This window comes from Sphingobium sp. SCG-1 (assembly GCF_002953135.1).
GTDB lineage: Bacteria > Pseudomonadota > Alphaproteobacteria > Sphingomonadales > Sphingomonadaceae > Sphingobium.
Genome location: NZ_CP026372.1, coordinates 3,344,818 through 3,399,078 on the forward strand (window position 1 = coordinate 3,344,818; position 54,261 = coordinate 3,399,078).

General features: G+C 59.9%; 59 protein-coding genes, 1 tRNA gene and 5 pseudogenes (1 of these 65 only partly in view). 34 read left to right on the forward strand and 31 right to left on the reverse strand.

Annotated elements, in window-relative coordinates:
* Positions 1-376 carry the 3' portion of a dienelactone hydrolase family protein gene (locus tag C1T17_RS15395; protein ID WP_104954196.1) on the forward strand. 353 nt of this gene lie to the left of the window's left edge, so only the last 376 of its 729 coding nucleotides appear in the window; its start codon lies beyond the left edge, outside the window; the stop codon is at positions 374-376.
* Between the two features lie 191 nt (positions 377-567).
* On the opposite strand, the gene C1T17_RS15400 is transcribed toward C1T17_RS15395, so the two are convergent.
* The gene (locus C1T17_RS15400; RefSeq protein WP_104954197.1) at positions 568-780 is read right to left on the reverse strand and encodes a DUF4287 domain-containing protein; all 213 of its coding nucleotides are present in this window, start codon (positions 778-780) and stop codon (positions 568-570) included.
* A gap of 1,229 nt (positions 781-2,009) precedes the next feature.
* On the opposite strand from C1T17_RS15400, the gene C1T17_RS15410 reads away from it, so the two are divergent.
* The gene (locus C1T17_RS15410) at positions 2,010-2,942 is read left to right on the forward strand and encodes a MucR family transcriptional regulator (protein WP_104954198.1); all 933 of its coding nucleotides are present in this window, start codon (positions 2,010-2,012) and stop codon (positions 2,940-2,942) included.
* 101 nt (positions 2,943-3,043) lie between these two features.
* Here the strand turns inward: C1T17_RS15410 and C1T17_RS15415 are convergent, their stop codons facing one another.
* Positions 3,044-3,394: a YbaN family protein gene (locus C1T17_RS15415; RefSeq protein ID WP_104954199.1), complete on the reverse strand. Its 351-nt coding sequence runs from the start codon at positions 3,392-3,394 to the stop codon at positions 3,044-3,046.
* A gap of 313 nt (positions 3,395-3,707) precedes the next feature.
* Here C1T17_RS15415 and C1T17_RS22150 point away from each other — a divergent pair.
* Positions 3,708-3,853, forward strand: a pseudogene (locus tag C1T17_RS22150) (integrase); the annotation flags it as partial.
* A 69-nt stretch (positions 3,854-3,922) separates the two neighbouring features.
* On the opposite strand, the gene C1T17_RS15420 reads toward C1T17_RS22150, so the two are convergent.
* Both C1T17_RS15420 and C1T17_RS15425 read right to left on the reverse strand, forming a co-directional pair.
* Complete coding sequence (locus C1T17_RS15420; protein WP_104954200.1) at positions 3,923-4,324, reverse strand: type II toxin-antitoxin system VapC family toxin; 402 nt, start codon at positions 4,322-4,324, stop codon at positions 3,923-3,925.
* Positions 4,325-4,327: 3 nt separating this feature from the next.
* Positions 4,328-4,561 carry an antitoxin gene (locus C1T17_RS15425; protein ID WP_104955280.1) on the reverse strand — a complete coding sequence of 78 codons (234 nt, stop codon included), beginning with the start codon at positions 4,559-4,561 and terminating at the stop codon, positions 4,328-4,330.
* A gap of 253 nt (positions 4,562-4,814) precedes the next feature.
* Here C1T17_RS15425 and C1T17_RS15430 point away from each other — a divergent pair, with 253 nt between their 5' ends.
* Positions 4,815-4,994 (forward strand): hypothetical protein, encoded by a 180-nt coding sequence (locus C1T17_RS15430; RefSeq protein WP_145959014.1) that lies wholly within the window; start codon positions 4,815-4,817, stop codon positions 4,992-4,994.
* 71 nt (positions 4,995-5,065) lie between these two features.
* Here the strand turns inward: C1T17_RS15430 and C1T17_RS15435 are convergent, their stop codons facing one another.
* Together C1T17_RS15435 and C1T17_RS15440 are read right to left on the reverse strand one after the other, a co-directional pair.
* Positions 5,066-5,599, reverse strand: a complete 534-nt coding sequence (locus C1T17_RS15435) for a glycine zipper 2TM domain-containing protein (RefSeq protein ID WP_104954202.1) — start codon at positions 5,597-5,599, stop codon at positions 5,066-5,068.
* A gap of 81 nt (positions 5,600-5,680) precedes the next feature.
* Positions 5,681-5,908, reverse strand: a complete 228-nt coding sequence (locus tag C1T17_RS15440; protein ID WP_104954203.1) for a DUF3072 domain-containing protein — start codon at positions 5,906-5,908, stop codon at positions 5,681-5,683.
* A gap of 566 nt (positions 5,909-6,474) precedes the next feature.
* Between C1T17_RS15440 and C1T17_RS15445 the strand changes: the two genes are divergently transcribed.
* Positions 6,475-8,148, forward strand: a complete 1,674-nt coding sequence (locus C1T17_RS15445; protein ID WP_189338364.1) for an ankyrin repeat domain-containing protein — start codon at positions 6,475-6,477, stop codon at positions 8,146-8,148.
* 400 nt (positions 8,149-8,548) lie between these two features.
* Here the strand turns inward: C1T17_RS15445 and C1T17_RS15450 are convergent, their stop codons facing one another.
* Positions 8,549-9,490 (reverse strand): hypothetical protein, encoded by a 942-nt coding sequence (locus C1T17_RS15450; protein ID WP_189338365.1) that lies wholly within the window; start codon positions 9,488-9,490, stop codon positions 8,549-8,551.
* A gap of 975 nt (positions 9,491-10,465) precedes the next feature.
* On the opposite strand from C1T17_RS15450, the pseudogene C1T17_RS15455 reads away from it, so the two are divergent.
* From C1T17_RS15455 to xth, 4 genes and pseudogenes are all read left to right on the forward strand, one after another.
* Positions 10,466-10,597: pseudogene (locus tag C1T17_RS15455) on the forward strand (IS630 family transposase); the annotation flags it as partial.
* Positions 10,598-10,770: 173 nt separating this feature from the next.
* Positions 10,771-10,953: a DUF3606 domain-containing protein gene (locus C1T17_RS15460; protein WP_104954206.1), complete on the forward strand. Its 183-nt coding sequence runs from the start codon at positions 10,771-10,773 to the stop codon at positions 10,951-10,953.
* A gap of 5 nt (positions 10,954-10,958) precedes the next feature.
* Entirely contained in the window at positions 10,959-11,222 is a 264-nt protein-coding gene (locus tag C1T17_RS15465) for a hypothetical protein (protein WP_104954207.1), read from the forward strand.
* On the forward strand, positions 11,219-12,040 hold the full coding sequence (gene xth / locus C1T17_RS15470) for an exodeoxyribonuclease III (protein ID WP_104954208.1): 822 nt from the start codon (positions 11,219-11,221) through the stop codon (positions 12,038-12,040). Before C1T17_RS15465 ends, xth begins: the two co-directional genes overlap by 4 nt.
* On the opposite strand, the gene C1T17_RS15475 is transcribed toward xth, so the two are convergent.
* The 4 genes from C1T17_RS15475 to C1T17_RS15490 form a co-directional block, all read right to left on the reverse strand.
* On the reverse strand, positions 12,010-12,264 hold the full coding sequence (locus tag C1T17_RS15475; protein ID WP_104954209.1) for a hypothetical protein: 255 nt from the start codon (positions 12,262-12,264) through the stop codon (positions 12,010-12,012). The two genes, xth and C1T17_RS15475, sit on opposite strands and share 31 nt — an antisense overlap.
* Before the next feature lie 336 nt (positions 12,265-12,600).
* Complete coding sequence (locus tag C1T17_RS15480) at positions 12,601-13,161, reverse strand: alpha-ketoglutarate-dependent dioxygenase AlkB (RefSeq protein ID WP_104954210.1); 561 nt, start codon at positions 13,159-13,161, stop codon at positions 12,601-12,603.
* Positions 13,158-13,571: a thermonuclease family protein gene (locus C1T17_RS15485; RefSeq protein ID WP_104954211.1), complete on the reverse strand. Its 414-nt coding sequence runs from the start codon at positions 13,569-13,571 to the stop codon at positions 13,158-13,160. Before C1T17_RS15485 ends, C1T17_RS15480 begins: the two co-directional genes overlap by 4 nt.
* 10 nt (positions 13,572-13,581) lie before the next feature.
* Positions 13,582-13,845 (reverse strand): DksA/TraR family C4-type zinc finger protein, encoded by a 264-nt coding sequence (locus tag C1T17_RS15490; protein WP_104954212.1) that lies wholly within the window; start codon positions 13,843-13,845, stop codon positions 13,582-13,584.
* Between the two features lie 241 nt (positions 13,846-14,086).
* Here C1T17_RS15490 and C1T17_RS21745 point away from each other — a divergent pair, with 241 nt between their 5' ends.
* Positions 14,087-14,410 (forward strand): hypothetical protein, encoded by a 324-nt coding sequence (locus C1T17_RS21745; protein ID WP_223262640.1) that lies wholly within the window; start codon positions 14,087-14,089, stop codon positions 14,408-14,410.
* A 15-nt stretch (positions 14,411-14,425) separates the two neighbouring features.
* Positions 14,426-14,653 (forward strand): annotated as a pseudogene (locus tag C1T17_RS21750) (SOS response-associated peptidase family protein); the annotation flags it as partial.
* On the opposite strand, the gene C1T17_RS15500 reads toward C1T17_RS21750, so the two are convergent.
* Genes C1T17_RS15500 through C1T17_RS15510 form a run of 3 tightly spaced genes read right to left on the reverse strand, consistent with a single transcriptional unit; the run spans position 14,650 to position 16,164 of the window.
* Positions 14,650-15,222, reverse strand: coding sequence for a DNA-3-methyladenine glycosylase I (locus C1T17_RS15500; RefSeq protein ID WP_104954213.1), 573 nt, complete (start codon positions 15,220-15,222; stop codon positions 14,650-14,652). The pseudogene C1T17_RS21750 and the gene C1T17_RS15500 sit on opposite strands and share 4 nt — an antisense overlap.
* The gene (locus C1T17_RS15505) at positions 15,219-15,653 is read right to left on the reverse strand and encodes a DUF1810 domain-containing protein (RefSeq protein ID WP_104955281.1); all 435 of its coding nucleotides are present in this window, start codon (positions 15,651-15,653) and stop codon (positions 15,219-15,221) included. The genes C1T17_RS15500 and C1T17_RS15505 overlap by 4 nt, the downstream gene beginning before the upstream one ends.
* A 4-nt stretch (positions 15,654-15,657) precedes the next feature.
* On the reverse strand, positions 15,658-16,164 hold the full coding sequence (locus C1T17_RS15510) for a DUF1993 family protein (protein ID WP_104954214.1): 507 nt from the start codon (positions 16,162-16,164) through the stop codon (positions 15,658-15,660).
* A 156-nt stretch (positions 16,165-16,320) separates the two neighbouring features.
* On the opposite strand from C1T17_RS15510, the gene C1T17_RS21050 reads away from it, so the two are divergent.
* The gene (locus C1T17_RS21050; protein WP_145959015.1) at positions 16,321-16,665 is read left to right on the forward strand and encodes a hypothetical protein; all 345 of its coding nucleotides are present in this window, start codon (positions 16,321-16,323) and stop codon (positions 16,663-16,665) included.
* A gap of 446 nt (positions 16,666-17,111) precedes the next feature.
* On the opposite strand, the gene C1T17_RS15520 is transcribed toward C1T17_RS21050, so the two are convergent.
* From C1T17_RS15520 to C1T17_RS15550, 7 genes are read right to left on the reverse strand one after another with little or no spacing between them, the layout of a single operon-like run.
* The gene (locus C1T17_RS15520) at positions 17,112-18,308 is read right to left on the reverse strand and encodes an acetyl-CoA C-acyltransferase (RefSeq protein WP_104954216.1); all 1,197 of its coding nucleotides are present in this window, start codon (positions 18,306-18,308) and stop codon (positions 17,112-17,114) included.
* 16 nt (positions 18,309-18,324) lie between these two features.
* Entirely contained in the window at positions 18,325-19,500 is a 1,176-nt protein-coding gene (locus C1T17_RS15525; protein WP_104954217.1) for an acyl-CoA dehydrogenase, read from the reverse strand.
* Positions 19,497-20,762 (reverse strand): MFS transporter, encoded by a 1,266-nt coding sequence (locus tag C1T17_RS15530; RefSeq protein ID WP_104954218.1) that lies wholly within the window; start codon positions 20,760-20,762, stop codon positions 19,497-19,499. The genes C1T17_RS15525 and C1T17_RS15530 overlap by 4 nt, the downstream gene beginning before the upstream one ends.
* Positions 20,752-21,594 carry a fumarylacetoacetate hydrolase family protein gene (locus C1T17_RS15535; RefSeq protein ID WP_104954219.1) on the reverse strand — a complete coding sequence of 281 codons (843 nt, stop codon included), beginning with the start codon at positions 21,592-21,594 and terminating at the stop codon, positions 20,752-20,754. The genes C1T17_RS15530 and C1T17_RS15535 overlap by 11 nt, the downstream gene beginning before the upstream one ends.
* Complete coding sequence (locus tag C1T17_RS15540) at positions 21,591-22,241, reverse strand: 3-oxoacid CoA-transferase subunit B (protein ID WP_104954220.1); 651 nt, start codon at positions 22,239-22,241, stop codon at positions 21,591-21,593. Before C1T17_RS15540 ends, C1T17_RS15535 begins: the two co-directional genes overlap by 4 nt.
* Positions 22,238-22,948 carry a 3-oxoacid CoA-transferase subunit A gene (locus C1T17_RS15545; RefSeq protein WP_104954221.1) on the reverse strand — a complete coding sequence of 237 codons (711 nt, stop codon included), beginning with the start codon at positions 22,946-22,948 and terminating at the stop codon, positions 22,238-22,240. The genes C1T17_RS15540 and C1T17_RS15545 overlap by 4 nt, the downstream gene beginning before the upstream one ends.
* A 12-nt stretch (positions 22,949-22,960) precedes the next feature.
* Positions 22,961-24,457 carry a bifunctional 3-(3-hydroxy-phenyl)propionate/3-hydroxycinnamic acid hydroxylase gene (locus C1T17_RS15550; protein WP_189338367.1) on the reverse strand — a complete coding sequence of 499 codons (1,497 nt, stop codon included), beginning with the start codon at positions 24,455-24,457 and terminating at the stop codon, positions 22,961-22,963.
* 225 nt (positions 24,458-24,682) lie between these two features.
* Between C1T17_RS15550 and C1T17_RS15555 the strand changes: the two genes are divergently transcribed.
* Positions 24,683-25,351: a TetR/AcrR family transcriptional regulator gene (locus C1T17_RS15555; protein WP_104954223.1), complete on the forward strand. Its 669-nt coding sequence runs from the start codon at positions 24,683-24,685 to the stop codon at positions 25,349-25,351.
* A 16-nt stretch (positions 25,352-25,367) separates the two neighbouring features.
* Here C1T17_RS15555 and C1T17_RS15560 read toward each other — a convergent pair whose 3' ends face one another.
* The 4 genes from C1T17_RS15560 to C1T17_RS15575 form a co-directional block, all read right to left on the reverse strand.
* Positions 25,368-26,336 carry an MBL fold metallo-hydrolase gene (locus C1T17_RS15560; RefSeq protein ID WP_104954224.1) on the reverse strand — a complete coding sequence of 323 codons (969 nt, stop codon included), beginning with the start codon at positions 26,334-26,336 and terminating at the stop codon, positions 25,368-25,370.
* A gap of 14 nt (positions 26,337-26,350) precedes the next feature.
* Complete coding sequence (locus C1T17_RS15565) at positions 26,351-28,594, reverse strand: TonB-dependent receptor (protein WP_189338368.1); 2,244 nt, start codon at positions 28,592-28,594, stop codon at positions 26,351-26,353.
* A gap of 68 nt (positions 28,595-28,662) precedes the next feature.
* Positions 28,663-29,640, reverse strand: a complete 978-nt coding sequence (locus C1T17_RS15570) for an amidohydrolase family protein (RefSeq protein WP_104954226.1) — start codon at positions 29,638-29,640, stop codon at positions 28,663-28,665.
* A 3-nt stretch (positions 29,641-29,643) separates the two neighbouring features.
* Positions 29,644-30,360, reverse strand: coding sequence for a TetR/AcrR family transcriptional regulator (locus C1T17_RS15575; RefSeq protein WP_104954227.1), 717 nt, complete (start codon positions 30,358-30,360; stop codon positions 29,644-29,646).
* A 169-nt stretch (positions 30,361-30,529) separates the two neighbouring features.
* Here C1T17_RS15575 and C1T17_RS21055 point away from each other — a divergent pair, with 169 nt between their 5' ends.
* The 10 genes and pseudogenes from C1T17_RS21055 to C1T17_RS15620 all read left to right on the forward strand — a co-directional run bounded on the left by C1T17_RS21055 (position 30,530) and on the right by C1T17_RS15620 (position 39,728).
* Entirely contained in the window at positions 30,530-31,141 is a 612-nt protein-coding gene (locus C1T17_RS21055) for a hypothetical protein (protein ID WP_145959016.1), read from the forward strand.
* 305 nt (positions 31,142-31,446) lie between these two features.
* The gene (gene tnpA, locus C1T17_RS15585; RefSeq protein WP_088190067.1) at positions 31,447-31,839 is read left to right on the forward strand and encodes an IS66-like element accessory protein TnpA; all 393 of its coding nucleotides are present in this window, start codon (positions 31,447-31,449) and stop codon (positions 31,837-31,839) included.
* The gene (gene tnpB, locus C1T17_RS15590; protein ID WP_006949016.1) at positions 31,836-32,192 is read left to right on the forward strand and encodes an IS66 family insertion sequence element accessory protein TnpB; all 357 of its coding nucleotides are present in this window, start codon (positions 31,836-31,838) and stop codon (positions 32,190-32,192) included. The genes tnpA and tnpB overlap by 4 nt, the downstream gene beginning before the upstream one ends.
* A gap of 67 nt (positions 32,193-32,259) precedes the next feature.
* Positions 32,260-33,855 carry an IS66 family transposase gene (gene tnpC, locus C1T17_RS15595; RefSeq protein ID WP_145959017.1) on the forward strand — a complete coding sequence of 532 codons (1,596 nt, stop codon included), beginning with the start codon at positions 32,260-32,262 and terminating at the stop codon, positions 33,853-33,855.
* The gene (locus C1T17_RS15600) at positions 33,852-34,445 is read left to right on the forward strand and encodes a plasmid pRiA4b ORF-3 family protein (protein WP_223262641.1); all 594 of its coding nucleotides are present in this window, start codon (positions 33,852-33,854) and stop codon (positions 34,443-34,445) included. The genes tnpC and C1T17_RS15600 overlap by 4 nt, the downstream gene beginning before the upstream one ends.
* Entirely contained in the window at positions 34,415-34,729 is a 315-nt protein-coding gene (locus tag C1T17_RS15605) for a hypothetical protein (RefSeq protein WP_104954230.1), read from the forward strand. Before C1T17_RS15600 ends, C1T17_RS15605 begins: the two co-directional genes overlap by 31 nt.
* Positions 34,730-34,839: 110 nt before the next feature.
* Positions 34,840-35,751, forward strand: a complete 912-nt coding sequence (locus C1T17_RS15610; RefSeq protein ID WP_104954231.1) for a VOC family protein — start codon at positions 34,840-34,842, stop codon at positions 35,749-35,751.
* A gap of 448 nt (positions 35,752-36,199) precedes the next feature.
* A pseudogene (locus C1T17_RS21920) lies at positions 36,200-36,388 on the forward strand (TonB-dependent receptor plug domain-containing protein); the annotation flags it as partial.
* Positions 36,389-36,610: 222 nt separating this feature from the next.
* Positions 36,611-38,293, forward strand: a complete 1,683-nt coding sequence (locus C1T17_RS15615; RefSeq protein WP_262982753.1) for a TonB-dependent receptor — start codon at positions 36,611-36,613, stop codon at positions 38,291-38,293.
* 28 nt (positions 38,294-38,321) lie between these two features.
* Positions 38,322-39,728: a sulfatase gene (locus tag C1T17_RS15620; protein ID WP_104954233.1), complete on the forward strand. Its 1,407-nt coding sequence runs from the start codon at positions 38,322-38,324 to the stop codon at positions 39,726-39,728.
* Between the two features lie 182 nt (positions 39,729-39,910).
* Here the strand turns inward: C1T17_RS15620 and C1T17_RS15625 are convergent, their stop codons facing one another.
* Complete coding sequence (locus C1T17_RS15625; RefSeq protein ID WP_104954234.1) at positions 39,911-40,573, reverse strand: TetR/AcrR family transcriptional regulator; 663 nt, start codon at positions 40,571-40,573, stop codon at positions 39,911-39,913.
* 129 nt (positions 40,574-40,702) lie between these two features.
* On the opposite strand from C1T17_RS15625, the gene C1T17_RS15630 reads away from it, so the two are divergent.
* Genes C1T17_RS15630 through C1T17_RS15655 form a run of 6 tightly spaced genes read left to right on the forward strand, consistent with a single transcriptional unit; the run spans position 40,703 to position 47,346 of the window.
* Positions 40,703-42,268, forward strand: a complete 1,566-nt coding sequence (locus C1T17_RS15630) for a bifunctional 3-(3-hydroxy-phenyl)propionate/3-hydroxycinnamic acid hydroxylase (protein WP_189338369.1) — start codon at positions 40,703-40,705, stop codon at positions 42,266-42,268.
* On the forward strand, positions 42,265-43,392 hold the full coding sequence (locus C1T17_RS15635; protein WP_104954236.1) for a VOC family protein: 1,128 nt from the start codon (positions 42,265-42,267) through the stop codon (positions 43,390-43,392). Before C1T17_RS15630 ends, C1T17_RS15635 begins: the two co-directional genes overlap by 4 nt.
* 2 nt (positions 43,393-43,394) lie before the next feature.
* On the forward strand, positions 43,395-44,348 hold the full coding sequence (locus tag C1T17_RS15640) for a fumarylacetoacetate hydrolase family protein (protein WP_189338370.1): 954 nt from the start codon (positions 43,395-43,397) through the stop codon (positions 44,346-44,348).
* Positions 44,349-44,377: 29 nt separating this feature from the next.
* Positions 44,378-46,291: an acyl-CoA synthetase gene (locus tag C1T17_RS15645; protein ID WP_104954238.1), complete on the forward strand. Its 1,914-nt coding sequence runs from the start codon at positions 44,378-44,380 to the stop codon at positions 46,289-46,291.
* Positions 46,288-47,019, forward strand: a complete 732-nt coding sequence (locus tag C1T17_RS15650; protein WP_104954239.1) for an SDR family NAD(P)-dependent oxidoreductase — start codon at positions 46,288-46,290, stop codon at positions 47,017-47,019. The genes C1T17_RS15645 and C1T17_RS15650 overlap by 4 nt, the downstream gene beginning before the upstream one ends.
* Before the next feature lie 21 nt (positions 47,020-47,040).
* Positions 47,041-47,346: a hypothetical protein gene (locus C1T17_RS15655; protein ID WP_104954240.1), complete on the forward strand. Its 306-nt coding sequence runs from the start codon at positions 47,041-47,043 to the stop codon at positions 47,344-47,346.
* A 264-nt stretch (positions 47,347-47,610) separates the two neighbouring features.
* Here the strand turns inward: C1T17_RS15655 and C1T17_RS15660 are convergent.
* A pseudogene (locus tag C1T17_RS15660) lies at positions 47,611-47,918 on the reverse strand (phosphotransferase family protein); the annotation flags it as partial.
* A gap of 27 nt (positions 47,919-47,945) precedes the next feature.
* On the opposite strand from C1T17_RS15660, the gene C1T17_RS15665 reads away from it, so the two are divergent.
* Positions 47,946-48,197: a winged helix-turn-helix transcriptional regulator gene (locus tag C1T17_RS15665; RefSeq protein WP_189338598.1), complete on the forward strand. Its 252-nt coding sequence runs from the start codon at positions 47,946-47,948 to the stop codon at positions 48,195-48,197.
* Positions 48,198-48,293: 96 nt separating this feature from the next.
* Here C1T17_RS15665 and C1T17_RS15670 read toward each other — a convergent pair whose 3' ends face one another.
* Positions 48,294-48,920, reverse strand: a complete 627-nt coding sequence (locus C1T17_RS15670) for a carbonic anhydrase (RefSeq protein WP_104954241.1) — start codon at positions 48,918-48,920, stop codon at positions 48,294-48,296.
* Positions 48,921-49,263: 343 nt separating this feature from the next.
* Here C1T17_RS15670 and C1T17_RS21375 point away from each other — a divergent pair, with 343 nt between their 5' ends.
* The 3 genes from C1T17_RS21375 (at position 49,264) to C1T17_RS15680 (ending at position 52,216) form a co-directional block, all read left to right on the forward strand.
* Positions 49,264-49,419 (forward strand): hypothetical protein, encoded by a 156-nt coding sequence (locus tag C1T17_RS21375; RefSeq protein WP_189338371.1) that lies wholly within the window; start codon positions 49,264-49,266, stop codon positions 49,417-49,419.
* Positions 49,420-49,794: 375 nt separating this feature from the next.
* Positions 49,795-50,802 carry a DUF2279 domain-containing protein gene (locus C1T17_RS15675; RefSeq protein ID WP_104954242.1) on the forward strand — a complete coding sequence of 336 codons (1,008 nt, stop codon included), beginning with the start codon at positions 49,795-49,797 and terminating at the stop codon, positions 50,800-50,802.
* Positions 50,803-51,007: 205 nt separating this feature from the next.
* Positions 51,008-52,216: a UbiH/UbiF/VisC/COQ6 family ubiquinone biosynthesis hydroxylase gene (locus C1T17_RS15680; RefSeq protein WP_104954243.1), complete on the forward strand. Its 1,209-nt coding sequence runs from the start codon at positions 51,008-51,010 to the stop codon at positions 52,214-52,216.
* Here C1T17_RS15680 and C1T17_RS15685 read toward each other — a convergent pair.
* The 3 genes from C1T17_RS15685 to C1T17_RS15695 are packed head-to-tail and all read right to left on the reverse strand — an operon-like array spanning position 52,213 to position 53,931.
* Complete coding sequence (locus C1T17_RS15685) at positions 52,213-52,383, reverse strand: Trm112 family protein (protein WP_223262642.1); 171 nt, start codon at positions 52,381-52,383, stop codon at positions 52,213-52,215. The two genes, C1T17_RS15680 and C1T17_RS15685, sit on opposite strands and share 4 nt — an antisense overlap.
* On the reverse strand, positions 52,380-53,018 hold the full coding sequence (locus tag C1T17_RS15690) for an LON peptidase substrate-binding domain-containing protein (RefSeq protein WP_104954244.1): 639 nt from the start codon (positions 53,016-53,018) through the stop codon (positions 52,380-52,382). The genes C1T17_RS15685 and C1T17_RS15690 overlap by 4 nt, the downstream gene beginning before the upstream one ends.
* A 1-nt stretch (position 53,019) precedes the next feature.
* Complete coding sequence (locus C1T17_RS15695) at positions 53,020-53,931, reverse strand: tetratricopeptide repeat protein (RefSeq protein WP_189338372.1); 912 nt, start codon at positions 53,929-53,931, stop codon at positions 53,020-53,022.
* 207 nt (positions 53,932-54,138) lie between these two features.
* Between C1T17_RS15695 and C1T17_RS15700 the strand changes: the two genes are divergently transcribed.
* A tRNA-Gly gene (locus tag C1T17_RS15700) sits at positions 54,139-54,213 on the forward strand.
* Positions 54,214-54,261: the final 48 nt, after the last annotated feature.

The window sequence follows — 54,261 nt, forward strand, 5'->3', positions numbered from 1 at the left end:
CTGCTTTGGTGGCTTTGCCGTGCTTGAATTGGCACGCTCTGGTGCTCATGTTGCAGCGGTCGCAAGCTTTCATGGTCTGCTGACAACGATGCGTCCGGCGACCTCTGGGCGAATCAGGGCGCGACTTGCAGTCTTTACCGGCGCCCGCGATCCACTCGTCCCGGCCTTGGACGTTGCGACTTTTCAGCAGGAGATGAGCGCGGCGGAGGCGGACTGGCAGATGACCGTATACGACAATGCTCTGCACAGCTTCACCAATCCGGATGTCGATCAACTGAATGACCCCCGCATGGCCTATGACGACGCCGCACATCGCCTATCGTGGAATGCCTTGATCGACTTTCTCGACGCCAGCCTGCCGCAGCATCGCGCGTGAAATGTTGTGGAGCCGATAAAGGCTGTTTCGGACAGGCGGAACAGCGAAGCGGAACGGCAGCACCTAGGTATGGGAATTGGACCCTGAGCGACCGCGACGGTTTGAGAACGACTGGCAGCGCTGGTAAATTCGCATGCACCAAATGATGCAGATATCAGCTCTAAAGGTGAGCGGCGACTAAGTAAGGAGCCTCAGGTCTTTTCCTCGGCTAAGGTATGCGCCACCACTGCATTCGCATGACCATGCCCCATCCCATGGTCGTTCTTCAACATGGCGACCAACTCCATATGCTTGGCTGGCAGTTTCTGACGCACCAGTTCCTGCCATTCCGTGATTGGTCGACCATATTTCCTCTCGATGGACGGAAAATAGGATGCAGGCCCTTTGACAGACTCTTCGGTCATGCATCTCATCTCCACTCGCTAAACTCCGACATCATCATTCGTACTTTGTCGGACTGCAGGGCCGTTCGCAAGAATTCAAGTTCCAATGCTTGCATTGGGCAGCCACGAAGGCCGCCTCCGGGAGAGTAGGCTGGATCAGGGCCGCGAGGGAGATCAGATTATCGCCATTGGAGCCGTAGCCATGGATCAGGAGGACAAGAGCGTTCGGCTTCGAACGAGATAGAGGAGCAAGGCGTGGACCGTCGAGCAAGTCATCTTCCTTCCATTGTCGCCGCTACCACCGACCGACCATGAGGTAAGTTAGATAGGGTTCGTGCTAACGTCCACCATCGAAAGGTAGGAACGCTTCCAATGAGCTCAGCTCTGGCGCAGCATCATAGGTTTGGCTTGGTGGCACTGGTCAGCGACGAGGCACCTTTTCTGGAAAGAAAGCAGACCGACCGCAGCTGGCTGACAAATTAGCTGCCGAACGGCAATGAAGGGTCTAGTTCCGTGGACCAGCCCGGAACGTTCATGGCAGTCTGCTTGTGATGCACAGACAAGAAGCTGGTACGCGCGCTGCTATGACAGTTCGTTCGCTCGGAATGGCATGAGAAGACATCGATTTCTCGCGTTCGGTCATAATGGTGGTGTTGCGAGTTGGGAGGCGTTAAAAATCCTACTTCTACGTTTCACCGAGTTAGCTTCGTTGGGAGTGTCTCTTGCCATGGCCGCGGGGCAAGCCAGTGATACCAGAGCCATTACAGCGAATGAGCCTGGGGGCGACTTCATGCTTGGTCCTCTTCCTGCTTGCCACCGCTCGGGCGGGTTCGGTGCAACAGCGCGGAGCATTACTGTTTGACCGTTCACGCCTCAGCCATATCGGAAAAGATGCATGAATCTATAAGACCTTGGCGGTAGCTTCGGCGTGCTTCCAACTGCCGTTATCCCCTAAGCGAAACACGATCCTTGGTGTCTTAGCTGACACGGCAATATGATAGCGGAGCGCCACAGGTGCTTCCGCTTTAAGAAAGACGCAGCCTGCTACCCGCGCGAACCTGCATCATAACGAAAGATCGTTGCAGCTCGTGACATCATGGCAGCCACTCTCGAACAGGACGAGTTCCACGCGTTATCATGCCTTGGATCAGCATAGGGATTGACGAATTTGGCATTGTACTATCTTTTTCGCCACAGTTAGGCGCATAGAGCACCTCTGTCGAAACGATCCTCAAAGGAATATGTACTCAATGGCTGACCATGATCAGGCCGATCTCACAACGTTGACCGTCGACTTGCTGAGCGCCTATTTTGTGAACAATACCGTTCCCAGCGAGACGCTGTCTGACCTCATTCAGTCGACCTACTCTGCTCTTGCAGGCATTGATGCGCCCGCACCTGTCGAAGCAGAGGCACCAACGTTCACGCCTGCGGTCAGTCTAAGGAAGAGCCTGGCATCACGCGACCACCTTATCAGCATGATCGATGGCAGGGCGTATAAAACTCTCAAGCGTCACCTTACGGCAAATGGGCTTTCACCTGCCGAGTATCGCGAGCGCTACAAGCTGCCGGCGAGCTACCCGATGGTTGCGCCTGCTTACTCTGAAGAACGCAGAGCGGTCGCTACAAAAAATGGCCTTGGCGGCAGCAAGAAGCGGGCAGGGTTCACGGCGGGGGACGCCGCCCCGCCTGCAGATGCATCCACCTCGCCGACAGAGGCGATTGAGGACGCTGCCGGCATAGCGGCAGTGGCAGCCAACGAGCCTGCTATTGCTGACACCATTGCGCCCCCCGAGACAGCGCGCAAAGCACGTGCCGTTCCGGTTAAGCCTGGCCCTAAAGGCTCTGCGGGCAAGGCAGTAAAGGCTACTCGGAAGTCAGATGTCGATAGCGCGCGCGATAATGTCGCCACTGCTGATCAAGACGTTGGACCGCTTGCCCAAACGGCAATCTCAACATCCTCTGCGTCAGACGTTCCGACCAAGCCGCGTCGCAAGCTTAAGATCAGAGCAGGCGAGCCCACTGAACCTGAAAGCATGCCCGAGGAAGCTGCTAAAGCTAAGTCCTCCCCCAAGCCCCGGAAAGCCGAGGCAGCGAATACTGATCAAAGCACGTCTTCGGATGCGCCAAAACCGGCTAAACGCGCGTATAAGAAGCGTGCGAGCAAAACCGTTGAGACGTAATCAGCCGCGCTAAGAAAATGAGCAACGCCTGGAGAAAGAGAGACGCGATCAGCGTCGTGCGTCTCTCGCTAAGTCGAATTGTATAACGGGTTACGGGGGCGTCATTCCGGTCGCCCCCAGATCCAGGTTCCGCCAATAAACGCTGCCGCTACCGGCACGAGAGAAAACGGCCAGGACACAAACACTATACCCAGCAGGGCCGAGAGGGCGAACGCTGCCGTTGCTGCGCGCTTCCCTTTGCGGCTGATCGCGCCATTACGCCGCCAGCGCTGGATATGTGGACCAAGATGCGGATGCTCCAGCAACTGCCGTTCGAGCCTGGGACTGCTTTGGGCGAAGCAGAATGCCGCGAATATGATGAATGGCACAGTGGGCAACAGCGGCAGAATGGCGCCTGCGATGCCAAGAGCAAGCGCGAGACAACCCGCGAACAGGTAAAGCCACCGGATCATCGCCGGACATTTATGACCAGCTTCCAGCCTGAAACAATGGGTAAGAATCGTCGCGATCTATGCTGCTCTGCTACGGCAACAGCGGATCACAAAGCATATCGGGTTCTGGCACCGACGCCTTTGCCTCCCTTCTCCCCACGTCATATTGTAGAGGCATGCCGGCGGGACTGGAATGTCTTAATATGGTCGGGAGTTGTCCGACACCTTGGATCCGATCCCCGTTCGCAGCGCACGGCTCGACGGGTCGTTAACCGTGAGTATGATGTTGGCAAACTACCGACATAGCTGCCGCTTGAGCCTGCTGTCGTCATGCACGAAGGCGTCCATCATCTACAAAGCAACTGGCAATCTTCGGGCGTGCAGATACTGCTAGGACACACCAAAATCGGACGCACGGTCAAGTACCTTGGTGTCGATGTGGAAGATGCACTGACGTTGGCTGAAGGCACGGAAATCTGAGTTTTGCCGCATCATGGCGTCCGAGTGATAGCCTACAGCTGCCTCGCTAGCGCGCGCGGAATCTGTTGCTCAAGCATCCCTCAGCCAGTTGGCTACTGCAAGATCCTCGACGCGCTCGAACTCTCGCACATTGTCGGTCACGAGCGTCGCACCTAAACTGAGCGCGTGCGCGGCGATGAGCATGTCGTTCGCTCCAATGGGCGTTCCGCGCCGCTCGAGATCGGCACGCAGCCGCCCGTAGTGAATGTCAGCACCGTCGCCCAGTGGAAGGGTCGGCAGCAGTTCGAGCACCGCTTCGAGTTGGGCGGTCAGGCGGGACGACCCATGCCGCTCGGCACCGTAACGCAGTTCACCGGCAACTACGATACTGGTCGCGATCTCGGTTTCACCAACCTCGGCGATCCGTGATGCGATCACACCTTGAGGATGTCGGATCAGATCCGACAGGATGTTCGTATCCAGCAGGAACATGATTTAGAACGCGATAGGTTCGGCTGGCAGATCGTTGATTGGCCCGAAATCATCCTCGATTGGTGACAGGGTCTTCAACCGCGCAAGCAGCGAAGATGGGGGTGCCGGTTCGATAATGATGCGCGAGCCTTCCTTGCGCATGATCGCATCTTCTCCGGGAAGTTCGAACTCACGAGGGATGCGGACCGCTTGGCTGCGACCGTTCTTAAATAGCTTCACATGGCGTTCGATGTTCATTTCGACTCCCTCTGCATATGCCTTAGCATATGCCATTAGAGGTGGCGAGCAGGAGATCGCGCGATGCAAAGCAAACGGTCTGGACCTAAGAACAGAAAGATCGACGCTAAACGGCCGAGATGGGTCGAAAGTGTTATGGCTAAAGGATGAGCAACTATTCGCTTGCGCACGCATATGGCGCGTCAAAGTGGGGCCAGTGTACTCCGCGCTGATGTCGGACTGCAATGAGGCAACCTGTCCGGCGCCCAATCGCATGCCCGTGCTGCTGCATGCTGACGAGTACGACCAGTGGTTGCATGGCTCGATTGATGACGTGCGGGCGTTCCAGGCGCGGATCATTCCCAATGATCCAATAGTGCTGGATCGGACGGATGAGCCGTGGTTCAAGCGCAAGGGTGCGAAGAGGACGGCGGCGCAGGAGAATGTGCTTTAAAGAGCGAGGGCTACTCCATCACGCGCGCAAATCAGAAAAGGGAAGTGACCGGAGCCGCCTTCCCTTCGTCTTCATCGGCAACGAAGCTGATCGTTGCTTTGCTCGATTGACTTGCCTGCCAGTGCGCCAAGCGCACCACCAATCAAAGTACCCGCAGTTCGGGAGTGTCCGCCATCGATCACGTTGCCCAAAATGCCACCGCCCGCTGCACCCAGGATCAATCCGGTCGTCCCGTCGCTGCGTTTGCAGTAGTAGCGCCCATCGTTGCCACGATAGACGCGGTCATCACTCGACAAAGTACGTTCGCGGTAGGCGGGGCCATCCCGGTAATAGCGCGCAGGATCATACCCACCTTCATAGCGGTCGTCCGAGTCCCGGCGGTCGCGACGGTCATATTCCTGGTCGCGCCCGTCGCCCTGCCACCCACGCGAGCGTGCCTGCTGATAACGGTCGAACTCCGCGCGGAAAGCGGCCAACTCGCTGTCGAAGCGCTGTTGCGCCTGCTGAAAGCGTGCGTCGTCTTGGCGAGTTTGCGCTAGCACTTGTGGTGAGACCGCCAGCGACAGAGCCGCCGTGATGATGCCAATGGAGATAGAACGCTGCATTTGAGTATCCTCAAGCTTTTGATCGACTATACCCCGAGTAGACCATCCCGATGAACACGACATGGATCGCGCCGATTCCAGCTAGTCGAGCTTCAGCTTCGACTTGAGTGTATCGATCTGCTTGGAGGCATCCGCTTTGCTCAAATCCCCGGGTGGCAGTGCTTCACCCGCCTCCTCGCACAGCGTCGCGAGGTAGGAGGCCTGCGCTCCGGTCATGGGATCATCGCCTGAGACCCAGTTGTCGGGTGCCTTCTCAGTGTTTGAGCCGGGATGTTCGTCGAGCTTGGGATTATGCATCTGATCGGCCATGGCTATACTCCTTGTTCTTGAAATGTTCCTTTCAGAACGGCGCGCAGGTCCGATAGTTCCCGTGCTTCGTGCAGTATCCGCCAGCTTCTGAGTCTACCCGGGCAGCTCGAGTGTCCTAAGCTCGTTAGTCGGCGTGGCGCTGAGGCCAACCTGGATGGACCCACATCTTCACGTGCGGCCAGTCTCGAATGAATGGCTAGTTTCGTCCGGATCGGCCATTCGCACGCCAAGCTGACAACGAGTTGGTCGCAAGCTTTATCAGTCGCTGACCCTCTGCACCTAGGCATCACAATTTCGCTTCGGAGCGTCTTGGAAGGGTCATTCAGCGCCAACGCAGAATGGGCATTATCACATAATTCCTACAATTCGTACCATCATCAGTTGCGTCTTGGCGTGTTGCATTGACAGTCAGCGTTCGTTCGCCAATGATCGTTGTAGAGCGCATCTGGAGCGCCTCCTGTCCGCGGCAAGGGATATCCTCCCATCCAGTCATAGCGATATGATCTTACGAGCCCTTCTTCCGGCCATTCGTAAGCGGACGTTTGGCGATGGAAGGAAGGTTGAATATGACCCGTGTCCTCACACCGCGAACCTCTGTCGAAACGCTCCGCAAGGAAGCCAAGCGTTGGCTCAAGGCGCTGCGCGCCGCTGAGCCGGACGCAAGACGCCGCCTGACCGCGGCAGGATACGCCGCACCCGCCGAACCCGGTCTGCGTGATGTCCAGCACGCGCTCGCCCGAGAATATGGCTGTGAAAGCTGGTTGGCGCTCAAAGCTGCGATCGAAGAGCTGGCGCTTACAGGCAGCGATCGCGCTGAACGCGTCGACCGTCTGCTGCGCCATGGTTGGGACGGTGACGCCCGAATCGCCCGCCGCATCCTCGATCTCTATCCCGACATCGCCCGGCACAGTCTGTTCACCGCCGTCACATGCGGCGACTTGGCCGAAGTCGAACGGCGGCTAGCGCGCGATCCCAAGGCGGCGACCCGGACCGGCGGGCGGCTCAATTGGACCGCACTCGCCTATATCGCCTATGGGCGGCTTGATACCGAAAATGCTGTCAGCATCGCACGCCTGCTGCTCGATGCGACGGCCGATCCAAATTTCCAGTTCGACGATGGCTGGGGCAGCCCCTTCAAGATCCTGACCGGCGCGATCTGGCTCGGCGAACAGCAGAGGCCAAGCCATCCCCAGGCCGAGGCGCTCGTCGACTTGCTCGTCGCGGCCGGCGCCGATCCTTTCGATCTCCAGGCGTTGTATAATATCGCCTGCGTTCCCGGCGACGCCGGTTGGTACGAGCGGCTTTGGCGGCATAGCGAGGCGAAAGGGTTGGCATATAAATGGAGCGACCCTGCCGCCGGGCGGCCGGGCGGGAATCTGGACATCAGCACGCTCGATTTCCTGCTTGGCAGGGCGGCAGGCCAGAACCATCTCGCGCGCGCTGAGTGGCTGCTCGCCCATGGTGCCAATCCCGACACGATCGAGCCCTTCCATCACCAGTCGGCTCATGCGCTTGCCCAGATGTCGGGCTTTCTGGAAATGCTCGCCTTGCTCGAACGACATGGCGCCCGCCCGACCGAGCTCGAAGGCGTCCAGGCGTTTCAGGCGGCCTGTCTTGCGGGTGACGAAGACAAGGTCCGCGCGTTGCTCGCCGCCGATCCCACCCTAATCGACGACCCGACACCGCTGAACACCGCCGCTGAGTTAGGCAATGCGCGCGCGGTCGCGCTGCTGCTGTCGCTCGGCGCCTCGGTTCACAAGCTCGGTGAGGATGGGATCAGCCCGCTTCACCGGGCGGCGCAATCAGAATCTGTCGAAGCTGTCGACCTGCTTGTTGCGGCGGGCGGCAATGTCGATCTGCAGGAGCAGCGCTGGGGCGGCACGCCGCTGAGTTGGGCAGTCATGATGGGCAGGCCGCATATCGCTGAACGGCTCGCACCGCTCAGCCGTGATCCTCGGACGCTGGGCTATATGGGGCAGACCGAAAGGCTCGAAACTATACTCCGCGAGGATCCCGCAAGAGCCAATCTTGCCCTTCCCGACCCCGAGGGTCCTACGCCGCTGTTCATCCTTCCGCCCGACGATCCCGATCGCGCGGCCGCCGTCGCCCGCATCTTCCTCGTGCACGGAGCCGATGCTGGCTGGCGTAACGCTAACGGCCGAACACCGATCGACATTGCGCGCGATCAGGATTTCCACGAGGCGGCGGCCATGATGGAAGCGAGCATGGCGTCACGTTAAGCGGCGGGCTTTTACCATGCCCTGGCGGCGTGCTACGGTGCTGACCGCAGCGGGGTGGTTGGTGTCTGGCACCGGCCGGCCTGCAATGCCCGTCTCCAAACCACCTTTGATCGGGCTTTATTTGAATTGTCGCCTTCTCGATCAGATCACTGACAGCTGTCAGTAGGACCCCCGCCATTCTTGAGACGCGAAATCTCATAGCTGACGTTCCGCTGCTGAGAACCGAAATTGAGTGGCTGAACAACTGCAAAGGGGCGGTAGCGGCGGAGAAATCGCCAAAATTCAACCATTCGTTCGAATTGCCCGGCCGGAACGGTCTGACTATTCTCAGGATCTATCCCTCCATGGGCGGAAAAAGGGACCGGCACACGCCAACTTATCAGCGCATGACGATGAGGGTCTATTTTGCGGCACCGAATGGACAGGTTCGGGACTCCGGCGCAACGACTACCGGGGTAGTGGATGCCACGTTGCTCGCCAATTTTTGCAATCCGTTGGAAAATTGCTGCGCCAGGGCATTTCGATCATTCTGAGCAAGTTGCAGTTCCCGCAGCTTTCCTGCTTCTGCCTTTGTAGCGGCATCGGCCGCTGTTTTGAGTACTGTGTCGGCGGGTTGGGCGTTAGAGGCCGCCTTACCGTCCTTTGCTTTTAAGGTTGCGGCGTCGAGTTCCGCTGTCAACCGGTCCACATTTGCTTGAGAAGCTGAAAGATTGGCGTTTATCGTAGTGATAGCCGTTAAATCCAAGACTCTTGGTTGACCTGCAACTGGAGTTGGCAAGCCCACCTTCCCGATTTCGTCAACTTGCTTCACAAAGGCCGCATATTCGGCAAGGCTGTTACGCATTGCATCAAGACCAGGATTTTGGCTCCGCTCCACCGCTATGGCGGTTTCAGCAAGTCCAACACTTATCGAACACGCGCCATGACACTGAAACGCATCCTCTATACCCCGACTAAGGGTGTAGCTGGTGTTTGTGCAGTCTTCACGATTGGTAATGTCTCGGCGAATGCGCGCCCGAGCCTTCTCTATCGCCGCTCCGAGGACATGGATAGCCAGATTGCTCAAATAAGTTTGGTTTATTGCCTCTTGTGACCCACTTAAGATCGCAGCAGAGCCTGATAGTGCCTTTGCTGTGGTCTCTCCGCCGACGAATGATCCCAAGCCAGCCGTAATGATCGCACTAATGCTGAGCGACGAGTTTATAGCGCCATCGGCGTTTTTAAGCATCGCAACGTATTGCGTGCATTTGCGATTCGATGTCGCAATGAGCAGGTCGATCAGTTCGTTACGCTGCTGCTGTGAATAACTGAACGGGACGGCGGTGATGGTTGGTGCGAGCACATGCCGAAAGGAAGCGGATAGTGCGGAGCAGTCGGCCTTCTTCGATTTCCGCTCCAGCGGTGCGGCCAATGCGTACTGGCTGACCGGCCCAAAGATTGCTGTCGCAAATTGGTCCCCGCTATCGAAGCATTGCTGCTCTTGCTTTGGAAAAAGCGGCTCCGCTGCAGCGAGGTTCCGATCGCCTACAATCGTCCCTAGACCGAACGGACCAGCGCCGGAACCGGCGCACGCGACAGAGCGAAGCTACTTAAAGCCGACGCAATTAATCGAACCGTCTTCATATGCCCCCTGACATTTCGCCGAGAATCGGCTAAAAGACAAACGAGATTAATAGTATGGTTTCTTGATTCAACGCAGTACATCTAACTGACTTATAAATTCAAATTGCGGTTTTTCGTCAACGACGTACTATTTATTCTAGTCCAGCCGAGTGGCTATGTTCCTTTACTATCCGGAATAAGTTGACAGTCCGCTATCAACCATCATCGAGCTCTGCAGATAGCAAAGCACACGGCTGCACTTGGGATTTAGAATTGGGGGCTGACGGCCAGCCGGGCTGGCCTCTCAACCGAGCAGCCGGAGCCAACAATGGTTTTTTACCCGGACCAGCTACTATTCTCCCGAGCAATTTTCTTTGCTACTCACCAAAATTCATGCCGATTGACTTGTCAATTTGAGTTCTGAGAAAGCCTCAGATATTCTGAAGTTCGTATCTGCCTCTCTTGCTTGCAAAGCGATGGATTTCTTCCGGTATTCCAGTGCATTGGACATACTGGATCGTATAGCTTCGGATCCTCATTGACGACCTCAACAGCAAATGCCGATTGAACATAAGGATCGTCTATTCTCCGGCTACTGTCCTCAGTGTTCGCACGAGGAGCACCTAATACCGCTCTCCGATGAGCCTAACTCATTTGGAGGATTCCCAAAGCGATGAATTTCTGAATTTATGTCTGCCGTTTGGAGGGCATTGCCATGGGTGCAGCGATTGTATTGCGAGACGACTTTGATGCGGCAGGCTTGAGACGACTAACGCGCGGGACCAGAAGCGCAAACCAGGGTCGTCGGCTACTGGCCTTGGCGGAAATTTATGATGGCGGGAAGCGCGCACGCCAAGACGACCATTCCCACTGTAGATGCCAATGAGAGCCGGCTCTTTCGAGCACCTGAGGGTGGAGCCGCGCCTCGTCAGGCGTGCTTTCACGCGCTTGCGCATTTGGCGTTCCTTAATAAGGGAACTGGATGATAACTAAAGGATTCTGTCGGAAAGGAGATGTGACATGGCGGATAACAGGGCAAAGCGCGGCGGAGCTGATCGGCGTCAAGTTGCAAGCGGCGAAGGCTACGAGGTCAGTTACTTCGCGCGTAAGCACAAGATCACCAAGGATCAGGCCCAAGATCTAATCAAGCGGATTGGTAACGAACGCGACAAGCTGAATGCCGCTGCGAATGCGCTGAAATAGCCTGCATGGGAAACGTTCTACCGGACACCAACTGGCCTCGTCTGACCGATGTCTGCACAACAAGCGCGGCGCCACCGCCGTCATGTCCTGTGGTGCGCACGCGCCATCTCAATGCGCCGGTTGCTGCCCCAATTGCCTGCATCGAGATGGACACCAATGGCAAGTCAATTGAGCCCCACATCGACGACGCAGAGGAGCAGGTGAAGCGCGCCGCCTCAAAAACCCTAGTCCGGTGGGGCCGGGCCGATCGAATGCTGCCGGACCTGTGAAGATCGCGACCTACAATGTGAACGGGGTCAATGGACGCCTGCCCGTTCTGCTGCGCTGGCTCAGCGAAGCGGAGCCCGACATTGTCGTGCTGCAGGAATTGAAGGCGCCACAGGAGAAGTTTCCTGAAACGGCGATCCGCGACCTTGGCTACGATATGATCTGGCATGGACAGAAAAGCTGGAATGGTGTGGCGCTGCTCAGCCGGGTCGGAGAAATCCACGAAACACGGCGCACTCTGCCCGACGATCCCGATCCGGCGCAGAGCCGCTATATCGAAGCAGCGGTCAATGGCATCCTTGTTGCCGGACTCTATCTGCCCAATGGCAACCCTCGGCCAGGTCCAAAATTCGACTATAAGCTCCGCTGGTTCGACAGGCTCGTTGAGCATGCGTCCGGGCTTCTTGAAAGCGGGCTGCCGGTCATTCTTGCGGGCGACTTCAATGTCATGCCGACCGAGCGTGATGTGTACAAACCCGAGCGCTGGCTGGACGACGCCCTGTTCGCACCGGAAGTCCGGTCCGCCTTCTCCAAGCTGATCGACCAGGGATGGACCGATGCATTGCGCACCATCCATCCTGACGAAACGATCTACACCTTCTGGGACTATTTCCGGAATGCCTATGCTCGTAATGCCGGCCTGCGGATCGATCATCTTCTGCTTAGTCCCACCCTTGCCGATCGCCTGGTGGATGCTCAAGTCGACAGCCATGTCCGCGGGTGGGAGAAGACCAGCGATCACGCGCCGGTGTGGATCAAACTTTCTGACAAACCCAAGCGGAAGCGGCGTCAGTCCAGACCAGCGAACCAATCGGCATAGGGCGTAGTCCGCGCCATGTGCCGATTGAGATCGGGGGTGCCATCATCCCACCAGACCGGCCCGCGTTCGCCCAGCGCTACTTTCGCGCGATCGACGGCAGCGTGGGCCTCTGCCTCGGCCGTCTCATCATGTCCGCGCCGGGCCCCTGCGACTGCGCGCCGCGCTTCCATTAGTTGCTTCACCAGCGCGTCACGGTGACCAGCTTCAAGCGCCGGGTTCGACATGCGCCAGAGCCGCCCGCGGACGACGAAATAGCGGTCATCGGGCGTGACTGGGTGACGGAGCTTTCGATATCTATGGTCTGACACTGCTGCCCTCACGTAGGCCAAAATGCGAAGGGCCGCCTCTGTGGGACGGCCCTTCCATTGTCTTGTGCCTTCGCGGACAGCTTAAAGCTGGACCCCTGCGGTGGAGGCCATGTTCACTTGCGCCGCTGCCCGCGGCGTGGGACAATGAGACATCTGACCACCTCCTTTCCGTTGTTGAACGATAACCGGAATGTGGGAAGGCGTACGGCGAAGTCAATGGTTTAGCTATTGTCTAACCGAGATTTTTCAGGCTCAGCCGCCGTTGCGAAGACTGCGAAATGTGATCGACCAACGTGGCCGATCCATGGGTACGATGCTATGCTCCCAGGCATCCCGGACTTCGCCGGAAAGGCAATAGAGGGATCGGGGGACAAGCGGCACGCTATGCCGCTCGAAGCCCTTGGCGAGCCTACGCCGGAAACGCATATCCGCCGGATTGCCAAGGGATAGCCCTATGACATGATCGAAGACCGGGCGGTCCTTGTGCCAGCCAATACCCGCGCCCGGATCGTAGCGGATGAGTAGTGCCTGAACGAGATCATCAGGATCGAGCCCGGCAAACCGTGCCGCGCGTAGCTTGACGGGTTCAAGCCAGTCTGGGATCGGATCGGTCGGTGCAAAACGGCCCGTCTCAAAATCATAGCTCCAGCCAAAAGAGTGCGTCAGCCGCTTGCCGGTCCACTGCTGAAATTTGAATGGGCTGAGGCCGGTCGCGTCGATATGTGCGATGAGGCTTGCTTCCTCAGCGGAGGAAAGGAAATCGTCCCGCGTCGTGAGGCCCGGCACCACCGGCGTATCGAACATCGCGCTCATCGCGATTTGCCCCGTCCGCCCTCGACGCCACCCGCGTTGCCCAGAACCGTCCCAAGCGGACGGCCGCCAGCGGTGCAGGCGCCCACTACGCGATCATAGCTGCGCCGGCCTGCGCGACAGACCAGCGTCTTGCCCATGACGATCCGCTGCAGGCGACGCTTGGCAACCTGGCCGCCCCGCTCGTGTAGTTCGGGGGCATAGAAGTCGGCGAGACGAACTTCGATCCAGTGACTGGGACGTCTCGCCAAGCCATCGCAAAGTCTGTCCCCGTCGCCGACATAGCGAACGATACCGCTGAAGGACGTGCCCTTTGCCGGAAGCGCCTTCTCGCAAGGGTCAGCAAGCGCGGGTGAAGCCCATGCCCAGGCGAGACACGCGGCGAGCGCGGCAAGAGGAACTCGACGGTTCATCGCTCGTCGGTCAGCGCAGCTGACTGTCCTTGCTGTCGCGCCGATTGATGCCGGAATAGCTCGGCCGCTTGTCGCGTGACGACTGGCAGGCAACGCAGGTCCGTGCGCCCGACAGGGCTTGCCGACGCGCCTGCGGGATCGGTTCTCCGCACTCCTCGCAGTCGCCCCGACCTTCGCCTGACGGCAATCGCGCTCGGGCGCTCGCCAGCGCGTCCTTGAGGCTGTCTTCGATCTGCTCCTGAACGGCGCCATCGGGCGCCCAGCCATTCGCCATGTTCGCTAGTTCCTGGGCATGTCATTGCTATTGCTCCCATATAGGCAAGGGCATGTGCGATTTCATCAGGAGAGCATATCTTCGCAGACGCCTTGGCGAGCGCGCCGTTCGTGCATAGAGTGGAGGCCGCGCGGTCGCTGAGCGATCCGGAACCCTCAAGGCAGTTCATGCTTCATCCTATGAGAGCGAGTGAAGCGTTGGCGGAGGATATCGCGTTATGTGCAATAATTACCGGCTGACCGTGGATACGACGGCAATCATCGAAGTCTTTGCCGAGTTGAAGATCACGATCCGCTTTCCCGAAGGCATCCCCAACATTGCCGCCCGGAACGACATCAAGATCACCGACGTAGCACCGATCGTGCAGAGCGGTGAGCACGAGCCCGGCATCGGCGAGCTGGTACAGCGCCGCTGGAGCTGGCCCAGCGCCCAGGGCAAGCCTGTCTACAACTTCCGTTCCGATGGTCGCGAATTTTCCTCAGGACGCTGCCTCATGCCTGCCGATGGCTTTTACGAGTTAACCAAGCCCCTCGATCTGGCCAAGAAGCGCAAGGATAAATGGTAGTTCACGTCGAACGACGGCGGCATCTTCTGTATAGCGGGGCTTTGGCGGCGCGCCGACAAAGTCGGTGAAGCGTTCACGATGCTGACGATGCCGCCTGGACCTGACATCGCCCCGTATCACGATAGCCAGATTGTTCTGCTCGAACGCAGTACCTGGGCATCCTGGCTCGACTCCTCGGTCTCTGCAAAGACGCTGATCAAGCCGCTGGCAGCCGGTAGCCTCAAAGTCGAGCAGGTCGGCTAAGCCTGTCCCCGCCTGAAGCAGGTCACTGCGTGATCGTCGACGATGCCGACGGCCTGCATCCAGGCATAGACAATCGTTGGCCCCACAAATTTGAACCCGCGCGCCTTCATATCCTTCGAGATAGCCTCCGAGAGTGCACTCTTGGCCGGCAAAGTGATCCCGTCGCCGCTTAGCACCTGGCCGTCCGTGAACGACCAGCAATATGTGGCGAAGTCCTCGCCGGCCTCGCGCATTGCAACGAATATCCGTGCACCCGCTATAGCGGCTTCGATCTTGGCGCGAGCGCGGATGATGCCGCCATCCTGCATCAGCCGCGCGACCTCCGCCTCACCAAAGCGCGCCACGGTCTCGGGCACGAACCCGGCGAAAGCCCGGCGGAAGTTCTCGCGCTTGCGCAGGATGGCTATCCACGACAGCCCTGCCTGGAACCCCTCGAGCATCAGGCATTCCCACAGGGCCCGGCTGTCACACTCGGCTATGCCCCACTCCTGGTCGTGATAGTCGCAATAGAGGGGACCCGTTCCGGCCCATGCGCAACGCGAGACGTGCGGGGCATCGCCGCTACTCATGAGGACCGCGCCTGCTCCAGCAACGCCAGTGTCGCCTTGTCCTTCTCGCCTCCGAACCACCGATCGAGCGCCGCTGCAAAGAAGGGCTCCTCGCTAGCCTCCGCAAATAAAGTCAGGGACGAGCGCAGCTTGACCGCATCGACAGGCCCGAACACCACGTCGGCCGTGGTCGGCTCCAGATCCTGAAGAGCCGCAACGCAGCTGCGCAGTCTCTGACCCAGCACCGGATGATCAAGATAAGCGCGTGCCTCATCGAGCGAAGTGATGGCATAGCGCCGCGCCATGTGGCTTCGGCCAAGTCCAAATATCTGCGGAAAGATGAACCACATCCAGTGGCTGCGCTTTTGCCCCTTGCGGATTTCCGCGAGGGCCGTCTCATAGCTGCCTTGCTGCGCATCGATGAACCGCTGAAGATTGAAACGATCAGTCATCGGTTCACGCGCTGCCAATATAATCGAGCTTGCCGACCGGCACGCCCTCGTGCCGCAGAATGGCGTAAGCCGTCGTCACATGGAAGAAGAAGTTGGGTAGCGCAAAGCTGAGAAGATAGTTGCGGCCCGTGAATGTCATTGCGCCATGGGGGGTGGGAAGCACGACCTTGGCCTCGTCGCGGCCATCCATGGATTGCGCCGGAACAGTCTCAAGGAACGCGATCGTCCGCGTGATACGGTTCTGAAGCTCGTCGAAGCTCTGCTCGTCGTCCGCCATTGCCACACCCTCGATCTGCGCTACCCGCACAACAGCAAATTTGGCGGTATCGCTTGCCCGCTGGATCTGTGCGGTCAGCGGCGCCATGTCTTCGAACAAGCGCGCATTCAACAAGCTGGTGTGGGCCATGTCCTTGTCATTGGCCCAGGCCCTGCCCTTCTCCAATATCGCCGAGAGATTCTGCAGACCCCGGATGAACACCGGTACGCTGACGTCATAGAGGGACAGGGACACAGGACATCTCCAGAAAAAAACTGCCATTCAAGAATCGGCGGCCAAGGCCGATCATTACGGCTGCGCTTGCCAGACCGCCAGTGGGACCGGATTGACGCGGAGCAGAGTGTTAGAACAAATAGCAAACGAATCAACCTGTTTGCCCGCGTCTGCTCCATGCCAGCGTCTTCCGTCATTGCCGACCTTCGCGCTAGGCTTGCGCGCATCGAAGGCGGAGCGGCGTGGCACGGCCTCCTTCCCTTCGGGTTCGCGGCAATCGACCAGCGTTTGCCAGGGGCTGGCCTTGCGACCGGCGCGCTGCACGAGATCAGCGGCAGCCCCGATCTTGCCGACGACGACAGCGCCACGATCTTTCTGGCAGGCATAGCTGCGCGGCTGCCGGGGCCATATGACCTGGTCATCCAGGTGGTGATCGTGCGGCCCGGCCCCATACAGGGCGAGATGGTCCATCCCTATCGTCGTTGCTACAACGCGAAGAGGAGGTCGAGAGTTCGCCGATAGAAGATCGCGCCGCCAAGCCTGCGCTTGGTGATCAAGTAGCCTTCGTCGATCCAACGCCGTGCGAGCCGTTGGAGCTGATCCATATTAGCCGCGCTCTTAGCCATATCCCCCATTGCGAGAAAATTCTGGGCTGGACGCCATGTCCCTAGGCTTGAACAGGCCACTCATTCAGAGGACGTGAATTGAGGTTGATTAGAAGCAAGCGCAACAGACCGCCATGGAGCGGAAGATAGGACGCTAATATGGGCGGGCACACAGGGGCCGCCAGCAACAGGGAACCGCCATGCTCCTTCGCAATCGAAGGGCCAACAGGACCAACCTTCATTCCTCAACGAGATAACGGGGATTGCGTCGGCTGCTCCAGTCGAGTCGACCGGCGCAGCTGTTCCGTGATGAACCGCCGCACTGGGTCGAATAGCGCGTCAAAAAATCGGGACCAAATGGCATCACACGATCTCGAACAACCCCGCCGCGCCCATTCCGCCGGCGGTGCACATCGACACCACGACATAGCGCACGCCGCGCTTGCGGCCTTCGATCAGGGCGTGGCCGATTAGCCTAGCGCCGGTCATGCCGAACGGATGGCCAATTGCGATTGCGCCTCCGTTGACGTTATATTTTTCTGGATCGATGCCAAGCGTGTCGCGACAATAAAGGCACTGGCTGGCGAACGCCTCGTTAAGTTCCCACAGCCCGATATCCTCGACCTTGAGGCCCGCGCGGTCGAGCAACTTGGGGATCGCGAAAATCGGACCGATGCCCATTTCCTCCGGCCCGCAGCCCGCCGCCTGGAACCCGCGATAGATGCCCAGGACCTCTCGGCCCTCAGCTTCAGCCATACCGCGATCCATGACGATCTGCGCGGCGGCGCCGTCGGACAGTTGGCTCGCGTTGCCGGCTGTGATGTTCCGGCCTTCCGCGACCACCTCGCCACCCTTCCATACGGTCTTGAGGGTCGCCAAGGCGTCTGCCGTCGTGCCGGGACGGATTCCTTCGTCCTGGGTAAGCGTGACCGTTTCCGTCCCCGTGCGGCTGCCTTCCTTGTCGAACAGTGCCTTCTCGACCGTGATCGGAACAATTTCCTCGGCAAAGGCGCCGTTCGCCAGTCCCGTAGCCGCGCGCTGCTGGCTCTGCGCGGCATAGGCGTCCTGCGCCTCGCGGCTGATATCGTAGCGATCCGCGACGACTTCCGCCGTCTCGATCATCGCCATATAGGCGTGTGGCTCGCGCGCGGTCACCGATTGGTTGATGAAGCGCGGCGCATCCTTGTTGAGGGTGAGGCTGATTGATTCCATCCCGCCGGAAAGCGCGACGTCGATGTCACCGGCCATGATCGAACGGGCGGCGAGCGCCATGGTGGTGAGACCCGAGCCGCATTTGCGGTCGAGCGTGAACGCCGGAACGCTTTGCGGCAGGCCAGCGGCGAACACCGCCATCCGCCCGGCATTGCCGCCCTGCGTGCCCCACTGGTTGCCGACGCCCCAGAAGACATCGTCGATACGTGCCGGATCGATTCCGGCACGCTCCACCGCGGCGTTCATGACATGCGCGGCGAGCACCGGCGCCTCGGTCTGATTGAACGCGCCGCGATAGGCTTTGCCGATACCGGTTCGCGCAGTGGATAGGATGGCTGCTTCGCGCATGTTCGACTCCAAGGTTTCAGAAGGCGGGGATGCCCGTAATGGCGCGTCCCAGAATGAGCGCGTGCACGTCGTGCGTGCCCTCATAGGTGTTAACGGTTTCGAGGTTCATAACGTGGCGAATCACACCGAATTCATTCGAAATGCCGTTGCCGCCGTGCATGTCGCGCGCGTCGCGAGCGATGGCCAGCGCCTTGCCGACATTGTTGCGCTTGGCGATCGAGATCATCTCGGGTGCGAAACCGCCTTGGTCCATCAGCCGACCAACCCGCAGACTGGCCTGCAGCCCCAGGCTTATCTCAGTCTGCATGTCGGCCAGCTTCTTCTGGAAAAGCTGGGTGGCGGCGAGTGGACGGCCGAACTGGTGCCGATCAAGGCCATATTGCCGGGCAGCGTGAAAACATGCCTCGGCCGCACCCATCGCGCCCCAACTGATGCCGTAGCGGGCACGGTTAAGGCAGCCGAACGGCCCCTTAAGCCCCTCGACATTGGGCAGCAGCGCATCCTCGCCGACCTCCACGTCGTCGAGGATCACCATGCCGGTGATCGAGGCACGCAGCGAGAGCTTGCCCTCGATCTTGGGCGCCGAGAGGCCGGGCGTATTCCTGTCGAGCACGAAGCCGCGAATCGCGCCGCCATGCGCGTCGGATTTGGCCCAGATGACAAAGACGTCCGCGATGGGCGAGTTTGAGATCCAGGTCTTGCTGCCGTTGAGGCGATACCCGTCCGCAGTCTTGACCGCGTGCGTCTTCATGCCGCCCGGGTCCGATCCGGCATCGGGCTCGGTCAGTCCGAAGCAGCCTATCGCCTCGCCGCTCGCAAGCTTCGGCAGGTAGCGCCGTTTCTGCGCCTCCGAACCGTAGGCATGGATAGGATACATGACGAGACTCGACTGCACCGACATCATCGAGCGATAGCCGGAGTCGATCCGCTCCACCTCGCGCGCGATCAGGCCATAGGCGACGTAGGAGGCGCCTACGCCGCCAAATTCTTCCGGAATTGTTGGTCCGAGCAGTCCGAGCCCCCCCATCTCGCGAAAGATTTCCACATCGGTATGCTCATCGGCAAAGGCGCGCATGACTCTCGGAGCCAGCTTGTCGAGCGCGTAGGCCCGTGCCGAGTCGCGGACCATCCGCTCGTCGTCGGTCAGTTGATCCTCAAGCAGCAATGCGTCGGACCAAGCAAAACGGTTCATATAAAAGCCTCTTTGGGATCAGTTAGAGAGTCGGTCGCGCTGGCGATCCAAGCGGCAACGACTACCAAGACCGCCGAGAGCACCGCAGCTGCAGTGAGCGTCATCAGGCCGAGGCGATACCCGCCAAATTTGTCGAACGAAATTCCCATGACCAATGGGCCCAGCACCGAACCAACCTGAACGACGCCAAAAGCAATGCCGTAGAGTCTGCCAAAGCAGCGCAATCCGAAGCGTTTGCGTAATACCCAGGGAAGCATGTCGGCTTCGACACCATAGGCGAGTCCGATCAAGGCGGAGGCGGCATACATGGTTGTGTCGCTTCCGCCAAGAAGGAGCAGGCCGCAGCCGATCGCCTGCATTGGGAATAGCAGTGCGCCAAGCAAGCCAAAGCCGAAGCGGTCCAGCAACGCGCCGGACACCGCCCGACCCGCGAGTGAGACAAGCCCGATCATCGCCACCGCACCCGCCGCTTGGTCGATCCGCCATCCACGGTCAGTCAGCAAGGGCGCCAAATGGGTCAGCATTGCGGCAGTTACGAGCATCACTAGGAAGAAAGCAGGAACCGCTGTCCAGAACACGGGCGAGCGCAGCGCTTCACCGAGTGGGAGGCCTTCGATCGCATTGTCGTTACGGGTACGCCGCAACGCGCAAAGGTCCGGGCGATCGCGCGCCGCGATCACAGCAGCGGGAATCCCGATCGCGGCCACCACCAGTGCCATGATCGTCCAAGCGGTGCGCCAATCGAGGTGCGCTAGCAATTCGCCATGGGCGCGCGCCAATGCGAATTGTCCAAAGCCCGATCCGAACATTCCGATCGCGACGGCGAGACCAAGGCGCCTGGAGAACCATTGCGGAAGCAGGCTTACATAGGCGGTCGGAGAGGCAATGATCGCAACCAAGCCGATCATCAAGCCGCAAGCCAGGAACAGCGGCATGTTCGCAGGAACGATCACTAGCAGCATGAGCACCAATGGCAGCAGAATGCTGGCCGCGATAATTACGCCGCGCGATCCCCGCCGGTCCAGCAGAAACCCCAGGAGCGGCGTTCCCGCGGCGCCGAGCACCGCCACTAGCGAATAGATCCAGCTGACATCGGTTCGCGACCACCCGAAATCGGCGGCGATCGGCTTCACATACAACCCGAAGCTGGCAATGAATGCTGGACCGAAAGCCACCGCCAGCCCGATTGCGCCACCGATCGCGACCGTCCATGCTGCGCTCCCGCCATCGAGGCCCGAGGCCGCGGCAGCATCATTGCTCATCGGTAATGCCGTTGACCAACGTCCCAATACGCTCAATTTCAATTTCGATCTTGTCGCCCGGCGTCATCCATACGGGCGGCTTGCGGAAGAGACCGACGCCCCCCGTCGTGCCGGTAGCGACGACATCACCGGACTCCAGCGGCAGAATGGTCGAGATATACGCGATAAGTTCAGGCACACCAAACAACAGGTCGTCCAGCGTTGCCTGCTGCATGACTTCGCCGTTTAGGCGCGTCGTAAGTGTGAGTGAGGCCAAGTCTCCAGTTTCGTCAGGCGTTACCAACCACGGGCCGAACGAGCCCGAGTGCCAGAAGGTCTTACCAGGCAGAAATTGGCTGGTATGACGCTGCCAGTCGCGGATTGATCCATCGTTGAGACAGGCAAAACCGGCGACATGGGCCAGCGCGTCCGCAGCGGCGATATGCCGTCCACCCCGCCCGATCACAAAAGCGAGTTCGCCTTCATAATCAAAGTCAGTGGAAACTTTCGGACGCACGAGATCCTCTCCAGACGCCACAAGGCTTGAGGGATAGCGTGGGAACAGGATCGGATGCGTCGGCGCGTCGCGGCCCGTTTCGGCGATATGCGTTTTGTAGTTTAGGCCTACGCACAGGATCTTGCCAGGATCAGGTACCGGCACCAGAAGTTTGACCGCATCATGAGAATAATCGGGTGCCGCGCCCTCGTGGGCCTTTGCTTCGTCGAGGCGATCGAGGATGCTGCGGATACTCTCGCCCGCTCCACCTATCCGCTGCTTGAGGTCAACCACACCGTCGTCTTGCCAGATGCCGTAGGACGACGTGCCGTCGGCGAGATAGCTCACAAGCTTCATGATGCAGTTCCTTGATGATGTGTCACAATCGGAGCACCGGTTTTTTCGGCGAGGGCGTCCATCGAAACTCCAGGCGCGGTGCGAATCACACAAAACGCGTCCCCACGGGGTTCAAGAATAGCGAGGTCCGTGTATATGCGCCTGACGATGGCCCTCCCCGTGGCCGGCAGCGTAAGCGCACGCAGCAGCTTAGGGGCGCCTGACCGCGTCGTGTGCGTCGTAATCACCCGAACACTGCGGGCCCCGGCGGCAAGATCCATCGCACCGCCCACTGCGGGAACACCATCCCCGCCGGTGGTCCAGTTGGCTAGGTCGCCGTTCGCCGCAACTTCGAACGCCCCGAGAATGCAGATGTCGACATGCCCACCGCGGATCATCGAAAAACTGTCAGCATGATGAAAGAACGCTCCGCCGGGCAGCAGCGTCACTGGTTTCTTGCCGGCGTTGATGAGTTCCATATCCTCGTTTTCGGGCGTAGGCTGCGGACCCATTCCAAGAATGCCGTTCTCGCTGTGGAGCACCACTTCGCGGTCCGCTGGGATGTGATCGGCGACCCGCTCAGGCTGACCGATGCCCAGGTTGACGAACGCTCCTTCAGGAATGTCCAAGGCGGCAAACGCCGCGATCTCGTCATGGCTCCAGCTCATGCCACGCTCTCCCGTTCCAGAAGGTGATCGCGCTCGCTGACTGGATTGGGTATCCGGACAACGCGGTCGACGAAGATCGATGGGGTGATGATACGCTCGGGATCGATCCCTCCCAGCTCGATTTCCCGCCGAACTTGGGCCACGGTCTTGTCCGCCGCCATCGCCATGACTGGCCCAAAGTTACGGGCAGCCTTACGATAGACGAGGTTGCCCCAACGATCTGCCAGTTCAGCCTTAATCAACGCTACGTTGCCTCGAATCGCATGCTCCAACACATGTTCTCGTCCATCAAAAACCCGGATTTCCTTGCCAGCAGCAAGGTCGGTGCCTGCGGCAGTCGGCGTGAAGAAGGCTGGTACGCCGGCGCCGCCAGCGCGCATTCGTTCGGCAAGTGTGCCTTGTGGCACCAATTCCAGTTTGATACTCCCGGTCTTGTAAAGGTCATTGAACACATGGCCGTGCGAGCTACGCGGAAAAGAGCAGATGAGCTTTGACACCCGCCCCTTCAGCAGCAGCCGCGCCAAACCGATCTCCCCATTACCCGCGTTGTTGTTGACGATCGTGAGGTCGCGGGCACCATGCTCGATGAGCGCGTGAACAAGCTCTGTAGGATTGCCCGCCTCGCCAAAGCCGCCTATCAGGACGGTATCCCCGTCCTTCACGACTGAGACGGCAGCAACCGCGTCGTCGGTGATCTTGTTGATCATTCCTATTGCCTCCTAAACCACCGTTTGCAGCGCCACGTCGGCCGCCAAAGCCGCACGCCACGATGAAAGAAGGGCATCTGCTCGTCCCGCTCCGTAAATATAACGATCGGGCCGAACGAGTACGGCCTCGACCCGGTTTTCCTCAAGCCACGCTTCGAGTGCGGTACGGAAAGGCGCAATCAACGGATCCGACGCTGCGATATACCGTAAGTCGCTCGCGCTTTCCCCGCCCAGTCGGTCGATCAGCCATGCGCGCCCATCAAGCGCATCGTCGAGCCGCAGACCGTCAACAGATACCGGCTGCGGGAAAATCGTGCCGGCAAGCGGATCGCCTGCAACGAATATGCCGCCCTGCTTTCCGGGACCGCCGACCGGTGGCGGCGAGGCAATCGCATTCGCCTGCATGCTCGCCAGCATCGCAGCATCCCGCTGCGCCGCCAGCACCGGATCGAGCGTGCAGACGACCCGCCCCATTTCAATAGCAAGCTCGATATAGTCGCGAACGCTGCGGTCCCGCTCGGCCTGATAGCTATCAAGCAGATCGGAATTGGCACCTATCTTAAGCACTGAGGTGAGCTTCCAGGCAAGGTTGGCCGCGTCGCGGATGCCCGAGCACATGCCTTGTCCAGCAAAGGGCGGCATCTGGTGCGCCGCATCGCCCGCAATCAGCACGCGCCCATCGCGCCAACGATCGGCGATCAGGCCGTGAAAGCGGTAGACGGCGCGGCGCTCGATCTCCACATCGACGCCCCAGTCGCTGATCAAGTCCTCAACAAAGCCGGGCTTCAGAACGGCTTCTGTCTCCTCTCCAGGCAGCAGCATGAATTCCCAGCGGTGGCGACCGGGACCCATCTGAACGCAGGTAGTTGGGCGGGCGGGATCGCATATCTGAAGGTTGGCAGTCGGCATCTGCGCCGGATCGAGCGGAATCGTGTCCACCACGAGCCAAGGCTCATCAAACTTGTAATCTTCCAGCGCGACGCCGAGAGATTCCCGCACCGGACTCCACGCGCCGTCGCAGCCGATCAGAAAGCGGGCCTCCAGCCTCACCGTCTCACCATTGTCTCCGTCGGCGAGAACTTCGACATGATCGGCGTGCTGAACCTGTGAGCGGAAGGTTTGACCCATGTGCATCGATACGTTGGGCATCTGCGTAAGCCGTGCCCGCAACGCCCGCTCCACTCCCGGCTGGTTGAACATGTAAGCGAAAGCCCAGCCGGAAGCCCCCTGCTCGTCCCCGCGCCGCGCCGCCATTAAAAGCTCACCAGCCGCGTTACGAAACTCATAGGCTCCTGCAGGCCGCGAATGGGCCAGCGCCTCCTGCGCAATACCGACGCGCTGGAACACCCGCATGATCTCATGGTCATAATGGGCCGCGCGCGGCAGTGGATAAACTTCATGGGATCGTTCCAGGACCGCGACGTCCAATCCCTCCTGTCCAAGCAGCGCTGCCAGGACAGCACCGACAGGACCAAGCCCGACAATGACGGCGTCGAACCGCGTGTTCATCGTGCTTCGGCCTTCATGACATTTGGCAAAACCGCCACGGCATGGCGCGCCACGCATGTTGATCGCAACTGCCCCTCCTAACTGACTATATAGTCACTTTAATACAGCTGACTTTTCTGGACGCAAGAGCAAACATCATTTCTTCTCTTCAATTTTTTTGACCGCCCGGTCATTTTCTCTTTACTGCTCTGGCGCGTTGGATCGTTTTGAGGCAGTTATGCATGCATGACCGATCAAGCTATTCACAAGACCGTTCCGACGTCTCGCGCCGCGCGCACTCGCAACGCGCTGCTCACCGCAGGAAGGATGTTGTTCGCTGAGCGCCCCTTTGACGCTGTCGCGATCGACGACATCGTTCAGCAAGCAGCAGTTGCGAAGGGAACCTTCTACAATCATTTCGAGGACAAGGACGCATTGCTCAACGCGATCGTAGCCGAAATCCGCCAAGGCATCGAACGACGCATCACTCTGGTGAATGCCGGCATTGAAGACCCACCGGCGCGAATCGCACGCGCGATGTGCGTCTACGTCGCCAGTGCGGCCGCCGACCCTGCAGAGGGGCATATTCTCCTTCGGAACGATCCGCGCGGTTCGGCACGTACATCTTTGAATGAGGGATTGCGCAGCGACCTGACCGCCGGATTGCAAAGCGGCCGACTGGTGGTGCCCACCATCGAGGCGGGACTATTGTATGTGATCGGCGTTACTCATAGCCTGTTGCTATCCGCCGTTCGCTATCCGGAGACGGCGCGCACTGTGCTGACGGCGCAGCAATTATGCATGCTGATGTTGCGCTCCTTTGGGCTGTCGCATCACGAGGCGGAGTTGATCGCCTCTCAAGCTGCCGACAAGATCATTAGTCAGCGTGCTCATGAGATCGCAGACGCCGAGTGATCCTGAAGCCTGAGCGTCAGCGGAATTGCTGACGATCGCGCGCGAACGTCACCGGCCCGCGATACACCGAGCGGATCTCGCGCAGGGCGGGTTTGATGCCGCTATCGCTCATGCCAACGTGCGTGAGGATTAGCGAGCGAACACCTGCGCGCTGCGCCATCAGCCCGACTTCGCGCGGGGACAGATGCTGTTGCCGATGATGGCGTTCAACTTGCGCCAAGGCGGCTGCGGGAAGGTCCGGTCGCCGCTTGTGGAGCGAGGCGACTGCCTCTTCTGGATCCATGACCTCCGCAATCAACAGGTCGGCGCCCTTTGCCAGCTCTTCGACCCGCGCGCTCGGACCCGTGTCTCCGGTGTAGACGATCGAGCGGCCAAGCACGTCGAAGCGATAGGAATAGGATGCGGTCTCCCGATTGTGACCGGCTCCCATTGCGTTGTCATAATGGCTGTTGTTGGCGACAGTGACGATCACATCGCCAAGCTTAATCTGTTCACGGTCGGCGAGCTCTATCACTTTCATTGCGTTCTTGGGCGCAAGCGGACTGCGATCACGCACATTGGTGCCAGGATCGGTCATTGGTCCCATGCCGGCCATCAACCCCTCTACGGTACGCCGTGTCCCCGGAGGCCCATAGATGGTTACGGGTTTGGGCGACATTGTCTGGTAGCGCTGACCCAGGAACGCAAACAGGCCGCCGGTGTGATCAAAATGGAGGTGGCTGATCAACACCGTCTCGACATCCCCCAGGATCACGCCGACTTTGCCGAGCTGGTCCGCAACGCCATCGCCGGCATCAATCAGGATCAGCTTGCCGCCGGCGTTCAACAGGTTTGAAGGTTCACCACGGGTCGGATCGGGAATTGGACCTGAATTAGTCCCGAGCGTGGTGAAGGTGACATCCCGCGCCGGAGCGATCTGCGCGAAGGCGGGAGCAGGCAAGGAGGCAAGCGCAGCGCTCGCCAGAAAGAGGGCGACGGATTTCATTTGAAACGCTCCTTTCACAAGCTGGCCCGTAGCATAAGGCCGATTTCGCGAGGACGGCCAAGGTCATAACGCGCAGCGCCGACGTTGCCGTAGAAGTTCACGCCCCCAACCGTGTATCTCTTGTCGAGCAGGTTGGTGACGAAAGGCGCGATACTGAATCGCCCGCTCGGCTCGGTGAACTCGACGCGGGCGTTGATCAAGCCGTAGGCGTGCAGGATCAGCGTATCGGAATCCGTTGCAGTGCTGCGCTGGTCGTCGGTGAAGCCGTAGTTGATTGACGAAACAAGCTTAGCGCCCGAGTCGAACCGCCTAGTATGTACCGCATTGAGCGAAAAGGTGATCGGCGGCGAGCGTTGCAGGTCGCTGTTGACCGTGATACCCGTCGCATTCCCTACATCGGTATAGTGAACGTTGAGGTAGCCGAAACTGCCGCCAATCCGGAACGCCTCGCTTAAGCCAGCCGACCATTCGAGCTCGAAACCATAGCTACGCGCCGCGCCGGCATTCTGGAGCGAGCGGACGACCACACCGTTTACGTCGGTGCCGATCGCCTGAATCTGGATTTTGCTCCAATCGACATAGAAGGCGGTCGGATTGATAGTAATTAGCCGATCCAGAAACTGCATGCGGGCACCGAACTCATAGCTCCTCGCCGTCTCGGGATCGAAGGGCTGGAAGCGCGGCGTGTTTGTCGGGCTGTACAGGTTGAACCCACCGGCTCGAAAGCCGCTCGCCGCATTGAAATAGGTCATGATGTCGGGCGTCCAGCTATATTGCAGCCCTATCCTATAAGTGGTGCTGTTGAACGTCTTCGCTGCGGAATCTAATGTCGCTCCAGAGGGCACTGCAGCCTGGACGATCCGCTTGTCATCCTTGCTGTAGCGAAAGCCACCCAGCAGCAACAGGTTGTCGGCTAGCTCGACTGACCCGTCGATATAGGCCGCGTAGGATTTCAGGAACCGTGATCCGAACGATGTGGTCGGGACCGGATCGCCACGTACGATATTGTCCCGCTCGGGCCGCCTACCAGGCTGACGCTCATTATAATAGAAGAGACCGCTCACGAAATTGGCCTTGCCCTCAAACAGGCGGCCATTGAGCTGTAACTCCTCGGAAAAGGCATAGACCTGCTCGCGCTGTAAGATCCCGCCAGAAATAGGAAGTGGCGTGCTGTCTTGGTCCTGGCTGCGACGCGTGGACGTGGATTGCCAGCCCGTGATCGACTTGAGCTCCAACCCGGCTGCGAATTTCCAGCCGACGCGGATCAGGGCGTTCTCGTATCGCACCTCAGCGAACTCGGGGAAATTGGTCCCAAATTGGCAATAATAGCAGGTCGAACGATAGGCATCGGTATAAAGTGGCAATCCGCGCGCGGGAGCCACCGTCGTATTGTAGACAAAGGGGGTGGTCGGCGTTCCGCCAGGCCGTGGCGCCACGGGGGTCAATGGGCCGGGCACATTGTAGGGAATGCCGTTGAGCCGAAACTTGCTATATTGGGCCGACGCTTCAATATAGAAATCGGACGAGGGCTCAATCCGTAACTGGCCGCGGATCAGGTCAGTACGCGCGCCGCCCGCCTTGCCGCCCGTGCTCTGTATGTCGACATAACCACCGCGTTCGAGATGACCACCCGTGAACCGCAGCGCGGCGATTGCGGCGATCGGCACGTTGACCGAGCCGCTGATCTCATAACGTTCGAAGCTGCCCACCCGTCCGGTTATGCGCGCATCGAAGTCCGAGACGTTGGCGCTCCTGGTCGTGTAACGGATCGCTCCCCCGATGGTGTTGCGGCCAAACAATGTACCTTGCGGGCCGCGAAGTACTTCTACGCCGGCAAGATCCACGACATCGAAGATCGAGCCTTGCAGTGTCGGATAATATAGGTCGTCGACATAGATACCGACGGCAGGCTCGGCGCCATTCGCCGATTGGAGCTGGCCCATGCCGCGAATGAAGAACGTCGCCGCGCCGCCACCTGCGTTTGAAGAGGTGCTGACCTGAAGGCTAGGCACGACCGTCATCAGATCGCGCGTTGTCGTGACGTTGAACTGGTCAAGCGCTGCAGGAGTCAGCGCAGTTACCGCGACCGGTGCATCCTGCAGGCGCTGCTCCCGCCGCTGCGCCGTGACAATGATCTCACCTTCCTCCTGCCGATCCCCAATCGAATTTCTCACCTGTGCCTCCTGTGCCGCAGCCTGTGTCTGCAACGCAATCGCTAACGCAAACGTCGAGGCTGCGACGTTCAAGGTCTTTCTCATCTTTTTCTCCCTAGAGCGGCGCCTCTCTCTGGAAGCATCAGCCGTCGTGATCGTCTGGTAAGTTATGGTCAGCCAGCGCAACCGCATTGGCGTGCGAGTTCCGGAAACAAGCGTGCGGCATTCCCGTGCAGCACGGCCTTATGCTCCGCATCGTTGAACGGCAGCTTCGGGAATTCAGCGACAGCTAAGCGAACGCCAAAAGCCGGCGAAAACGGAAAATCGGTGCCATAAACGATTTGCGATACCGGCGCGATTTCGCGCAACGCCATCACTTGAGCCGGGGTATTTACCGATGCGAGGTCGTAGTGCCACCGCGCAAGCCACTCGATTGCCTGCGGTAGGGGCAGTGCGCGGTTGCCAATAAGAGGTGTGCCACCGATGCGGGTGATCCGGGATGCCAGGAACGGCACTGTGCCCCCGCCGTGCGTGAAGATGAAACGGATGCGCTTTCGCCGCTCCAGCGCACGCGAATACAGTAGGCTGACAATCGTACGCGTAGAGTCGAACGGAAATTCGATCATCGGTGCAGGAAGCTGCAGCCCGAATGCCTCGAAGCAGCACGGTGAAGTCGGGTGCACGAACACCACTGCACCACGTTCGTCGAGCGCGTCGAGCAACGGCGCCAATTGCTCGCTGCCAAGGTAGAGCCCCGCTGCATTGGTTGGGAGCGCGACGCCGTCCAATCCAAGCTTGTCGAGCGCTCGGGTGAGTTCGGCGATACTCTGGTCAATGAATGGCACAGGCAGCATCGCCAGCGCCCCGAATCGCGTGGGATACTTCGCCTTCATCTCGGCAGCATAATCGTTGACGCTACGGCACAATTTTTCCGCGCCTTCGCCTGCAAGGGAAACGGCAAATGGCGAGGAGACCGACAACATCGCCCCCGCAATCCCCATTTCGTCCATAAGCGCAATTGCGGCTTCGGGGGACCAGTCTGGAATGGGCATGCCTCCATCGAGCAAAGTCAATCCCGCGCTACGCAACGCCTCCCGATAGACCGGAGGAAGAAAATGGGCGTGGACGTCGATCGCTTGAGCAGGCAACATAGTTCAATCCTCTCGATCAAGGGTACGCAAGCGGATGATCTCATCGGCGGCTCGCGCAGCAATCAGTTCGGGTTCGGGATGGGCGAGGCCGAAGGAGCGTAGCAGCATCATGCAGAGCAGCTGCGTGTCGGCGATCGTATGCGCCGGACTGGGGTTACGGACCGCCGCGAGGAGAACGCCTTGCGCCACGCCCAGGACATAGAGCAAGCCCGCGTCTAAGCTAGGCAGGGCCAGCCGCCCGTTGCGAAATCCGACCTCCAGGTCCGCTTTCAGCCCTTTATTTAAGGGCTGGTGGAAGGAGCCCTGCTCGTTATCCCTCAGTAGGATGAGTCCTTCGGTCGGATAATCGGCGACACGTGCACTATATGTACAGATAGCACGTGCGATGCGTGCCGCAGGATCGCCTATGCCCTCATTGATTCGGACAATGCGCACTTCCATCGCCCGGCGGATTTCGGCCACGATAGCAGACAGAAGCGCATCCTTATCGCTAAAGTGGTTGTAAAAACTGCCCTTTGCCACCGAAGCCGCGCCAATCACGTCGTCCACTGCGACCGCGTCAAGCGGGTGCTCGGCGAAAAGCTTGCGACCGGCCGCCATCAAAGCCTCTCGCGTGCGGAGTCGGCGTCGCCCGCCACGGAATGGTGCGGGAGCTTCCAGGCTAAACTCGATATTTACGGGCACGGGATCTAAAGCCCTTTTGCGAGCAACGACCGCCATGCTGGGTCTCCTGAATCCGACATCCGCTCCACTCAGCTATTAAGCTCTGTGCGAGCATTGACTTCATTATGACCATATAGTCAACATAGATGCAAGAACGAACAAAGGAGAGGATCATGCCCAGTTTCCCGTATGACCAACGTATGCCCGTCTACTCGGACCGCCGCCGGTGATCAGCCGCCGTTCGTTCGTAGCCGCCTTGACAAGCGCGATCAGCATTTCGCTGCCGACACCCTTGCGTGCTGCAGCAGCCCGCAGAGACATCGTCCTCGTTCGCTTTCTAGAAGGAAGTTGGCGCCATGCGGAGTTGTCTTCCGGACCTCTCGCCACCATCACTGCTACTGCCACGATCTTTCGTCAGGCATTCGCAGCAACGGCCTCGCCGCTCGCAGAGCCTTTGGTTCTCCAATCAGGGCGATATGCGCATCAGCTGGGCGTCGACGGAGCGATACACAGCTTATGGGGCGATTCGTCCCCGGCCAACCCAGTCATGACATTAGACCAGACGTTCAAATCGCTCGGCTATTCAGTTCGGAGCTATAAAGCCGGCGTACGGAACGAGGAAGCAGAAGAGAGGCTGCTGTCCGCCACTGCCAGCGAGAAGGCCGTTCTTGTTGATTTCATGATCGATCTAGGCAAGCACAAAGCTCCCCCCGCCGCACTTAATCAGGCAACCGCCCTTCTCGGACGGATACTAGAGGACTGGCAACTGGGGGACGGCCTATGCCCCTCGTCGTTCTGCTGGCGCAGCGGCCAAGTTTGCGAGGCGCCGGATCGATAGAGCCGCGACTCGACCTCGCGATTGCGCATCCGGGGCGCAACTTAGGCATTATCAGCGACAAGCTTGCGAGCAGCGTCGACATCGTCCCGACCCTGCTGGACTGGGCATTTGGGGAAAGCGCCGCCCCGTGTCCAGGCCGCTCTCTACTTCCTTTCCTCTCAGGTGCAGCGCCGACCGAGAGCGACGCCATCTTCGCAAGCCATGACTTTGCTACGGTACAGCGCTTTTCCGTAAGCGCCGACGGAACGTGGCCTTGTCGGCATCACCGAAATAGGAAAGCTCGCAGCCTTTAAGGAGGCGGGAGCATGGACAGTGAGCAGTCAAACGAGCCTCGTATGAGCGGTCGCGGGGATGGCGGAGCGCTTGTACAGGTGGAGCGGCGTCGGAACTGGAGCGACGAGGAGAAGCTGGCGATCCTGAAGGAGACGACGGTGCCGGGCGTTGTCATATCGGCCGTAGCGCGGCGGCATGGGATAGGCACGGGTCAGCTGTACACTTGGCGCAAGCAACTGCTCCGCGGAGCGATGGCAGGCTTCGTGCCTGTCGAACTGGCAGCATCATCGCCGTCGGCCAAAGCCCGAGAAGCTGGGCGGATCGAGGTTCGAGGGCGGTGCGGCCTGACGGTGTCGGTGGATGGCGAAGTTGATCGGGCCGCCCTGAAACAGGTGCTCGATGTCTTGCGGGAGCTGGATCATTGAGCCTGGCGCTCCCGCCTTCGACGAAGATCTACCTGTCCCTGCCACCGTGCGACATGCGCAAGGGGTTTGACGGGCTGTCAGCGCAGGTGCGCAATATTCTTCAGCTCGATCCCTTCTCGGGGGCGGTGTTCCTGTTCCGCGGGAAGAGGGGCGACAGGCTGAAGGCCTTGGTCTGGGACGGCTCAGGGCTATGCCTGTATGCGAAGCGTCTTGAGCGCGGAAAGTTTGTTTGGCCACGTGCCCATGAGGGTGCGCTGCGGCTGTCGGCAGCCCAGCTTGCGATGTTGCTCGAAGGCCTGAACTGGAAGCAGGCGATCGTCCACGACGAGGTCATCACGCCGAGCCTCGCATAGTGAAAAAGATCAGGAAAACCGCCATTTTATGTAGGCTTTGCCGTCGGCTTCCGCTATTATCGGCGTCATGCGGTTCGCCCTTGATCGCCTTCCCACAGACCCAGTTCTCCTGCAGAAAATGCTGCTGGAGATGGCCGATGTAATGGAGCAGGAACGGGCCGAACTGACGGCGGCGCAAGCCACGGTCAAAGCCCAGACCTTGCGGATCGAAAAGCTCGAGCATCGTGTCGCGCGGCTGCTGCGCGTCCAGTTCGGCCGCAGCTCCGAGAAAATGGATATCGCCCAGCTGCGGCTGATGCTCGAGGAGGTCGAGGCACCGGAACCCGCCAACGATGAGGTGCCGGCGCCGCCTGTGGCGAAATCGGCTCGCAAACCCGGCGGCCGCGTTCCGCTTCCTGCGCACTTCCCGCGTCAGACATTCGATCATCAGCCCAGCCCGTGCAGTGGCGGTTGTAACGGACCCTCAGTCCAGATCGACGAGGCCGTCACTGAGGTTCTCGATTATGTCCCGGCGCGCTTCCGCGTCATCCGCCATGTCCGGCCCAGGCTGGTGTGCCGGTCCTGCGAGCAAATCCGCCAGGCGCCCGCTGTCGATCTGCCCCTGCCCAAGGTGATGGCGAGCAGCGCCTTGCTGGCTCACCTTATCGTCAATCGCTTTGTCGATCATCAGCCCTGGCACCGGCAGTCGGTGATCTTCCGACGGGTGGGGCTTCATATCGATCGGGATGTGATGAGCCGTTGGGCACGGAAACTGGCATGGCTGCTGGCGCCACTGGGCGAGCGACTGTTCGCCTATATCCGGGAAGCCGCCAAGATCCACGGTGACGACACGCCGGTCACCTTGCTGGGCAATGGCGACGGCAGTCGGACCGGGCACTTCTGGGTATATCTGCGTGATGACCGCTCAAGCGGCGACATGAGCCCGCCCGCGGTAGTCTTCCGCTTCAGCGCCGATCGTGGCGGAGCGCATCCGGCGGAACATCTCGCCGGCTATCAGGGGTATCTCCAGGCAGACGGCTTTGCCGGGTACAACGCACTTTACCGTGACCCCAAGACCAAGGCGCCCAAGGATATCGTCGAAGTGGGATGCTGGAGCCACGCGCGCCGGAAATTTACCGACATCTTGGACAAGAGCCCGTCACCGATCGCGGCGGAGGCGGTTGTGCGGATCGCCGAGCTCTTCGCCATCGAGCGCGACATCAAGGGCGCGCCACCCGATGAGCGACGACGCATCCGCCAGATCAAGGCCGTGCCGAAGCTGGAGGCGCTGCGCGTCTGGCTCGAAACCCAGAACCGAGGCCTGTCGTCTGACAGCAATCTGGCGCGTGCGTGTCGCTATCCGCTTAACCGCTGGCAGGCCATGATCCGTTACTGCGATGATGGTCGGCTCGAAATCAGCAACAATCTGGTGGAAAATGCCCTGCGCGGTGTCGCGCTCGGGCGCCGGAACTGGATGTTCGTCGGCTCCATGAAGGGGGGAGAGGCCGCCGCGCTCTTCTACGCCCTGGCCGGTACATGCCGGCTCAACGGCGTCGAGCCCGAGGCGTGGTTCACTGACGTCATTGAGCGCATCGGCAACCACCCGATCAATCGGATCGATGACTTTTTGCCGTGGAAATGGCAGGCATCAAGGCTGACCAACGATCTGGAGAAGGCTGCGTGAGCAACGGCACTGTCGTGCGGATGAAGATTACGCTGGACGATGTCACGCCGGCCGTCAGCCGAACGCTGGAGGTGCCGCTCAATATCCGGCTCGACCGTCTGCACACCATTATCCAGACCGCCTTCTCCTGGACGGACTCTCACCTGTGGGAAATGAGCTTCGAACAGACCGGCTTTGGCATCCCTGATCCTGAATATGGCTTCGACGGACCGCTCGACGCCCGTAAGGTCACTCTCGCCCAGGTCCTGGCGGATACGAGGCGCAAGACCTTCCGATATCTCTATGACTTTGGCGATGCCTGGGAGCATAGCGTCAAGATCGAGCGCATCAGCCCGGCCAGCCCGCACCTGACATATCCGCTCATCCTCGATGCAGTAGGCATGCGGCCGCCAGAGGACTGTGGCGGTCCATGGGGTTACGCCGAAAAGCTCGAAGCGCTCGGCGACCCACATCATGAATATTACGAAGAGGCGCTGGACACCCTCGGCGACGACCATGATCCTAACGCCAAGCCCGATATCCCCCTGATAGAGGCAAGGCTGGAAGCGCTCGCGAAAAAATGGGCGCCACGGACACGCCGAAAAGCCTGACAGCCCGTGTCAACGACCCCTTCCCTCGGCGCTTACGCTTTTCCCCCGTTCGCGTCATCCGCAACAACGAATTGCGCTTGGTCCATGCGCTCCCAAGTGGCGGCGGCATTGGCAAGGCGACCGACGGGACTGCACTTTTCGATCTGCGCACCGACCCGGAGTGTCAGATGAACCTGATCGGTGTGCCCGCTTATCGCCAATGCGCAGCTTCGCTGGCCGAGCGGCTCACGAAGTGGCGACTGGACACTGCCGATCCGTGGCGTCCTTCACCCGCAGCGGGATGACCTCTTAATTCAACCTGTGCTTCCATCGGGGGAGTGACAGCGAAATTGCCCGTTGCAATGGGAGAAGTTTGAGAATAAGAAATGACTAAATAGTCATATTGGAGAGGGCAATGCGGGTTGTTGATATCGCCCACGTCCGGTTCGCCGCACCGGACCTGAACTTGATGGAGCGCTTTGTCAGCGACTTCGGGATGCAGCCTTTTCGCGACGCTGACGTGCTCTATGCGCACGGCCTTGGCCCTGCTCCCTATTTGCATATGACGGAGAAAGGTAATTCGCGCTTCGTAGCGCTTGGCCTGCTCGCGCCGACGGTGGATTCTCTCCATGGGCTTTCAGAGCGGGAAGGAGCAGCGGTCACGACGGTAGATCGCCCTGGGGGCGGGTTTGTGGTCACACTGACCGATCCAGACGGCTTTTTGGTGGAAGTAATCGCCGGGCAAGTCGCCGCCGATGGGCGGTCACCGTTACGCGAAGTCGGCTGGAACGACGCGCTCGAGAAGCGACGCGTGCGTGCGGTGAAGCGAGTACCCAAGAGCCCCTCGCATGTCGTTCGTTTGGGTCACTGTGTGCTTGGCGTATCCGATTTTCGTCGATCCGAGGCATGGTACAAGGAGCGGTTCGGCTTCATCACCTCGGACGAAATCGTCACACCCGACGGCAAATCAATCGGCGCTTTCATGCGCTGCGACCGGGGCAACGAACCCACCGATCATCACAGCCTATTCATTGTCCAAGGGCCGCGCGGCGTCGGCTTCAATCATGCCGCGTTTGAAATTCTCGATGCCGACGATCTGTTCGTTGGCCATGAATGGCTCAGTCAAGCTGGATGGGAACCGCATTGGGGGGTGGGCCGCCACGTCCTCGGGTCGCAAATCTTTGATTATTGGCGCGATCCCTGGGGGCACGCGCTTGAACATTGGACCGATGGCGACCTGCTGGTTGCCCAGGACGGCTCACGCCAAGCGACACTTACAGAACTCAAGGAGGTTCAATGGGGGCATCGGGCGCCTCACGCCGCGTAGGGCGGAACCTCTGATTACCGGCACGTGGCTCGAACCAGCGTGAACCAAGAGAGCATCCCGGCCAGGTTATCGGCGCAGGAAAGCAAATAAGGGGAGAAAAGATGATGAAAGCTAAGATAGAAGCCATGAGCCTGCACAACGTACTGGCAAAGTTGTTTTGCAGCGCAGCGGCACCGGCAATTCTGATTGCCGGAAGCGTCGGAACAGCGCGAGCGCAAACCGCTCCGACGGACAAGACTGCGACCGAGGACGCCGCAGGGTTGAGCATAACCGAAGAGATCATCGTTACAGCCCGCAAGCGTGAAGAGAATCTGCAGAACACACCGATCGCGATCACGGCGGTCAGCGCCGCGCAGCTTGAAAGCCGCGGGGCAGTCGATCTCACCGCGATTCAGAGCATCGCACCCAATCTGACACTGAAGACCGGGGGGGCACCTCGGGCGCGACCTTCACGCCAGTCATTAACATCCGCGGCATTGGCCAAGGCGATTTCACCATCAACACCGATCCCGGCGTCGGAGTCTATGTCGATGGCGTCTATCTGGGTCGAAGTGTCGGCAGCGTGCTTGACCTTGCTGATGTCGAGCGGGTGGAGGTGCTGCGTGGGCCGCAGGGCACGCTGTTCGGGCGTAACACCATCGGCGGCGCGATCAGCGTCGTTTCCAAAGCGCCGGACCCAAGCGGTATCTCCGGCACTTTCTCCGCTGCGGGCGGCAGCCGCGAATTCTATCAGGTCCGTGGCTCGATTAATCTCCCTATCACGGACTCAATCGCCTTGCGGGTATCGGGCGTAGCGCGCCATCGCGACGGCTATATCGATGCGCTGCAATATAACGACTTTAAACTCGGTGGCGAAAAGATGTGGGGCATCCGCGGTGCGCTGCGCATCCAACCCACCAGCAATCTGACCATCGACCTTGCGGCCGATTACACGCAACGTCGAGATCCTCCCTCAGCCAGCATTCCGCTGCTGCTTGGGGATGTCTCAGTTGATCAGACCGGCCCCACCGGATCGCTGTCAACCTTCTTCAATCGGGGAACGGGGCCGGCGGCGACAGCCCGTGTCCCCTGGATCTCAGCCGACGCACCCCGTTGCGGCACGGACGCTGCGTTCCGCAACTCCAGCCGCACCTGTTATGGCAATGCCTGGCTAGAGGGCACACGCGGCAACCACTCGGTGTGGGCCGATCGTGCCGGAAACGTCATCAAGCCCGAAAACGAACTCAATGTCACCGGATATATGAGTACGATCACGCTAGATACAGATGTCGGCACGTTCAAGTCCATTACGGCCTATCGTGAGTTCGATTCCACGTTTTACGGCGATCTCGACTTCACGCCGTACACAATTTTCACCAACAATAATGCACCGTTTAACCAGCAGCAATTTTCACAGGAATTGCAACTCGTAGGTAGCGCATTCAACAACCGGCTCGATTATGTATTCGGCGCCTATTACTTCAACGAAAAAGGCGATCAGGCCGTTGACCTGTTCGCGCCGGGGAACGTTCCGGCTGCTCAGGCACCGGCGCTCGCGCCGTTCCTACCTTATTTCCAGACAACCACGCGGACGATCGATAACTCGTCAAAGGCGGCCTATGCTCAGTTCACGTTTGCAATCACAGACCTCCTGAAACTAACCGGCGGAATTCGTTACACTGACGAAACCAAGAATTATTTTGTCTCACAATCGCGGTCCGTTGGCGCGGTGCAGAGCGCGTCAGGCGATCAAGGCACCAAGTTGTGGACGCCGATGGCCAATCTTGCCTGGCAAGCGACGGATGACATTCTGCTCTACGGCACCTATTCGGAGGGCTATCGCGCTGGCGGTTTCGCGGCCCGCTTCTCCGCTGGCCTGATTAGCCCGCTGCCTTCATACGAGCCAGAGTTCGTGACCTCCTATGAGGCGGGCATCAAGTCGACGTGGTTCGATCGACGGTTGACGCTCAACTTGGCCGCATTCCAGATCGACTATTCGGACATTCAGGTGACGGCGACCACGCAAGGTTTGGCTGGCTTCGTGCTCAATCTGGCTGACGCGCGGTTTACTGGGTTCGAGGCAGAAGCACGCGCCGTTCTTGGTGGTGGGTTCACGGCGAACGTGTCGGCGGGCTACACCCGAAAGGAATTGAAGCGCGTAAATCCTGGCACGGTCTCAAGCGAGGGCACAAACGCGGTCGTACCGATCACGACCGCCAGCCGTCTACCCGGGCCGGATTGGCAGCTGAATGGCTCGCTCCAGCATCGTGTCGCCCTCACTAACGGCGGGCGGATCGATACGTCCATCGACGTGCATTACGAGAGTAGTGACAGCAACAGTGTCGCCAACTATTCCATCATCGTGCAGAAAGGCTACGCTGAGGCGGACGCTCGGATCGCCTACACCTTTCCTGACAACAACTACACGTTGGCGCTTGGGGCGAGGAACCTGTTCGACGCGACCTATTACACGACGAAGACATTGTCCTCGTCTTCAGGCTCTGCCTACGGCACGCTTGCGCGACCGCGTGAGGTCTATGCACAACTGAACGTTCGCTTTTAAGCGCCGCTGTCCGGCCGGGAGGATCATAATGAATATTAGCCGTCGTAGTGTTTTGGCGAGTTCAGCCGCGATCGTTTCGATGCTGCCCGGCGCTATCCCCCTAGGCCGGGCAGCGGCCCGTAAGACGCGCCGGCAGCCCAACATCGTCTTCATCGTTGCCGATGACCTCGGTTATGGAGATCTATCCTGCTATGGGCGGCGAGAATACCAAACGAAGGCCCTCGATGCCCTTGCAGCGTCGGGGGTCCGTTTTACTCAGGGTTATGCCAACACCCCGGTATGCTCGGCGACCCGCACCGCTCTGATGACGGGTCGATATCAATCTCGTCTGCCAGTAGGACTGGAGGAGCCAGTCGGGCAGCGCCCCGGCATTGGTCTGCCACCCTCGCATCCGACCCTGCCGAGCCTCTTACGGGAGGTCGGATATCAGACCGCTCTGGTAGGCAAGTGGCATCTCGGGCGTCTTCCAGAATTCGGCCCACTCAAGAGCGGGTATGATCATTTCTGGGGAATGCGTGAAGGGTCTGTAGACTATTTCACGCACGAGGCGTTCGGCAATCGCTATGATCTTTGGGACGGCGACACTCCGGCTAACCAGAAGGGCTATCTCACCGACCTGCTTGGGCAGAAGTCTATCGACATGGTCCGACAGATGTCCGCAAGCGACAAGCCGTTCTTCATGAGTCTGCATTTCAATGCGCCGCACTGGCCTTGGGAGGCGCCCGGCGATGAGGCCGAAGCGACCCGACTTAGCAAAAACCCACTCGGCATCCTCCATTATGACGGCGGATCGATGAAGACCTATGGCGAGATCGTGGTGGCAATGGACCGGCAGATCGGACGGCTGATGAATGCGTTGGAACAGCTTCGCATTGCCGACGACACCATCATCATCTTCACGTCCGATAACGGCGGTGAGCGTTTTTCGAATACCTGGCCCTTCAAGGGAATGAAGACCGAGCTGCTGGAAGGCGGGATTCGCGCACCCTTCATCGTGCGCTGGCCGGGCCTGTCGAAGCCCCGGTCGATCAGCGAGCAGGTCATCCTGACGATGGACTTCGTGCCGACGCTGCTAGCCGCAGCGGGCGGAAAGATGCATCCGGACTATCCCGCCGATGGGATCGACATCCGCGAAGCGATTGCCGGTGCGCCAGCTCGCAGTCGCACGGTTCACTTCCGCTACAAGCATATGAGCCAGGAAGCAACGAGAGACGGTGACTGGAAATATCTCAAGATTCGCGACAATACCTTCCTGTTCAACGTGGTGGAAGACCCGCAAGAGCGGGCAAATCTGAAACTGCGACGGCCAGATATCTTCGCACGATTGGTCGCAGCACACGGTGCATGGGAAGCAACGATGCTCCCCATCGACCCCAAGAGCTTTACGCACGGATATGACGGTAGCGAACTCGCCGACCACTTCTCGGAAGACTAGCCGGACCCTGCCGTCGGGCCGGGTCCAGCGCGTCTAATATGATCACGAAGATCACATTTAGGCGGTCGTTAGCTAACGAGCTGGGCGTCCCGCCCACCCTGTGACAATCGCAGTCAGAGGTCCTTCAGTTCGGTGCTTTCCGCTTGCCCTTGGTAACGATGACCAGTTCGTCCTTCGACCGTTCAGCAGAAGGAGACGACGATCGATCTAAACCTTAGCTCGGGAAGAGGGATCTCGGTCAGAATGCGCGCACGGTCTGTAGGAACGCCTAGTCCAATCAGTGTGAGTCGTGTCGCCTCGCTAGGTGTGGCGGGCAGCAGAGCATCAAGCTCAGCGCCCACCACACCTGCCAGGAAAACACCGCTGGCGAGCAGCAGTGCGCTCGAGGGATCATCGTAGACGAACGAACCCACCAGCCGACCACGGGCAAGGTCGCGTGCTAGTCGTTGAGTGAAGCCCATGTTCATGTGAAAGGACGATCGTGCAACTGCCGCGACAAACCTGCCCCATTTCGGTTGCTGCTGTGCGAGCGTTAATGCGTAGCGCAGGCCGACCGCCAGAGCTTCATCGGGCGACACGCTCTCGCCGTGATGGTCAAGTGCTTCGCCGACTGTTTCGACACCTTCGGCTATCAACTCGGCAATAAACGCGTCTCGGCTCTCAAAATGCGAGTAGAAGGCACCCTTCGAACAGTCCGCCGCTTCGGTCAGGTCGGCCACGGCAAATTCATTCAGCCCGCGCCGGCCTGCGAGTTCGAACCCCGCGAGCATCAGACGCTTTCGAACTTCTACTCGCTTCCGAGCTACGCGCCCTAGTGGCGCGGCATTTGTTGCAGCATCAATCATTTTGGAGAGATATTGCGCTGCTAATAAAAATCATATAGTGAAAATATGACTATGTAGTCAAAAAAGAACAGTGGGTTCATAGATTTGCCTTTACCTCAGCAATCAAGTAGTCTCCCCCTCTCGGTAGACGTGGCGATCATTGGGGCAGGTCCCGTCGGTCTAATGTTGGCTGCTCTGCTTGGTCAGCAAGGCCTGCAAACTGTTGTGCTGGAACGGAGGGAAGTGCCGTTCACAGAACCTCGCGCGATTGCCTTCGATCCGGAGACGCTGAGGACCATTCAGCGTATTGGTCGGCTTGATGCATTGGCACACACGCTGGAGCTCGATGTCCCGGTCGGCTATTATAATGGTCGAGGGCAACTGCTGGCGCGTATGACCTCAACCGCGAAGCGTTACGGCTTTTCCCCGCGCGGAACTTTTTATCAGCCCGAGCTTGAAGCGGCGATCGCCGGCGCACTCGATGGCTATCCAAGCGTGTCGGTTTTTCGTGGTATTACGGTTGGGGATGTCGCCGACCTCGGTAGCCATACCTGCCTGTCGATGACGGACACTGCGGGCGCGATCCACCGCCTCAACGCTCGGTATACGATAGCTTGTGACGGGGGCGCCAGCCGTATCCGGGAACGGCTCGGCATAGCATTCGACGGATCGACTTTTGCCGAGAAGTGGCTCGTTGTCGATGTCCAGCATGATGATTATCCACACCGTGAGATCCGCTTCTTCTGCAACCCGAAACGACCGGCGGTGACGCTGCCAGTGAGCAAAAACCGCCGGCGCTGGGAGTTCCTGCTGATGCCCGGCGACGATGAGGCGTGCTTCGCCGATCAAGACAATGCGCGTGCGTTGATCGAAGCGCTCAGTGGGTCTTCTCCACGTTATATTGAACGAAGCCTAGTATACAGCTTCCACGCCCGCATTGCCGAGCGATTCCGTTCAGGTCGCATCTTCCTTGCGGGCGATGCCGCGCATGTTACTCCACCCTTTGCGGGCCAGGGTCTCAACGGAGGCATTCGGGACGCTGCCAATCTTGCATGGAAACTCGCAGCAGTATGCCAGGGACGGATGCGTGACCCGGTGCTGGACACCTACGATGCGGAGCGCCGCGCTCATACACACGCCATGACCGCACTCGCTGTCCGGCTGGGCAGCGCGATTATGCCCACCAGCCGCTCGCGCGCATTTGTACGCGACCTGGCTATGAAGACGATGTGGGCAATACCCTCGCAGCGTGCGCGGCTTGATAGAGGCGATGTCATACCCTCGCCCAGCATTGACCGTTCGTCCCTGGTCAACTGGGCGGCGGGCAGACCCGTTGGCCAAATGATACCGCAGCCAGTGATCCAAATCGCGGCAGGCGAGACACTGCTCGACACATTGCTCGGTCCCGGTTTCAGCTTGATCGGAATCGATGTTGATCCGCGGGAAGCGCTATCGCCCGCGGATTTCGCCACTGCGGAGGCATTGCAAGCGCGGCTGGTGCATTTGGGCCCTGGAGGAGACGGACTCGATACAGCGGGGGAGCTCACGCAATGGATCGGATTGAAACGCGGTATGCTCCTTGTTCGACCAGATCGCTTTCTCGTTGATCGTATCCCAGTGGAACGTCCCGGCGACAAGCTTGCCTGGATGCGCCGTGCTTATCACGTTGTCGCCTCGCCAGCACGGGCAAACCAGGCGGAAAGGACCGCTGCATGAACGAATATACGACCGTACCGGAGTTGACAGATCCACGGCTCACCCGCGCTGCACGCCCCGTTGCACGGGCCTTTGACGCTGCCAGCGTTACCTTCGAACGTCCCGATCTACAAAAAGCGGTGCGCTTTCTGTCCGATTTCGGTTTTGCGCGTCCGCGTTACCAGGGCGACAGCGTCTGGCTCTATCCCGAAGCGGGTTACGGGCCGTGCGTGATCGTCCGCAAGGGGAAACGCGAGCGTTTCGTCGGTCCGGGGCTGATGATGTCGTCGCGCGACGATCTGGTTGCGTTGAGTGCCTTGCCCGGCGCCTCCGCGATCAGTCCGGCAGAGGGTTGGCCGGAAGGTGAGGAGATCACGCTAGTGGATCCGGCGGGTTTTCTGGTGCGTGCGGTGTATGGACCCAAACCGAACCTGCCAGCGGTGCGCGAGCGGTTGGTGCAGAACAGCCATTATGAGGCGGTGCGTCTTAACGCCGGACAGCGGCCGCCGGTTCGTCCGTCGACCGTCCTGCGGATGGGCCATGCCGTGCTTGGCGTCGTCGATTTCTTCCGCACTGCGCGCTGGTACATGGACACATTCGGCCTCCTTCCTTCGGACATTCAGACGATCGGCGAGGACGATCCGGCGCTTGTGTTCATGCGTTGCGATCGAGGCGATGAGCCAGCCGACCACCATACCATCGTCATCGCTCAGAATGTAGACAACCTCTATAGCCACTCTGCCTATGAGGTTATTGATCTCGATGATATTGCTATGGGGCAGCAGCATCTGCTCGGGCGCGGATACCAGCATAGCTGGGGGATCGGTCGCCATCTGCTGGGCAGCCAGATCTTCGACTATTGGCGCGACCCCTGGGGCATGAAGTTCGAGCACTTTTGCGATTCCGACAAGTTCACCTCTGATACACCGCCGGGGATCACTCCCCTGACGAGCGGGGGGTTGTATCAATGGGGGCCACAGGTACCCAAGGATTTCGAGGCACCGAAGCTCACCCCTGGCCTTATCTGGCGCACCCTCAACAATATACGAAAGAGCGACGAACTTACCTTCGCTCGTATGGCGAATCTGAAGCGCGCGATCGACGCGCCACCACGGCCCAAATCAAAAAAGGCGGGAAGGAACTGACGATGGCATTGCAAGTCATTCGCTACGAACAGGCCGGTAGCGCCGCCTGGGGCGTGCACCGCAACGGTCGCATCCTCCCATTAGATGGCAGCTGGCAGACCACGGGTAGCTTTTTTACCGAAGGCGGGCCTGCCGCAGCTGCTGCCGCATCCGGAGACGGTGTGATCGCGCTTGCCGATGTCCACCTGCTATCGCCGGTGACGCCGGACAGAGATTATATCTGCCAGGCGACAAATTACGCAAGCCACCTGCGCGAGATCGGCCGCGATCCCAAGGATCAGGTCAACAACGTCATCTTTCACAAGGCGTCATCCTGCCTGTCGGGGTCCAATGACGACGTGATCAAGCCACGCCATGTGAAGCTGCTGGACTATGAGGTCGAACTAGGCCTCGTCGTCGCGACTCCCGTCAACGGACCGATCGATCCGACGCCGCAGAGTCTGCACAAGTGGATTGGCGGCCTAGTGGTTACCAACGACATTTCCGCGCGGGAAATTCAGGTTAGCCACGAACAGTTCTGCAAGGCAAAATCCTATCGCACCTTCGGACCCACTGGCCCATTTCTCGTGCTGCCCGAACCCCGCGAACTGGAGCGCTGGGGGGATCTCGTCCTGACGCTCTCAGTCAACGGAAAAGAGCGTCAGTGCGCCCCCGCGTCCGATATGATCTTCGATCCTGTGGCTACGCTCTCCGAACTCTCGCGCATCCGCGACCTACGGCCGGGCGATCTGATCGCAACCGGCACACCGTCAGGCGTTGCAATCAAGGTCCCGTCGGCAGCGGTCATGTTCGTCGCCAAGTTCATGTCCCCTGCCGCACGCTACAAGGCATTCCTGAAGGGGCAACTCAAGAACCCCGCCTATCTGAAGGAGGGCGATCTTATCGAATGCGGCATTGCCAGCCCGGACGGGTCGATCGACCTCGGACGGCAGCGCACGCTGGTGCGCGCAGAATAGCAGAACGAGAACGGCAAGAAGAGGACGCGATGGCCGCTGTGGACAGAAAAGTCGGAATTCGGACGATCAATGACGTGCTAGCGATCGAGGCCGTGCCGATCGGGCAGCGCATGCCATTCCGGACAACTTGGGACGTGTTCGAGTATGCCGCGCGGACGTATGGCGACATGCCGGCGCTCAGCTTCCTCATGTTCGGATCGGCGGACGAGGAGCCGGTGCGCTGGAGCTTTCGCGAACTGCTCCAGGATCTTACGCGTAGCGCAAACGCCCTGCACGCGCTGGGCGTCAGTGAAGACGCGCCGGTATCGGTCGTGCTGCCCAACCTGCCCGAAACCCATTTCGCGCTGTGGGGCGGAGAGCGGGCCGGGATAACGAACATGGTCAATCCCCTGCTTGAACCCGATCATATGGGCGCCATCATCGACGCTGCGGGATCAGAAACCGTCATCACCTTAGCGCCATCTATGGGGATGGAGATATTCCAGACCGTGACCGCAGCGCTCAACCATGCGCCGCGCGTCCGTACGGTGGTCACCGTGGATCCTACCGTTTATCTTCCCGAACAGATGCGGGTCGCAATCGCCGCGCAGTGCGTGCAGCCTGGCCTTTTGCGGGCGGAGATCGCGCTGCACGATTTCCGCACGCTTCTTGCAGGGGCAGAGGCGGATAGGCTGACCTTCGATCGTCCAATCGGACCCGAAACTATCGCTAGCCTTTTTCATACCGGAGGCACGACCGGCTTGCCGAAGCTCGCGCGGCATTCGCACCTGAACGAAGCCTTCGAAGCTTGGATCGTGCCGTTGGGCAGCGGGGCGGAGCCAGGACGCACGCTGCTCTGCGGCCTGCCGCTGTTTCATGTCAATGGCGTTACGGTTACCGGTCTCGGTGCCTGGTCCAGCGGCGGGCATGTCCTGCTGGCCACGCCGCAGGGCTATCGCAATCCAACGCTGACTAGCCAGTTCTGGCGCGTGATCGAGCGGCATCAGGTCAACGTCTTTTCAGGCGTACCAACGCTTTATGCGCGGCTACTGGACCAGCCGATCGATGCCGACATTTCAAGTCTGGAGTTCGCCTATTGCGGTGCCGCGCCAATGCCGCCCGAACTGATCCGCCGCTTCGAAACCGCAACCGGTGCTAAGATCGTGGAGGGCTATGGGCTAACCGAGGGCGGTTGCGTGTCCAGCTCGAACCCAGCCCACGGCGAACGGAAGGCAGGTTCGGTCGGCTTCCGCCTACCCTATCAGGAGTTGCGGATCGTCGATCTAACCGCCGACGGCGGCATAGGCGCGGAGAAGCCAATCGGCGAAGCAGGCGCCGTGGTGATCCGCGGCCCAAATGTCTTCCCCGGCTATACCGATGCTACTAAGAACAAGGGCGTACTGCTGGCGGACGGCTGGCTGGCCACCGGCGATCTAGGAAGGCTCGACTCGGATGGCTATCTGTGGCTGACTGGACGCGCCAAGGACCTGATCATCCGAGGCGGCCACAACATCGATCCGGCCGTGATCGAAGACGCGCTCGCCGCGCATCCAGCGGTCGCGCTGGCAGCCGCGATCGGCAGCCCGGATCCGTATACCGGCGAAATGCCCGTCGCCTTTGTCAGTCTGCGCTCTGGCCAGGAAATTGACGGCGAAGCGTTACGCGCCTTTGCCGCCGAACGTATTTCCGAGCGCGCGGCCGTTCCTTCGCATGTGACCGTTCTAGACGAGATGCCGGTAACGGCGGTCGGCAAGACGTTCAAGCCGCCGCTGCGCATCCTTGCCGCCGAGAGTGCGTTACGGCGGCACCTCGCTGAAGCAGGGATCGCCGAGACCGATGTGGTCGGGATTCAGGATCCAGACCGCGGACTGGTCGTGACATTGTCAGTGCCTGAGTCCGCAACCAAGCAGGCAGCGGCGCTCGCCGCCAGGTTTGCGCTGCAGATCGACGTGGTTAACAAATGACGGGAAAGCGAGTCAGCCTCGTCACAGGAGGCACCAGCGGCATCGGCAGAGCCTTTGTCGAAGCGCTGCACCAGCGGGGCGACGATGTCCGTTTCTGTGCCCGGTCCGCTTCCGACGTCGCGGCGCTGGAGGCAGCGCTGCCTAATAGCACCGGGTACGTTTGCGACGTCACCGATGATGCGGCGCTGAGCGCGATGGCAGATGGGATCGCCTGCGACGTTGGCCGACTTGACTTACTGGTCGCCAATGCCGGGCGTTTGACGGAGATGGATTTCGCACAGGCACCGCTGAATCCGGCGCAGTTGCGGGAGGATGTGGCGCTGAACCTCCTGTCCCCGATCCTAACCGTCAACCGCTGCCTGCCCTTGCTCCGCCAGTCCGACGCCGCCGCCATCATCCTGACGGGTTCGGGATATGGCTGGTCGCCCGCGTCACGCGCGCCGCTCTATTCTGCGGCCAAGGCCGGCGTGCGGATGTTCGCCAAGTCGTTGCGGGCGCAGCTTGCGCCGAAGGGGATATCTGTGATGGAGCTTGTGCCGCCGCCTGTTGATACGCCCGCAATCGCGCATCGAAAGGTCGCCAAGCTCGCGCCGGACGCTGTCGTCGCCGAGGCGCTGAGAGGCCTCGACCGCGGCAGGGAGGCCGTGTTTCCGGGGCAGGCGCGGTTCCTTCCGCTCGGCTTGCGCCTGGCCCCCAAAGCGCTGGAGCGCATCACGTTAAAAAGCTGATTTTTCCCAAGGAGAGAATGTATGAAGCGTATATCCCTGCTCATTGCCGTCGCGATGGCCGGCCCCATGCTTGTCGCCGGCTTTCCAGCCGTGGCGCAGTCCGAAGCGCCGCTGTCGATCGAGACGCCCATCGAAACGCTGATGGCCAGCCCTTTGGCACGGCCGGTCCTGGACAAGGAACTGCCGGACCTCGACAAGCATCCGATGTACGAGAAGTTCAAAGGAATGACCCTTGTGCAGCTGCAGCCAATTTCTTCGGGTCAGATCAGCGAGGAGAAGGTCGCTACGATAAAGGACGCTCTTGCGAAGACTACGGCAGCGAAGTAAGTGCGACATGTCGGCCCTGGTATAGAGCCAGGGCCGAATCCAGCCCACTCACCACCGATATAAGATCAACCACAACCAGTTTTGATAAACGTATACGGTCTACCTGATCGCGACTGACGGCGACCAGCCATGCCGCATCAGATCCGCAGCGACATCGTCAGCTGCGGCCAGAAGGCATCGGCCAGCGCCATATCGATGGCGTTACCGCACCCGGGCGGTTGGGCACCAGCCGGGCATTGGCGTCACGTTCGATCAGCACCGAACTCACCGGCATGCCTCCATCGCTTCGCGCGCTAGCCGGGCGAGCCAGGGAAAGCTCTCTGCCCGTCTGCGGGCGTGGGCGGACGACGCGGTGCCGCGCACCGTGCGTCCTTCACTACCGTGGAAGGTCGCCGCTAGCCGGAACAGATTGAAGGCGATGTGGAAGGAATAGTCGGGCATGCCGTCGCGGCCTGTCCGCCGGCAATAGGCGCCGACATATTCAGCGTCGCTGGGTCGGCCCCACCGAGACCCGCTATGATATCCGGCGGCATCCGGTACATCAGGGCATGGAAGGCGAAGTCGGCAAGTGGTTGGGCCTCATCAGCTTGTAGGGGGGACTGGCTGCACTTGTACGCGGCGTCAGCGACAAGATGTTGATCCAGCGACTGAAAAAGTTGGAAGCCGACGGCATAGTGACGCGCAAAGATTATCAGGAGGCTCCGCTCCGTGCGGACGATACGCTGACCCCTCTGGGCCATAGCTTGGCCGATGCCCTTGCACCGCTGTGTAACTGGGGCTCAGACAATATGGCAGACGTCGCCCGCATCTTTGCTGAGCGCCAACAATGGCAGGCGAGCGGCGCCAATTGACCGGCAACAACCTTCGTCTCCACAGACCGCTTCAGAAACGCCGACCTTTCCGGCCGGCCCCTCTGCAGCTTTGTCTTCCAATCCGATGCCGCCCCCTCAGAGCCAGCGTACCCGACCCGTCGCAAGCTCATAGACAGCGCCCACGACTTTCAACTCGCCTCGCTCCTGCGGTTCAAGAAGCATGGGCTCGGAAAACTTCTGCAGCCGCTCGGCCATGCGCCGGACGTTCTCCTCGACCGCAGTGTCGACCAGCTTATCCTCACCGACGTTGCGTTGCGCCGCTAATACCGCGGGAACGATGGGCTCGATCATCCGAGCGATGCTCCCTGGGAACCGCGTGTCCTTTGTCACGACGTCCGCCGCTGCGGCGACGGCGCCGCATTTTTCATGTCCTAGAACGACGATGAGCGGCACCTTGAGCACCGCCACCGAATATTCGATTGAACCCATGCCGGCGGTATCCACATTGTTACCAGCGGTGCGGACAATGAACAATTCGCCCAGACCAGCCCCAAATAGCTGCTCTGGACCCACGCGGGAGTCTGAACAGCCCACTAGCGTTGCGAATGGCTGCTGCCCCTCGGCCAGCGCAAGTCGCCGCTCCCGGGACAGATCAGACGGCAACGGCCGGTCGGCTACGAAGGCGTCGTTGCCGCTGACTAGCCGCTGCAGAGCTTCGTCCGGGGTCGGCTGCTTGGAAAGTGCGCTAACGGATGTCGCCAATGATATTCTCCTCTTCAGGTACAACGCTCGCCCTGAAAATGGATAACGTTCATTAAAAACGCATAGCTCCTTTGTAACGTTTGGTGTCCAGGCTGCAGAAAATGCGGCTTGGCTCGAAAGGTCAGCCGTTGACCACGGACATCTGAACGAGCGCCTGTACTCGGATCGAAGGCCAGCGTCGTAATGGCGAAATGGTGACGCGTAGTGGCCAATTCCTTCGTTGATACCCGAGCGGCTCGCTGGAAACGATCAACAATGCTTGGCAGGGTCGAGCCGCAAATTCTGGTTACTTTGGAGCAGCTTGGATGTCTATTCGTATCGGTGTCGATATCGAACCACTTTCATGGATTTGATGCTATTCGACGAGGAGAGCGATGAGATCCGTTCGGCCAAAGTCTCGACGACGCTGGATGCGCCGGATGAAGGGTGTCTAGCGGCGACCGACAGGGCGGGGCTGGCGCGACCCTCCTTGCCTTCCATTGAGCTACCGTCGGGCTGACCGCCATACTCGAGGTTCATTGTGCCAAAAGAGGATTGCCGCAGGTCACTCCGCCTCGGCATCAGGGGCCGGTGAATGTTGAGACGAATGGGATGAGCGTTCGATGTACTATCCCTGGCGTTTAGTGGTTCCTTACCGAGCGCCCTCTGAGCCAACGGCCGCCGCTGCTTCACCCAATTGCAGTCCCTCAGAATTATCGTCACGCGCCGGATCGGCTATCCGCAACCTGAGAGACATGGCCGCAAGCAGGCGGAAACACTGCTCAACACTGAAGCAAGCGATGTGTTGACATAGGTTGGGGCCGCCGCGTCCGCAGCCGGTACAATCTACCGGATGAAGGGGGGCACGTCTCTATGCAAGAGCATTGTCTTGGTCATGATCGCCGACCTGGCCGCTCTGACTTCCCCCGTGTTTGCCGCCGAACGGGCAGAGTTCCCGCTCAGCGCCCCTGACCGATCCGATCAGGCTGGCCCCACCAATCCGCTGGGCACACCGGCTCCGACCTTCACCTTCGATCTTGCAAAAATCAACGCCCGTGCCCTGCCCCGCCCACTGGAGTATGGACCTCCCAACCCATTGACAGATCCGTCGAAATCGGAAGGTTTTCCCGATCCCGAACGTTATGATTCTTTCGGTGAGAAGCTTGGTGCGGTCAAGTGGGAAGTGGGCGCGATCTTTGCCTACACCACCATCACCCAGATCATCGTCACAAAAGAGAAGATCAAGTCCTTTCACTTTCATCACGAAGGATGGTTTGGAAAAGACACCAAGGCGTTAGGGCTGGACAAGATGGCGCATGCCTACAATGCCTATGTAATCGCAGACCTGCTCCATTGGCGGATAAGTCGAAAGACCGGCGGAGCGCCCGGCGACGCGATGGCCGCGGCAGCTCTTGGCATGGGTCTCCAATTTTATGCAGAGCTGTTCGATGCGCATAAGACAACGAGCGGCTTTTCTATCGAGGATGTGGTGTTCAACACCGGTGGCGCCCTGTTGTCCGCGCTGCGCAACACAGTACCAGGCCTTAGGGACAAGCTGGATTTCCGGCTAATGGTCATTCCCAACTCGGACATCTATACATTCAAGGGCCAGCGGCATTACCGGCAACAGCGCTATATTCTTGCTGCGACGCTTAGTGGCTTCGATCGCCTCCGAGACACGCCGCTTCGCTTTCTGGAACTCCATGCGGGCTATTACGCGACGGGTTTCACCCCAAGTGAGAGAGCGCGCGGCGAAACTCCCAGCCGCCGTCCCTATGTTGGCATCGGCATCAACTTCAAGGAACTCCTTTTCGGGTCATCGCGGTCGCAAGTAACGCGGGCGGCAGGAACGATGTTCGACTACATTCAGGTACCGTACACATCGCTGCCGGTCATTCGCTAAAATGGCCGGGCATGATTTTGGACGAATGCTGGAGAGTTGCAGGTTCTGGTATCGAGTATCGGCGGCGCTCCGCCCGGGTACGTCAGAGGATTCCTAATATAGGAATATTGAGCGATCCGACGCGATCAGCTCAAGCGCTTCGTTCGCCCTTCCCTTCGGTGCGCCAGCCTCCTAGATCGGGGCTTGCAGTTTAAGGAAAAGCGCCATGCAGCGGTTCGATGTCATCATTCTGGGCGGTGGGCTTGTGGGCCTCACTCAGGGCATTGCCTTGAGCGCGCATGGGGTATCCTGCGCAGTAGTCGATCCCGCCGACCCACACGCGGCTATCGCGCCGGGATTCGACGGACGCGTATCCGCGATCGCGAGTGCGACATGGAAAATGTTGCAGACCATAGGCGTCGGCGCGCATCTGGAGGGAAAAGGCTGTCCGATCGAGCGGATCTGGGTCAGCGACGGGCTGGAGCCGGGCGCATTGGAGTTCATCGCGCCATACGAGGACGGCGCAATGGGGACGATGGTCGAAAATCGCGACATTCGCATCGCTCTTCGCGATGCTGCCGGGCAAGCCGCCGATCTGACGGTCTTCCAACCCGACCGGGCGATCAACGTCGAACGCGATGCCGATGGGGTCCGGATGACGCTTGCCAGCGGCGTCCAACTCTCCGCTGGGTTGCTCGTTGCCGCGGAAGGCCGCAACAGCCCGACGCGCGACGCCGCTGGGTTACGTGTTGCGCGCTGGTCCTATCCGCATGTGGGCACCGTCACGGCTATCGAGCACGAAGTTCCTCATGCCAACACCGCCTACGAGATTTTCTATCCGGGCGGGCCGTTCGCCCTTCTGCCGATGCAGCCGGGGAACCGCTCCGCGATTGTATGGACGGTCCCTGAAAAACACGCAGCAGGCATGCTGGCGCTCAGTGACCGGGCGTGGCTTGCTGAGGCGCAGAAGCGGATGGGTGGATTCCTTGGAGAAATCTCGATCATCTCGCCGCGATCGAGCTATCCGCTGGGCTTCCATCATGCGGCGCGGATCACCGACACGCGGCTAGCGTTAGTTGGTGACGCAGCGCACGGCATCCATCCCATTGCGGGACAGGGGTTGAACCTTGGCCTGCGCGATGTGGCCGCGCTGACGCAGGTCGTGGTGGAGGGTATGCGCCTCGGGCTGGATACGGGCGATGCGCAATTGCTTGCCCGCTACGAACGCTGGCGCAGCATCGACTCGCTGAGCGTCTCCGTCGCAACCGACAGTCTGGTGCGCCTGTTCGATGTGCCGGGAAAGCTACCGTCAGCGATCAGGCGTTTCGGCTTGGGTGCCGTACAGCGCATCGCGCCGCTGAAGAATCGCTTCATGGCGGAAGCGCGGGGCGAGTCCGGCGCGTTGCCCCGCCTGTTGATGGGCGAAGCAGTCTAATCCAGAGGCCGCGCCTTGCGGGGAAGCAGCACCGGTACGCCGTTTCTGATCGGGTAGGCGAGCCGCGCCTCGTCTGAAACAAGCTCCTGCCGCGCCTCGTCCAGCCGGAGCGGCGTTCGTGTGACAGGGCAGACCAGCTTCGCCAGCAGTTCGGGCGTCAAAATCACTGAAGCGTCGCCTGCCCGTCGCCGTCAGTGCGGCCGAAGAACTGCATGAGTTGGATCGTGCGCTCCGCGCGCTCGCGCAGGGAAGGCGCCTCCAGCAGAACCTGCTTCGACGCCGCGTCGAACGGCGCGATCTGGGCAATGCCATTTACGAGCGAGGCATCGTCCAGTCGCGAAACAGCATCCCAGTCAACCACATAGCCTTGCATCTTGGCAAAACGCTGCGATTCCTGTTCCAGCGCCGCCCGCTCAACGGACGCCAGGATGTCGTCATCGTGGACGGCCAGGCTTTCGACTTCAGCCTCAACTTGCCTGAACGGCGTTGTGACTGTCAGTTCCCGCACCACCTTGAACCGTGCGACACCGGTGAGGATGATGTTAAAGCGGCCATCGTCCAGCGCCTCGAATTCGCCGATGTGGCCGACGCACCCAATGTTGTAAAGCAGCGGCTCTCTATTCTGGCTGCCCGCATTGGCTGCATCACCGCGAGGCTGGATCATGCCGATCCGCCGATCGCGTGCCATAGCGTCCCGCACCAGCGCCCGATATCGTGGCTCGAAAATGTGGAGTGGCAACTGCATCCCCGGAAAGAGCAGCGCCCCGGCCAATGGGAACAGCGATATGCGCTGCGTCGGCATGTCAGCCGAACAAGATGGCGGATAGGCGACGGCGCTGAGCGGACACCCATGGGTCTTCAAGACCAACCGCTTCGAAAAGCTTCAGCAATTGCTGGCGGGCCGCGCCTTCGTTCCAGTCGCGATCGCGCGCTACGATGTCGAGGAGCGCGTCTGCGGCGGCATCGCGATTGCCATTGGCCATATAACCGCCTGCAAGTGCAAAGCGCGTTTCATAGTCGTCCGGATTGGCGGCGATCTGCGCTTCAAGCCCCGACAGGTCTTCCACCGGCTGCGAGTCCCTGGCAAGCGACAATGCCGCCCGCGCGCGTTCGACATGTTGTTCCTTTGCCAATTCCGGCGGCACCGCGTCCAACACGAGTTGCGCCTGATCCAGTTCGCCCAGCGCCACCAGCGCGCGAATCTGCCCGCTGAGCACTTCGGCATTGTCCGGCGCCATGTCCCCGATCTGCCGGAAGATGCTCAGAGCGCGGTCGGCGTCGCCCTCCCCCAGTGCTTCCTCGCCCATAGCAATCAGCGGAGCTATCTCCTGCGCTTGCGCCTTGTCCTCCGACTCGATCGGAAGCTGCGACAGCAACTGATCGAACATTTGCCGGAACTGCCCTTCCGTACGTGCCTGGGTCAGGTCGGCGACCGGCTGGCCCTGAAAGATCGCATAGACGGTAGGGATCGACCGCACCTGAAACTGTGAAGCGATGAAGCCGTTCTCATCGACGTTGATCTTGATCAGCTTGACGCCTTTGGTGGCGTATTCGGCGCAAACCTTCTCGATCACTGGCGTCAGTTGCTTGCAGGGTCCGCACCATTCGGCCCAGAAATCTACGATGACCAGCGATGTGCGCGACGGGTCCACCACGTCGCGGCGGAATGCCTCGACGGCCAGCTTGTCGCTCTCGCTCATCCCCAGCGTCGCCAATGATCGTCTCCTGATAGCAGCGTTTTCGTGATGCCCTTATGTGGGGCACCTTTGCGCTGGCGCAAGCTTTCACCACCCAAAGCTTCATCCGATACGGCTTTTTAGAACAGTTTTCGAAATCCGGCAAAAACACGCTTGCCGCATTGCGAAACCGATGCTAGTTGCCGCGCCTCACCCGCCGGAAGGACTTGTTCCCCGGCCGCCAGAGCGGGCGTAGCTCAGGGGTAGAGCACAACCTTGCCAAGGTTGGGGTCGAGGGTTCGAATCCCTTCGCCCGCTCCAGAAATCATCCATAAATCAATGGTTTCTGGGGCAACTGTGTGAGCGTGG

What these genes read in the sequence shown, in the direction of transcription:
- C1T17_RS15400 (WP_104954197.1), bottom strand. Translation starts at nt 780, where the DNA reads ATGACCGAAGAGTCTGTCAAAGGGCCTGCATCCTATTTTCCGTCCATC.
- C1T17_RS15410 (WP_104954198.1), top strand. Translation starts at nt 2,010, where the DNA reads ATGGCTGACCATGATCAGGCCGATCTCACAACGTTGACCGTCGACTTG.
- C1T17_RS15415 (WP_104954199.1), bottom strand. Translation starts at nt 3,394, where the DNA reads ATGATCCGGTGGCTTTACCTGTTCGCGGGTTGTCTCGCGCTTGCTCTT.
- C1T17_RS15420 (WP_104954200.1), bottom strand. Translation starts at nt 4,324, where the DNA reads ATGTTCCTGCTGGATACGAACATCCTGTCGGATCTGATCCGACATCCT.
- C1T17_RS15425 (WP_104955280.1), bottom strand. Translation starts at nt 4,561, where the DNA reads ATGAACATCGAACGCCATGTGAAGCTATTTAAGAACGGTCGCAGCCAA.
- C1T17_RS15430 (WP_145959014.1), top strand. Translation starts at nt 4,815, where the DNA reads ATGCCCGTGCTGCTGCATGCTGACGAGTACGACCAGTGGTTGCATGGC.
- C1T17_RS15435 (WP_104954202.1), bottom strand. Translation starts at nt 5,599, where the DNA reads ATGCAGCGTTCTATCTCCATTGGCATCATCACGGCGGCTCTGTCGCTG.
- C1T17_RS15440 (WP_104954203.1), bottom strand. Translation starts at nt 5,908, where the DNA reads ATGGCCGATCAGATGCATAATCCCAAGCTCGACGAACATCCCGGCTCA.
- C1T17_RS15445 (WP_189338364.1), top strand. Translation starts at nt 6,475, where the DNA reads ATGACCCGTGTCCTCACACCGCGAACCTCTGTCGAAACGCTCCGCAAG.
- C1T17_RS15460 (WP_104954206.1), top strand. Translation starts at nt 10,771, where the DNA reads ATGGCGGATAACAGGGCAAAGCGCGGCGGAGCTGATCGGCGTCAAGTT.
- C1T17_RS15465 (WP_104954207.1), top strand. Translation starts at nt 10,959, where the DNA reads ATGGGAAACGTTCTACCGGACACCAACTGGCCTCGTCTGACCGATGTC.
- C1T17_RS15475 (WP_104954209.1), bottom strand. Translation starts at nt 12,264, where the DNA reads ATGTCGAACCCGGCGCTTGAAGCTGGTCACCGTGACGCGCTGGTGAAG.
- C1T17_RS15480 (WP_104954210.1), bottom strand. Translation starts at nt 13,161, where the DNA reads ATGAGCGCGATGTTCGATACGCCGGTGGTGCCGGGCCTCACGACGCGG.
- C1T17_RS15485 (WP_104954211.1), bottom strand. Translation starts at nt 13,571, where the DNA reads ATGAACCGTCGAGTTCCTCTTGCCGCGCTCGCCGCGTGTCTCGCCTGG.
- C1T17_RS15490 (WP_104954212.1), bottom strand. Translation starts at nt 13,845, where the DNA reads ATGGCGAATGGCTGGGCGCCCGATGGCGCCGTTCAGGAGCAGATCGAA.
- C1T17_RS15500 (WP_104954213.1), bottom strand. Translation starts at nt 15,222, where the DNA reads ATGAGTAGCGGCGATGCCCCGCACGTCTCGCGTTGCGCATGGGCCGGA.
- C1T17_RS15505 (WP_104955281.1), bottom strand. Translation starts at nt 15,653, where the DNA reads ATGACTGATCGTTTCAATCTTCAGCGGTTCATCGATGCGCAGCAAGGC.
- C1T17_RS21050 (WP_145959015.1), top strand. Translation starts at nt 16,321, where the DNA reads ATGCCAGCGTCTTCCGTCATTGCCGACCTTCGCGCTAGGCTTGCGCGC.
- C1T17_RS15520 (WP_104954216.1), bottom strand. Translation starts at nt 18,308, where the DNA reads ATGCGCGAAGCAGCCATCCTATCCACTGCGCGAACCGGTATCGGCAAA.
- C1T17_RS15525 (WP_104954217.1), bottom strand. Translation starts at nt 19,500, where the DNA reads ATGAACCGTTTTGCTTGGTCCGACGCATTGCTGCTTGAGGATCAACTG.
- C1T17_RS15530 (WP_104954218.1), bottom strand. Translation starts at nt 20,762, where the DNA reads ATGAGCAATGATGCTGCCGCGGCCTCGGGCCTCGATGGCGGGAGCGCA.
- C1T17_RS15535 (WP_104954219.1), bottom strand. Translation starts at nt 21,594, where the DNA reads ATGAAGCTTGTGAGCTATCTCGCCGACGGCACGTCGTCCTACGGCATC.
- C1T17_RS15540 (WP_104954220.1), bottom strand. Translation starts at nt 22,241, where the DNA reads ATGAGCTGGAGCCATGACGAGATCGCGGCGTTTGCCGCCTTGGACATT.
- C1T17_RS15545 (WP_104954221.1), bottom strand. Translation starts at nt 22,948, where the DNA reads ATGATCAACAAGATCACCGACGACGCGGTTGCTGCCGTCTCAGTCGTG.
- C1T17_RS15550 (WP_189338367.1), bottom strand. Translation starts at nt 24,457, where the DNA reads ATGAACACGCGGTTCGACGCCGTCATTGTCGGGCTTGGTCCTGTCGGT.
- C1T17_RS15555 (WP_104954223.1), top strand. Translation starts at nt 24,683, where the DNA reads ATGACCGATCAAGCTATTCACAAGACCGTTCCGACGTCTCGCGCCGCG.
- C1T17_RS15560 (WP_104954224.1), bottom strand. Translation starts at nt 26,336, where the DNA reads ATGAAATCCGTCGCCCTCTTTCTGGCGAGCGCTGCGCTTGCCTCCTTG.
- C1T17_RS15565 (WP_189338368.1), bottom strand. Translation starts at nt 28,594, where the DNA reads ATGAGAAAGACCTTGAACGTCGCAGCCTCGACGTTTGCGTTAGCGATT.
- C1T17_RS15570 (WP_104954226.1), bottom strand. Translation starts at nt 29,640, where the DNA reads ATGTTGCCTGCTCAAGCGATCGACGTCCACGCCCATTTTCTTCCTCCG.
- C1T17_RS15575 (WP_104954227.1), bottom strand. Translation starts at nt 30,360, where the DNA reads ATGGCGGTCGTTGCTCGCAAAAGGGCTTTAGATCCCGTGCCCGTAAAT.
- tnpA (WP_088190067.1), top strand. Translation starts at nt 31,447, where the DNA reads ATGGACAGTGAGCAGTCAAACGAGCCTCGTATGAGCGGTCGCGGGGAT.
- tnpC (WP_145959017.1), top strand. Translation starts at nt 32,260, where the DNA reads ATGCGGTTCGCCCTTGATCGCCTTCCCACAGACCCAGTTCTCCTGCAG.
- C1T17_RS15605 (WP_104954230.1), top strand. Translation starts at nt 34,415, where the DNA reads ATGGGCGCCACGGACACGCCGAAAAGCCTGACAGCCCGTGTCAACGAC.
- C1T17_RS15610 (WP_104954231.1), top strand. Translation starts at nt 34,840, where the DNA reads ATGCGGGTTGTTGATATCGCCCACGTCCGGTTCGCCGCACCGGACCTG.
- C1T17_RS15615 (WP_262982753.1), top strand. Translation starts at nt 36,611, where the DNA reads ATGTGGGGCATCCGCGGTGCGCTGCGCATCCAACCCACCAGCAATCTG.
- C1T17_RS15620 (WP_104954233.1), top strand. Translation starts at nt 38,322, where the DNA reads ATGAATATTAGCCGTCGTAGTGTTTTGGCGAGTTCAGCCGCGATCGTT.
- C1T17_RS15625 (WP_104954234.1), bottom strand. Translation starts at nt 40,573, where the DNA reads ATGATTGATGCTGCAACAAATGCCGCGCCACTAGGGCGCGTAGCTCGG.
- C1T17_RS15635 (WP_104954236.1), top strand. Translation starts at nt 42,265, where the DNA reads ATGAACGAATATACGACCGTACCGGAGTTGACAGATCCACGGCTCACC.
- C1T17_RS15640 (WP_189338370.1), top strand. Translation starts at nt 43,395, where the DNA reads ATGGCATTGCAAGTCATTCGCTACGAACAGGCCGGTAGCGCCGCCTGG.
- C1T17_RS15645 (WP_104954238.1), top strand. Translation starts at nt 44,378, where the DNA reads ATGGCCGCTGTGGACAGAAAAGTCGGAATTCGGACGATCAATGACGTG.
- C1T17_RS15650 (WP_104954239.1), top strand. Translation starts at nt 46,288, where the DNA reads ATGACGGGAAAGCGAGTCAGCCTCGTCACAGGAGGCACCAGCGGCATC.
- C1T17_RS15655 (WP_104954240.1), top strand. Translation starts at nt 47,041, where the DNA reads ATGAAGCGTATATCCCTGCTCATTGCCGTCGCGATGGCCGGCCCCATG.
- C1T17_RS21375 (WP_189338371.1), top strand. Translation starts at nt 49,264, where the DNA reads ATGGATTTGATGCTATTCGACGAGGAGAGCGATGAGATCCGTTCGGCC.
- C1T17_RS15675 (WP_104954242.1), top strand. Translation starts at nt 49,795, where the DNA reads ATGATCGCCGACCTGGCCGCTCTGACTTCCCCCGTGTTTGCCGCCGAA.
- C1T17_RS15680 (WP_104954243.1), top strand. Translation starts at nt 51,008, where the DNA reads ATGCAGCGGTTCGATGTCATCATTCTGGGCGGTGGGCTTGTGGGCCTC.
- C1T17_RS15690 (WP_104954244.1), bottom strand. Translation starts at nt 53,018, where the DNA reads ATGCCGACGCAGCGCATATCGCTGTTCCCATTGGCCGGGGCGCTGCTC.